42 protein-coding genes, 1 tRNA gene and 1 pseudogene (1 of these 44 running past the window's edge) are annotated in these 57,671 nt (G+C 39.8%); 29 read left to right on the top strand and 15 right to left on the bottom strand.

The genetic code is table 11. From position 1 onward, the window contains the following. Positions 1-505: the 5' end (the start) of a TonB-dependent receptor gene (locus tag IV514_RS00220; protein WP_206482908.1), read on the bottom strand. It extends 1,733 nt beyond the left edge of the window; only the first 505 of its 2,238 coding nucleotides appear in the window; its start codon is at positions 503-505; its stop codon lies beyond the left edge, outside the window. Between the two features lie 302 nt (positions 506-807). Between IV514_RS00220 and IV514_RS00215 the strand changes: the two genes are divergently transcribed. Then, complete coding sequence (locus tag IV514_RS00215) at positions 808-1,596, top strand: alpha/beta hydrolase (RefSeq protein WP_206482907.1); 789 nt, start codon at positions 808-810, stop codon at positions 1,594-1,596. A gap of 99 nt (positions 1,597-1,695) precedes the next feature. Here IV514_RS00215 and IV514_RS00210 read toward each other — a convergent pair whose 3' ends face one another. The 3 genes from IV514_RS00210 to IV514_RS00200 all read right to left on the bottom strand — a co-directional run bounded on the left by IV514_RS00210 (position 1,696) and on the right by IV514_RS00200 (position 8,480). Next, complete coding sequence (locus IV514_RS00210) at positions 1,696-2,298, bottom strand: peptidylprolyl isomerase (RefSeq protein ID WP_346776881.1); 603 nt, start codon at positions 2,296-2,298, stop codon at positions 1,696-1,698. Between the two features lie 183 nt (positions 2,299-2,481). Further along, a complete protein-coding gene (gene gorA / locus IV514_RS00205) occupies positions 2,482-3,834 on the bottom strand; it encodes a glutathione-disulfide reductase (protein WP_206482905.1) in 1,353 nt (450 codons plus the stop codon). Between the two features lie 86 nt (positions 3,835-3,920). Continuing rightward, positions 3,921-8,480: an EAL domain-containing protein gene (locus IV514_RS00200; protein ID WP_206482903.1), complete on the bottom strand. Its 4,560-nt coding sequence runs from the start codon at positions 8,478-8,480 to the stop codon at positions 3,921-3,923. A 198-nt stretch (positions 8,481-8,678) separates the two neighbouring features. Here IV514_RS00200 and prlC point away from each other — a divergent pair, with 198 nt between their 5' ends. The 10 genes and pseudogenes from prlC to IV514_RS00150 all read left to right on the top strand — a co-directional run bounded on the left by prlC (position 8,679) and on the right by IV514_RS00150 (position 19,544). Next, positions 8,679-10,724 carry an oligopeptidase A gene (gene prlC, locus IV514_RS00195; protein ID WP_206482902.1) on the top strand — a complete coding sequence of 682 codons (2,046 nt, stop codon included), beginning with the start codon at positions 8,679-8,681 and terminating at the stop codon, positions 10,722-10,724. Positions 10,725-10,849: 125 nt separating this feature from the next. Beyond that, on the top strand, positions 10,850-12,019 hold the full coding sequence (locus IV514_RS00190) for a GGDEF domain-containing protein (protein WP_206482901.1): 1,170 nt from the start codon (positions 10,850-10,852) through the stop codon (positions 12,017-12,019). 12 nt (positions 12,020-12,031) lie between these two features. Further along, positions 12,032-12,721 carry a DNA-3-methyladenine glycosylase I gene (locus tag IV514_RS00185; RefSeq protein WP_206482900.1) on the top strand — a complete coding sequence of 230 codons (690 nt, stop codon included), beginning with the start codon at positions 12,032-12,034 and terminating at the stop codon, positions 12,719-12,721. A gap of 136 nt (positions 12,722-12,857) precedes the next feature. Beyond that, positions 12,858-13,526 (top strand): annotated as a pseudogene (locus IV514_RS00180) (class I SAM-dependent methyltransferase); the annotation flags it as partial. Between the two features lie 193 nt (positions 13,527-13,719). Then, positions 13,720-14,763, top strand: a complete 1,044-nt coding sequence (locus tag IV514_RS00175; RefSeq protein WP_206482898.1) for a hypothetical protein — start codon at positions 13,720-13,722, stop codon at positions 14,761-14,763. 118 nt (positions 14,764-14,881) lie between these two features. Continuing rightward, positions 14,882-16,822: a methyl-accepting chemotaxis protein gene (locus IV514_RS17660; protein ID WP_206482897.1), complete on the top strand. Its 1,941-nt coding sequence runs from the start codon at positions 14,882-14,884 to the stop codon at positions 16,820-16,822. Between the two features lie 111 nt (positions 16,823-16,933). Further along, positions 16,934-17,095 carry a hypothetical protein gene (locus IV514_RS00165; RefSeq protein ID WP_206482895.1) on the top strand — a complete coding sequence of 54 codons (162 nt, stop codon included), beginning with the start codon at positions 16,934-16,936 and terminating at the stop codon, positions 17,093-17,095. Positions 17,096-17,112: 17 nt separating this feature from the next. Then, entirely contained in the window at positions 17,113-17,586 is a 474-nt protein-coding gene (locus tag IV514_RS00160) for a peroxiredoxin (protein ID WP_206482893.1), read from the top strand. Between the two features lie 119 nt (positions 17,587-17,705). Then, positions 17,706-18,233, top strand: coding sequence for a non-heme ferritin (ftnA, locus tag IV514_RS00155; RefSeq protein WP_206482892.1), 528 nt, complete (start codon positions 17,706-17,708; stop codon positions 18,231-18,233). A gap of 123 nt (positions 18,234-18,356) precedes the next feature. Further along, positions 18,357-19,544 carry an NAD(P)/FAD-dependent oxidoreductase gene (locus IV514_RS00150; protein WP_206482891.1) on the top strand — a complete coding sequence of 396 codons (1,188 nt, stop codon included), beginning with the start codon at positions 18,357-18,359 and terminating at the stop codon, positions 19,542-19,544. 106 nt (positions 19,545-19,650) lie between these two features. Here IV514_RS00150 and pulA read toward each other — a convergent pair whose 3' ends face one another. Next, a complete protein-coding gene (gene pulA, locus IV514_RS00145; protein WP_206482890.1) occupies positions 19,651-23,271 on the bottom strand; it encodes a pullulanase-type alpha-1,6-glucosidase in 3,621 nt (1,206 codons plus the stop codon). 380 nt (positions 23,272-23,651) lie between these two features. Here pulA and IV514_RS00140 point away from each other — a divergent pair, with 380 nt between their 5' ends. Further along, a complete protein-coding gene (locus IV514_RS00140; protein ID WP_206482889.1) occupies positions 23,652-24,632 on the top strand; it encodes a helix-turn-helix transcriptional regulator in 981 nt (326 codons plus the stop codon). 76 nt (positions 24,633-24,708) lie between these two features. Here IV514_RS00140 and IV514_RS00135 read toward each other — a convergent pair whose 3' ends face one another. Beyond that, on the bottom strand, positions 24,709-27,447 hold the full coding sequence (locus IV514_RS00135; protein WP_206482888.1) for a pitrilysin family protein: 2,739 nt from the start codon (positions 27,445-27,447) through the stop codon (positions 24,709-24,711). A gap of 577 nt (positions 27,448-28,024) precedes the next feature. On the opposite strand from IV514_RS00135, the gene IV514_RS00130 reads away from it, so the two are divergent. The 6 genes from IV514_RS00130 (at position 28,025) to IV514_RS00105 (ending at position 34,677) form a co-directional block, all read left to right on the top strand. After that, on the top strand, positions 28,025-29,416 hold the full coding sequence (locus tag IV514_RS00130; protein ID WP_206482886.1) for a GntP family permease: 1,392 nt from the start codon (positions 28,025-28,027) through the stop codon (positions 29,414-29,416). Between the two features lie 189 nt (positions 29,417-29,605). After that, positions 29,606-30,343 (top strand): ferredoxin-type protein NapG, encoded by a 738-nt coding sequence (gene napG, locus IV514_RS00125; protein ID WP_206482885.1) that lies wholly within the window; start codon positions 29,606-29,608, stop codon positions 30,341-30,343. A gap of 4 nt (positions 30,344-30,347) precedes the next feature. Next, entirely contained in the window at positions 30,348-31,187 is an 840-nt protein-coding gene (gene napH, locus IV514_RS00120) for a quinol dehydrogenase ferredoxin subunit NapH (RefSeq protein WP_206482884.1), read from the top strand. 126 nt (positions 31,188-31,313) lie between these two features. After that, the gene (locus IV514_RS00115) at positions 31,314-32,654 is read left to right on the top strand and encodes a sigma-54 dependent transcriptional regulator (RefSeq protein ID WP_206482883.1); all 1,341 of its coding nucleotides are present in this window, start codon (positions 31,314-31,316) and stop codon (positions 32,652-32,654) included. Next, entirely contained in the window at positions 32,641-33,927 is a 1,287-nt protein-coding gene (locus IV514_RS00110; protein ID WP_206482882.1) for an ATP-binding protein, read from the top strand. The genes IV514_RS00115 and IV514_RS00110 overlap by 14 nt, the downstream gene beginning before the upstream one ends. A gap of 276 nt (positions 33,928-34,203) precedes the next feature. Further along, entirely contained in the window at positions 34,204-34,677 is a 474-nt protein-coding gene (locus IV514_RS00105; protein WP_206482880.1) for a cytochrome c, read from the top strand. A gap of 254 nt (positions 34,678-34,931) precedes the next feature. On the opposite strand, the gene IV514_RS00100 is transcribed toward IV514_RS00105, so the two are convergent. Next, complete coding sequence (locus IV514_RS00100; RefSeq protein ID WP_206482878.1) at positions 34,932-35,621, bottom strand: cytochrome b/b6 domain-containing protein; 690 nt, start codon at positions 35,619-35,621, stop codon at positions 34,932-34,934. Between the two features lie 211 nt (positions 35,622-35,832). On the opposite strand from IV514_RS00100, the gene IV514_RS00095 reads away from it, so the two are divergent. From IV514_RS00095 to IV514_RS00085, 3 genes are read left to right on the top strand one after another with little or no spacing between them, the layout of a single operon-like run. After that, a complete protein-coding gene (locus tag IV514_RS00095) occupies positions 35,833-37,074 on the top strand; it encodes an HlyD family efflux transporter periplasmic adaptor subunit (RefSeq protein WP_206482876.1) in 1,242 nt (413 codons plus the stop codon). A gap of 50 nt (positions 37,075-37,124) precedes the next feature. Continuing rightward, positions 37,125-37,829: an ABC transporter ATP-binding protein gene (locus IV514_RS00090; RefSeq protein WP_206482874.1), complete on the top strand. Its 705-nt coding sequence runs from the start codon at positions 37,125-37,127 to the stop codon at positions 37,827-37,829. A gap of 11 nt (positions 37,830-37,840) precedes the next feature. Continuing rightward, positions 37,841-40,252: an ABC transporter permease gene (locus IV514_RS00085; RefSeq protein WP_206482873.1), complete on the top strand. Its 2,412-nt coding sequence runs from the start codon at positions 37,841-37,843 to the stop codon at positions 40,250-40,252. Here IV514_RS00085 and IV514_RS00080 read toward each other — a convergent pair. Then, positions 40,235-40,672 carry a hypothetical protein gene (locus IV514_RS00080; RefSeq protein WP_206482872.1) on the bottom strand — a complete coding sequence of 146 codons (438 nt, stop codon included), beginning with the start codon at positions 40,670-40,672 and terminating at the stop codon, positions 40,235-40,237. The genes IV514_RS00085 and IV514_RS00080 overlap by 18 nt on opposite strands. A gap of 62 nt (positions 40,673-40,734) precedes the next feature. Continuing rightward, the gene (locus IV514_RS00075; RefSeq protein WP_206482871.1) at positions 40,735-42,603 is read right to left on the bottom strand and encodes a PDZ domain-containing protein; all 1,869 of its coding nucleotides are present in this window, start codon (positions 42,601-42,603) and stop codon (positions 40,735-40,737) included. Between the two features lie 228 nt (positions 42,604-42,831). On the opposite strand from IV514_RS00075, the gene IV514_RS00070 reads away from it, so the two are divergent. Further along, positions 42,832-43,611 (top strand): helix-turn-helix transcriptional regulator, encoded by a 780-nt coding sequence (locus IV514_RS00070; protein ID WP_206482870.1) that lies wholly within the window; start codon positions 42,832-42,834, stop codon positions 43,609-43,611. 72 nt (positions 43,612-43,683) lie between these two features. On the opposite strand, the gene IV514_RS00065 is transcribed toward IV514_RS00070, so the two are convergent. Continuing rightward, the gene (locus IV514_RS00065; RefSeq protein WP_241242121.1) at positions 43,684-43,908 is read right to left on the bottom strand and encodes a cysteine-rich CWC family protein; all 225 of its coding nucleotides are present in this window, start codon (positions 43,906-43,908) and stop codon (positions 43,684-43,686) included. A gap of 282 nt (positions 43,909-44,190) precedes the next feature. Here IV514_RS00065 and IV514_RS00060 point away from each other — a divergent pair, with 282 nt between their 5' ends. Beyond that, the gene (locus tag IV514_RS00060) at positions 44,191-45,444 is read left to right on the top strand and encodes a sugar MFS transporter (RefSeq protein WP_206482869.1); all 1,254 of its coding nucleotides are present in this window, start codon (positions 44,191-44,193) and stop codon (positions 45,442-45,444) included. Between the two features lie 293 nt (positions 45,445-45,737). Further along, on the top strand, positions 45,738-47,717 hold the full coding sequence (locus tag IV514_RS00055; protein WP_206482868.1) for a methyl-accepting chemotaxis protein: 1,980 nt from the start codon (positions 45,738-45,740) through the stop codon (positions 47,715-47,717). Between the two features lie 48 nt (positions 47,718-47,765). Here the strand turns inward: IV514_RS00055 and IV514_RS00050 are convergent, their stop codons facing one another. Further along, the gene (locus tag IV514_RS00050) at positions 47,766-48,515 is read right to left on the bottom strand and encodes a TIGR00266 family protein (protein ID WP_206482867.1); all 750 of its coding nucleotides are present in this window, start codon (positions 48,513-48,515) and stop codon (positions 47,766-47,768) included. 210 nt (positions 48,516-48,725) lie between these two features. Here IV514_RS00050 and IV514_RS00045 point away from each other — a divergent pair, with 210 nt between their 5' ends. Together IV514_RS00045 and IV514_RS00040 are read left to right on the top strand one after the other, a co-directional pair. Beyond that, a complete protein-coding gene (locus tag IV514_RS00045; RefSeq protein WP_206482866.1) occupies positions 48,726-49,361 on the top strand; it encodes a thiol:disulfide interchange protein DsbA/DsbL in 636 nt (211 codons plus the stop codon). A gap of 253 nt (positions 49,362-49,614) precedes the next feature. Beyond that, positions 49,615-50,364, top strand: a complete 750-nt coding sequence (locus tag IV514_RS00040) for a transporter substrate-binding domain-containing protein (protein ID WP_206482865.1) — start codon at positions 49,615-49,617, stop codon at positions 50,362-50,364. Positions 50,365-50,380: 16 nt separating this feature from the next. Here IV514_RS00040 and IV514_RS00035 read toward each other — a convergent pair whose 3' ends face one another. Next, positions 50,381-50,743, bottom strand: coding sequence for a DUF2750 domain-containing protein (locus tag IV514_RS00035; protein ID WP_206482864.1), 363 nt, complete (start codon positions 50,741-50,743; stop codon positions 50,381-50,383). A 15-nt stretch (positions 50,744-50,758) separates the two neighbouring features. Further along, positions 50,759-51,235, bottom strand: a complete 477-nt coding sequence (locus IV514_RS00030) for an acyl-CoA thioesterase (protein ID WP_206482863.1) — start codon at positions 51,233-51,235, stop codon at positions 50,759-50,761. Between the two features lie 179 nt (positions 51,236-51,414). On the opposite strand from IV514_RS00030, the gene IV514_RS00025 reads away from it, so the two are divergent. Together IV514_RS00025 and IV514_RS00020 are read left to right on the top strand one after the other, a co-directional pair. Continuing rightward, positions 51,415-53,793 carry a DUF748 domain-containing protein gene (locus IV514_RS00025; RefSeq protein ID WP_206482861.1) on the top strand — a complete coding sequence of 793 codons (2,379 nt, stop codon included), beginning with the start codon at positions 51,415-51,417 and terminating at the stop codon, positions 53,791-53,793. Between the two features lie 15 nt (positions 53,794-53,808). Further along, positions 53,809-54,261 (top strand): YaiI/YqxD family protein, encoded by a 453-nt coding sequence (locus IV514_RS00020; protein WP_206482859.1) that lies wholly within the window; start codon positions 53,809-53,811, stop codon positions 54,259-54,261. Between the two features lie 5 nt (positions 54,262-54,266). Here the strand turns inward: IV514_RS00020 and IV514_RS00015 are convergent, their stop codons facing one another. Then, entirely contained in the window at positions 54,267-55,613 is a 1,347-nt protein-coding gene (locus IV514_RS00015; RefSeq protein ID WP_206482858.1) for a DEAD/DEAH box helicase, read from the bottom strand. A gap of 185 nt (positions 55,614-55,798) precedes the next feature. On the opposite strand from IV514_RS00015, the gene IV514_RS00010 reads away from it, so the two are divergent. After that, on the top strand, positions 55,799-57,448 hold the full coding sequence (locus tag IV514_RS00010) for a tetratricopeptide repeat-containing response regulator (protein WP_206482857.1): 1,650 nt from the start codon (positions 55,799-55,801) through the stop codon (positions 57,446-57,448). A 52-nt stretch (positions 57,449-57,500) separates the two neighbouring features. Here the strand turns inward: IV514_RS00010 and IV514_RS00005 are convergent. After that, positions 57,501-57,585: transfer RNA gene (locus IV514_RS00005), tRNA-Tyr, on the bottom strand. Positions 57,586-57,671 lie beyond the last annotated feature (86 nt).

The raw sequence follows: 57,671 nt of genomic DNA, 5'->3' as shown, positions 1-57,671 counted from the left end.
TAGTCACGTACTTTACGGCTCCACCTATGGTATTTTTACCGTACAGTGTGCCTTGGGGGCCACGTAGTACTTCTACGCGCTCAACATCAAAAATATCTAAAACTGCACCTTGTGGGCGTGCCATATAAATATCATCGATATAAATACCAACCCCTGGTTCATATCCCCAAAGCGGGTCTTGTTGACCAATGCCCCGAATGTATGCGGTTAATGTACTATTACTACCTCTACTAACCTGTAAAGTAGTATTGGGCACGTATTGTTGAATATCCGTAATGACCGTAATACCTTTTTCCGCCATTTCGGTCGCTCCTAGCGACACTAAAGAAACGGGTACTTCTTGTAAGTTTTCTACCGTACGACGTGCAGTTACTTCAATTCGTTCCAGTTTTGACTTATTTTCCACTATTGGCTGTTCTGTCTCGTTCGCTTGAACAGTACTGCTGACAATTGCGCTCAATACGGCGGCAGATATTAACCCGAGTTTGTGATGTAAAGTGTTCATAAGCATGCCTTTTTAGTCATTATATTTTTTTATTTATTATCGGTATTGCGGTCACCTGAAACAGGCTGTTTGTTTTTTCAACAATACAAATATACGGAATCAATATTCCGATTGCAAGTAATTAAACTCTAATCTCTACTCACTAACCAAATACACAAGATAAATGAAAATACTAAATTTAGTATAAAAATGGATAAAATGAACAGTTACAGCATTAACTAAGCAATAAACCGACATTTGACAACGGAATTTATATTCCGTATTTTGTAGATATATACAGATAAAGTAAGTGAGAAAAAGTTTTGCCTCATTGCACAGTAAATAACATCAAAATGTATTACCAAGAATCTGGCTCAGGTGAGCCCATGGTATTACTGCATGGACTAGGTTCATGCGCACAAGATTGGCATTACCAAATAGCTTATTTCTCTAAAAGATACCGTGTCATATCGATTGACTGTAGAGGACATGGGTTAACTGAAAAGCCTGATGGAAAATACACTATCCCGTTATTTGCTCAGGATATTTCACAGTTGCTCACACTGCTCAATATCAAAAACTATCATCTAGTTGGCTTTTCAATGGGAGGGATGATCGCTTTTCAACTCTCTGTAGATCAACCTGAAAATATTAAAACATTAACCATTATTAATTCAGCGCCAGCTATCCCATACAATACAATCGCGATGAAACTGACCGTATGGATGCGACTCGCTATTATCAATATATTAGGGTTGCCGCGCCTAGGTAATGTGATTGCGAAAAAACTATTCCCAAAATCAGATCAACAGCACCTTAAAAAACAATATTTATATTCCCTTATGATGATGACAAAGTCTGCATACATTCGCTCATTACGTTCATTTCTTGGCTGGAGTGTGATGGAAAAGCTTCATCGGCTCACCATGCCAGTATTAGTTATTACCGGAGATAAGGATTACACCCCTGTGCAAGACAAAGTCGATTACAGCCAAAAAATCCAACGTGCAAAATTAGTGATAATCCCAGATTCATATCACGCAACGCCGCTCGATCAGCCAACGTTATTAAACCTAGAAATCAAACAATTTATTGTCGAACACACAAGGTAATTAAGCATAGCTAGCTAACAACAGACACAACACTTATGTCCATTATAGCTAGCCAAATAACTGCTTAAAGAAATAACAAATTATGTTTTAATCTGTAATCTATTGTTCTTCATCTAAGATCACCATTTTTATAATGGTGATCATTTGTTTAGGTACGGTCGGGTAACCAAGCTGCTCACTATAACCCACCTTCACTTGCGAGATAGCTTCAACAACATCATAGCCTTTGACCACTTTGCCAAAAACCGCGTACCCCCACGAATTACCCGGGTTTAAATGCGTATTGTCATTCACATTAATGAAAAATTGACTCGTGGCTGAATGGGCACCACTGAGTTGTTTTGCCATGGCAATCGTGCCGATTTGATTTTTTAAACCATTGCCAGACTCATTGAAAATAGGCGCATCAGGTTCAATTTCGCTGTAGTTGGTCATGTAACCACCGGCTTGGATCAAGTAGCCCTCTTCCACTCGATGAAACATGGTATTGTCAAACTGACCACGTGACACATAGCCCAAGAAATTATCCACCGTGTGCTGCGCTCTTAAGCGATCAAGTTCAATGATAAAGTAACCCATCGAAGTCTCTACACGCACTTTGGGCGTATAATTATTAGGCTGAATATACTCCCCCTTCATTTCAGCCGCGAGTGGCTGTAACGATACTAACAATGCAATGCTTAATAAAATACCTTTGATCACTTAACTACCTTTAATTACACACCTAAATAACAGTGACTATCTTAGCAAAAAATTATGCAAGCGTTACCCTGATAGACTAATTCTCAACAAGTCCGTTATAAATCACACACATATTTATTACAGCAACGAGAGCTGTTCAAAACAATATCTTAAATAGGTTGTGCCAAGTTAGGGTCAATACGCCTACATGGTGACAAATTCTTCTGCCGAAGTTGGGTGAATTGCCACGGTATTATCAAAATCAGCTTTCGTTGCTCCCATTTTCATGGCAACGGCAAAGCCTTGTAATAGTTCATCACTACCAAATCCAATAGCGTGTAAACCAACGACTTTCTCTTCTTTACCCACACAGACAAGTTTCATGCGAGTAGGATCGCGATAATCTTCGGTAATGGCTTGATAGAGTGCGGTAAACTGAGAGTTATAGACCTTGACTTGTTGCGCGCCATATTGTGCAAGTGCTTCTTGCTCAGTTAAGCCCACAGTCCCAATAACAGGATGACTAAATACTACGGTTGCAATATTACTATAATCTAAATGCTCGTACGGTTTGTTATTAAATAAACGCTCACATAAACGCCGTCCGGCAGCAACGGCAACAGGCGTTAATTGTGCACGACCGGTGTTATCACCCACGGCATAGATACCATCCACGTCGGTATTTTGATATTTATCAGTCGGTATAAAACCTCTTGGATCTAATTCTATACCTGTTGCTGCGATGTTGATATTGTCTGTCGCAGGCTCTCGCCCAATCGCCCAAATCAAGCTATCTACAGGGCCAATCGATTGGCCATTTTCTAAATGGATAGTGAGTTGACCATTGTCATGTTTTTCAACACGCTTAGGTATACTGTGGGTATGAAGCTCAGGACCATGTTTAGCCATTTGTTCCACTAAGGTATCAGATAACATCTCATCAAAACCACGCAAGGGTTTTTCCTTGCGCACGATTAAATGAGCTTCACTGCCCAAAGCATTTAATACGCCTGCAAGTTCAACTGCAATGTAACCAGCGCCTACTACCGCAACCGACTTTGGTTGTTCAGTTAATGCAAAAAAACCATCAGAATCAATGCCATACTCTGCGCCTTCAATATTAGGAATACTGGGACGACCACCCGTTGCAATCACAATATGATCTGCAGTTATCTGTTCACCGTTAACTTCAACCGTGTGTTTATTGACAAATTTAGCAAAACCCTGGATAACCGTGACTTGGTTGGCAGTAAACCCTCGCTGATAAGCAGCGTGAATACGTTCGATATAGGCTTCTCTATTTTTGACCAAGGTTGACCAATCAAATTGCTGTAGCGGAGCCTTAAAACCATAATCAGGCGCATAGTGTAAGGCATCAGCAATTTGTCCGGCGTACCACATGGCTTTTTTCGGCACACATCCGACATTCACACAAGTACCGCCAATGTGCTTGGCTTCAATCACCGCCGCCTTTTTACCAAGTTTTGCCGCGCGATTAGCCGAAGCGATACCACCACTACCTGCACCGATAGCGAGAAAATCAAAATGTTGAGTCATACTGAAAGATCCTTGAAATATGTTAATTAAGATATAAGAGTGGTTTACTAGCGTTTCAAGTTCAGCAAATAAACTTTTCTTTTTAGTTAACTATTATCAGCTACCTTAATTTCAACTTTATCTTCTCTAAGGAAATGACTAATGGTTTCAGCGTCTACGGGCTTACTATATAGAAAACCTTGAATGGAGTAACACTCTCGTTCAGCAAGATAACTGAGTTGTTCTTCTGACTCAACACCTTCGGCTACACAGCCCATGCATAACTTATTCGCCAGAACTAGTGTTGCCTCAACAATTGCTTCATCGGCAGAGTCTTGGCCAATACCAGCGACAAAACTGCGATCTATTTTGATAACATCGAGTGGTAATTGTTTTAAATAATTTAATGACGAGAAACCCGTGCCAAAATCATCAAGCGATAAAGCAACTCCTAATTTAGCAAGATCCGTCATTTGTTCGATAACTGCTTCAGGGTTTTTAATCAACGTACTTTCTGTCACTTCAAGCTTTAATAAATGAGACGGAATATTGTACTTAGCCAAAATTTCGGTAAGAAATGGTACAAAGTTATCCTTACCAAAATGCACAGCTGAAATATTAACTGAAAGATAAAAATTCTCACGAATGGTCAACCAATGGGTTAAATCACTCAAGCCCCGTTCCAGCGCTTTCTCAGTCATGCCGATAATAAGGCCGATTTCTTCTGCAATAGGAATAAACTCACCTGGGGAAACAAGCTTATCCCCTTGTTGCCAACGTAACAGTAATTCAACCCCTTTTGCCTTACCACTAGCAGAATCAACAACAGGCTGATAATAATTGATAAATTCACCCTGCTCATGGGCTTGTTTAATAGTCGACTCAGCATGCAACCTTTGATTTGCTTCAACGTTCATTCTTGGGGTGAAAAATTGGAAGGTATTGCGACCTAACTGTTTTGCATGATACATAGCTACATCGGCATTTTTCAGTAATTCATCAGAATCAGTCGCATCATCAGGGAACACTGCAATACCGATACTCGCGCCGACACTCACCACATTTCCTTTCAGATCAACGGGTTCGCCTACCACTTCAATAACTTTTTGGGCAATTTTTCCTAGATATGAATTGTTCTTAAATGATTCGAGCAGAATAACAAACTCATCCCCTCCCAATCGGGCAACGGTATCATCAGCACGGACAATGGATTTCAGCCGAGCGGTTAATTCTTGCAATAACAGATCGCCATGATCATGACCTAAACTGTCATTTACTTGCTTAAATCGGTCTAAATCAATGAAAAATAACGCTAAAGACTGTTTAATTCGCTTAGAGCCGTCCATACCATGCTTGATTCGCTCTAACAATAACGAACGATTTGGCAAGCCGGTAAGATGGTCGTAATTTGCCAAATAACGTAGCTCTTTCTCCGCTGATTTTTGCGCAGTAATATCGGTAAGAATACACACATAATGAGTAGAATTAGTGGTTTCACTACGATTAACACTAATATTTAATAGCACATGATATTCTTGGCCTGAATGGGTTTGTACTAACTCTTCGCCACGCCAATGCTCTCCTTCTTTTAAGGAGCTAAACAGCTTCATATAAAAAGTGCGACGCTGCTTATTTAAACCAAAAATACTATCATCAAAAGACATATCATCTTTACGCCAACCAAACACCTCTTTTAATGAATCATTAGCGATTACTCGAGAGAAGTTATCACTGATAATCAAGACCCAGTCAGTGGTTTGCTTAAACGCTTCACCATAATATTGTGCACGCTCAGATTCAGCTTTTGACTGAGTGATATTAGTGTACGAACCAGTCACCCTTTGCGGCTTACCATACTGATCAACGTCAACAATTTTACCCAGATCTTTATACCAAAACCATTCTCCATCTGCCGCCCTTAAGCGATAAGTACAAGAGAAGTTATTCTCGGTATCCGCCGCGTCAAGGAACATATGCCACTGATGAACAAATGCTTCCCGATCGCCCTCATGAATTAACTCTATATGTTGGTCAAAGCTATAGCTTTCAGATAAGTTTTCATATCCTAATTCTTCTGATGCTCGGCGACCAAATAACTCGTTATCTTTCGCGAGCCAATCCCAAACATCACTGTTACTACCGCGCAAAGCTAGCGATAAGCGTTGTTCCCTAAATTGTACTTCATCATGGGCCGACACTAACTGCTGAGTAAACTTGCGTCTGCGCGCTAACCACAGCCAAATACTCAAAATAATAATGACGCTGTAAATAAAATAGGCAAACGGGGACGCCCATGGCGCATAGCTGACATTAATATGAATATCAGTGGGGGGTGAATATTCTCCGCTAAAAGGTGAACGCACTCTCACCGACAAAGTGTGCTTACCAGAAGGTAAGCTGGGAAAGCGTATGTAGTTATTTTTAGTATCTGGGAATTTTACATCGCTACTGCCTGCGAGCTGATAGCTATACTCTAAATCACTATGTTTATAATTAAGCGCGGAGAAATCAAAACGTATACCGACATCGTCATAATTTAATTCGATCGGCTGGCTACTATCAATAATAAAGGGTAGTGGAATATCTCGAGACAACACTTCAACATTGGTCGCATAGACCTTAAAGTCATCATCCTGATCTTGTTGCTTTAATTGGATAGGATCAAATAACGACACGCCATTTATCGAACCAAAAGCAAACAAATTATCTGAAATACGTTCGGCTGCAGTACCATTAAACTCTCGAGCACTAAACCCATCGGCAACATTAAAGTTGCGAATATGCAAGGTTTGTCGGTTTAAAAAATAAATACCATTATGACTCGAAAACCATATATCGCCATCAGTATCCATCATAAGGTTATAGACGTTATGATCAATATCACTATTCTTATGAGTAAACTCGTACTTGACTGTGAAGGTATCGGCATCTAAGCCAACTAATCCGACAGAAGGAAACGCCAACCAAAATACATTCTGTTTATCTATGACCCAACTATCAATATAAGCGTAAGTATTTTCACTCATATCATGGTTGCGATAAAGCAAGCGAGTCTTTCTGGTTTCAATATCAAATGAAATCAGCGAGTTAGAGGTTGATAACAGCATTTCTTTACTATTAGGTAAAAAACCCAATACATATGCAATATCTTCATCAGGAAAATCCGCTTCAAGCTCTTTCAGCTCATCAATCTCACCAGTGATTAAATTGATGCGTTTGAATTCTTTAAGTGTTCGACTCCACGCATAATCATCGTCATCAACAAAAAATAAGTATTGATCATTGGCAAGAAATTCGAGCATTTGTTCATTAAAGTCAGGCTTAATGAGTTGCTTGGACTGAATATCAAATAATTGAACCCCTTTCGTCGTTAACAACCATAAACGCTGTTTACTGTCTTCCTGTAATTGAAAAATATTACTGATAGAATTATCGTTTTTAAGCTCAGGGTTGACCAAGTAACGTGAAATATTATTCGACGATATTTGCCACTCATTTAACCCATTATTAGTGGCAATCCACACTAAATCATCATCTTGTTTACTTTTTTCAATCGACCAAATCATATTATTGGATAAACGATTGGGGTCTGATTTACGATAACGTAAGTGAGAGACCATGCTTAAATTAGGGTCCCATTTATACACGCCTGTTGCTTCTGAACCTAACCAAATCCCTCCTTGATTATCATGAGATACCGCCTTAACAGTGTTATTATTGACATCTTCAAATGCGTCATTAAACGCTAAGATTCGTTCGGCGCGATTCGTGGTTAAATCAATTTTTGATAGCCCCCCATAATGACCAATGTATAAGTCATCTTCGGTGCCATGAAAATTCCAGCTTTCAATGTTTTTATCAATTAACTGGTAATTGGTTAACTGGGCATCACCGGCAATGAAACTCTCAATGTTCACGACATCTAGCGCATATATGCCAGCATACGTACCTAAGTAAAGCTGGTGTTGTTTGGAAACATAAACATTAAATATTTTATCTAGATCAGCTTCTTTCTTAACCAAATTGTTGTCATTGATACTGGTGAGTTTTTTCCATTGCCCTGTATCAGTATTTAACACATATACGCCATCACGAGTAGCAACATATAAAAACTTTTCATGATGGAATAATTCAAATATCCGCTCATTGCCTTCTAAAACATCAGACAAGTCCATCAGTGTTTTGACTTGCCCTGTTAGCTTGTCATAGCTCATTACAGTTTTAGTCGAGGCAATCCACATTTGCTGATCATTGCCGGTAACAACATCAATGATGTAATATTCTTTTTTTTCTGGTGCGTGCTTTAAAATATGTTGATATTGATCGGTTTTCTTATCATAGGTAAACAAGCCATGGGCAGCGATCAACCAGATCAAACTTTGCTTATCTTGAGTGACCTTAAAAAAGGCATTCGTTAAAAAAGACTCATCTAAACCTGGCAACACCCTAAAGCGATAACCGTCATATAGATTAACGCCATTCTCGGTGCTGACCCACATATAACCTTCATTATCATGAAAGATATCATTGACGGTTGTTTGTGATAATCCCTCATTTACTGATAAATGCTTTAAAAATATATCATCTGCATGTGCAAACGTATTAGATAACACTAATAAGCCACTTATCAGTATGACTAACAGATTACGTATGACAAAATTACCCATAAAAACCTCGTTCAGCACTAAACCAAGTATAATGCAACTCCTGAATTTTCTAAATCTAAATAATGAAAAAATCTATACAAACCATGATTTTACATAATATTAACACTTAATGTGGTGAAGATATTTATTAAACAAACTTGAATAATGTCCCCCTTGGTCATACATCTATAGAATACATTTATTAACAAATCGATGCTCATGACCAATCCGCTATTAACCCCAAGTATGTTACCTAAGTTTTCCGACATTAAGCCTGAGCACATTAAACCAGCTGTCGAACAAGCAATTAAACACTGTAAAAAAGTGATTTTCGATGTGCTATCAAATGAACATCACTATACTTGGCAAAACCTTGTTGAGCCAATCGATGATGCCGATGATACATTAGGCAAATTATGGTCACCTGTTTCACATATGAACTCAGTCGTTAATAGTGATGAACTTAGAGCAGCATATGAAGCTTGTTTACCTTTGTTGTCAGAGTACAGTACTTTTGTTGGTCAACATCAAGGGTTATTTGAAGCTTATCAACAACTTGCCAATAGTGCAGAGTACGATAAATTGAATACCGCTCAGAAAAAAGTCATAGATAACGCGTTACGTGATTTTAAATTATCTGGTATTGCCCTTACTGATGATAAAAAACAGCGCTACGGAGAAATAGCTACACGATTATCTGAACTCAGTTCAACTTTTGGCAATAACCTACTTGATGCAACTCATGCATTTACCGTCAACATTACCGATGAGCAGGAACTATCCGGTTTACCACAGTCTGCAAAAGACGCTGCTGCCCAGTTAGCACAGCAACAAGAATTAACCGGTTGGTTATTCACCTTAGATATCCCAAGTTACTTACCTGTGATGTTATATTGTGATAATCAAGCATTAAGAGAAAAACTCTATCGTGCCTATGTGACCCGAGCATCTGAGTTAGGTCCTAACGCAGGTGAGTATGATAACAGTGCTATCATGAACGAATTACTTGCACTGCGTCATGAGCTTGCCAACTTATTAGACTTTGCTAACTTTGCCGAAAAATCATTGGCAACAAAAATGGCGGATTCACCTGAGCAAGTATTAGCATTTTTACAACAACTCGCCGATAAGTCGAAACAGCAAGGCCAATCTGACTTAGATGAAGTCAAAGCCTTTGCAAAATCGCACTTTAATTGTGATGAACTCGCTCCTTGGGACTTACCTTATTACAGCGAAAAGCTCAAACAACACCGTTATGCCATTTCTGACGAGGAACTGCGCCCCTATTTTCCCGAGAGTAAGGTGGTCTCAGGACTATTTGAGGTAGTTAATCGATTATTTGGTATCCGCATCACAGAAAAAACGGGTGTCGATGTTTGGCATCAAGACGTCAAATTTTTTGACGTCTTCGATCAAGAAGGTGAATTACGAGGCAGCTTTTACCTTGATCTTTATGCACGTGCGAAAAAGCGTGGCGGTGCCTGGATGGACGACTGCGTTGGTCGCCGTCAGCTTGCCAATGGTGATATTCAACTTCCTGTCGCTTATCTGACCTGTAATTTCAATGCACCTGTCGGTGATAAACCCGCGTTATTTACCCATGATGAAGTGGTGACATTATTCCATGAATTTGGGCATGGTTTACACCATATGCTAACGCAAATTAATGCCAGTGGTGTTTCGGGTATTGATGGCGTGCCATGGGATGCTGTAGAGCTACCTAGCCAATTTTTAGAAAACTGGTGCTGGCAACCTGAAGCACTGGCGTTTATCTCAGGTCATTACCAAACCAATGAACCCTTACCACAAGCAATGTTAGATAAAATGTTAGCCGCGAAAAACTTTCAGTCGGCCATGCAAATGTTGCGTCAATTAGAGTTTTCATTGTTTGATTTCAAAATGCACGCGAATTATTCTCCAAGCAATGATAATAAGCACTATATTCAAGCGACTTTAGATCAAGTTCGAAACGATTATGCCGTAGTCGAAGCGGCCGATTTTAATCGCTTTCAACACAGCTTTGGTCATATTTTTGGTGGTGGTTATGCTGCCGGCTACTACAGTTATAAATGGGCTGAAGTGTTATCCGCCGATGCATTTTCTCGTTTTGAAGAACAAGGCATCTTTAACCAAGCAGTCGGACAAGACTTTTTAACCTATATTCTAGAAAAAGGCGGTTCACAGGAGCCCAGTGAATTATTCAAAAACTTCCGGGGAAGAGAACCACAGATAAACGCCTTACTTCGTCATAGCGGTATTGAATAGCAAGACAACCTTACATTAAACATATTTAATGTAAGGTTATTCATTCAAAATTACATTTTTACGATATAATTAGCTGTATAATCACTATACAGCTTTTTTACGTTTAACAATTACTGGGTAATTTTTTGCACGAATATTTAATTGCGCTTTCTTATTTTTTTGCACTAGCTATCGTTTGTATAGTGCTATATGCGTTTACTTATTTTTTACCGCAACCAGAGAATCAAAATAAAGCAAAGTCCACCTTTTATTTTCGACTGATTTTATTATTCAGCATGGCGGCGATGGCGGCATTGTTACTGCGCTTCGATTACCCGCATGTGTTCACCAACATATTAAATAACCTATTTATCTTGTTGCTTGGCTATAACATTATGTTCGCCATTTATACCCGCTATGATACGGACATCACTAAACGACAACTCATATTGTGTGGTACACATAGTGTATTATTTGTCTTAGTTCTGGCAGCAATCGAGTACTATTTTACAGTGGGATATATTCGTGCCACAGCCACTTTACTCAATATTCTGGTGCCATATTTATTAGCGTTAAAGAAATGCCATACCCAATTTAAAACTTACCGTATAGGCGACAAGATTTTATATTTTTCTTTATTAGTGTTATTAACTGTTTATGTTGTCTATATCGCGCTTTATATGCTGTTCTACTTTAATGAAAAGCAACCGCCCATCATTCTATATTTTATTTCCTTGCTTAGCTCCATTTGTATACTTTTCTTCGGTTTTGCGCTTAGCATCATTTATTCACTCATTGGTAAATTACGCAAAGAGTTAATCACCGATCGTTTAACTGGTGCAAAAAACAGAAATTTCCTTAATGAAGTTTCAAGAAAACTATTTTCCTCGGCAAAGCGCAACCAAATACCAGTTTCTATTTTATTAACCGACATCGACTTGTTTAAAAACATCAATGATAAATTCGGTCATGCCACGGGAGATAAGGTACTGATCGCTTTTGTCGAAGCTATCGAAAAAGCACTACGTGCAGAAGATATCTTAATTAGGATCGGTGGCGAAGAATTTGTTATTTTACTTCCTCACAACAATATCAATGACGCAAAACATACCGCTGAACGCATTAGAAGCATTGTTGAAGATTTATCGATCAGCATCAACCAACAAACCATCAATATTTCTGCCAGCTTTGGTGTCAGCCAAGTTGATGTTAACAAGAGTTTAGATGACAATATCAACGATGCCGATATTGCCTTATATCAAGCTAAACACTCCGGCAGAAATAGCGTAGTAGTTTTTAATAATAACGATAAGTAATCTAACAATTATATGGGATCTTTTGACACACTTTACCAACGCGCTTGTGAGCGTAAAGGTAGCGAATCAGCATTAATTCAATTGCTTGGCCCAACAACGGACAATCAAGCCGTTCATGCATTATCTGATGACAGAGTTTTATCCGCATTGACTAAAAAAGTCTTTCAATCCGGGTTTGTTTGGCGAGTCGTAGAAAATAAATGGCCTGATTTTGAGCAAGTGTTTTTTCACTTTGATATTGAAAAAATCTTGATGATGCCTGAAGAAATGTTAGAAAAAAAAGCCAGCGATCCCAAAATTATTCGCAACTATAACAAGGTAAAAACCATCAAAGCCAATGCACAAATGATATTTGAAGGGCAACAAAATAGTCACAGCTTTAGTGAATTCATTGCTAACTGGCCCAGTAATGACATTATTGGCTTATGGGCATATCTTAAAAAACATGGCGCTCGTCTTGGCGGAAACACCGGCCCTTACGCATTGAGAGCCTTGGGCGTTGATACCTTTATTTTAAGCAAAGACGTAGAAGCCTATTTTCGTGCTCACGACATTATTACTGGCGGTATTCAAAGTAAAACCAGCCTAAATGCCATTCAACAGCAGTTTAACCAATGGCATCAGCAGAGCAACTTATCATTGAGCCAACTTAGTCGACTAGTTGCTTTTGCGACTGGTGATAACCACATTCAAGCCGCATAAACCTATGATTACTAACTCTGAATTTGCTATTGGTTACGTTAACAAACCAGATGCCGAATTAGCGAAGCGTATTGCGAAAAAATGGCACTTTACTTATATCGGTGATGTTGCAGCGCAAGCAAAACACCCTGCACTTAAGTTCTTGCTTCAGGTGAACGTACAACAATTAGAGTTACTTAAATGTGATGAACCCAAATTAGGAGCAATTAGCGTTGATTTTGTCGATGGAGCGGTGGCCCATCGTAGAAAATTTGGCGGTGGTCGTGGTCAGGATATCGCTAAAGCCATTGGTTTAAAGCATGGTTTTACGCCACATGTGCTCGACGCTACGGCGGGACTTGGTCGAGATGCCTTTGTGCTGGCATCATTAGGTTGTCAGGTCAGTTTAATGGAACGTATGCCGATCGTCGCTGCACTCTTAGAAAACGGTTTAGCACGTGCGACGCTACATCAAGACACACAAGCCATCGTTGATCATATGACATTAATTTATGCATCATCTATCGAAAATATGACATCTGTGAACGCACCAGATGTGATATTCCTCGATCCCATGTACCCTCACAGAGAAAAATCCGCAGCAGTAAAAAAAGAAATGCGGGTTTTTCAGTCATTAGTTGGAGAAGATCCAGATGCGGATAAATTACTTCAACCAGCCCTCGATTTAGCAACCTATCGAGTCGTAGTGAAACGACCTAACTATGCACCACCGTTAAATAACCTCAAACCTTCAACGGTGATCAAAATGAAAAAAAATCGCTTTGATGTTTATGTCAATCAGGCTATTCCTAAGCTAAACAATTGATCTGACAATAGCCCAAAGCCAGATGAATAAAACATATGCTTTATTCAAAAAGCTGACGAATTTTGAAATCGGTCAATATTTCTCCATTATCAATAAGCACTTCTTGGCCTAATGCTTTAGCTTAAACAGCATTACAATAAAATAAATAGACAATAGGAAAAGTGCGCTGATGATCTCTACAAAAAGAAAACCTATGACCGTTTCACTGCCAATCACTATTTGGAAAGCATTACAAATCAGTTTTTGGTTAATCGGTGTGCTATTAGTATTACTGCTATTGTTTAAACCAGATCTAGGTATTTTACTATTTTGGAATTTACTGATCCCTATAGCTCCTGCCCTTTTAGTCTTACTACCAGGGGTTTGGCGAAATATTTGTCCTTTATCATCGACCGCTTTATTCCCAAGAAAGCTAAAGTTTTCCAAGGCCTGGCAACTCACTACCAACCAACAAGCCTGGCTATATTTACTCGGCGTTATCGCGCTACTGCTGATTGTTCCATTACGGCATCTACTGTTAAATACCAGTGGCTTAGCAACAGCCGTGATGTTGCTAGTTGCCGTTTCATTAGCGGTCACAATGGGAATGCTAGTCAAATGGCGCAGTGGATGGTGTGCCACCGCTTGCCCAATTCACTCGGTTGAGCGTATGTATGGCAGCACACCATTATTTACCACAGACAATGCTCATTGCCACCAATGTGAACAATGTATCTCGCTCTGCCCTGACTCTACCAAGCAAATGACCAGTAGCCTGACAAGAAGTCATAAACTGGAACGACTCGCAGCCACCCTAATGACAGGTGGTTTTTTCGGCTTCATTTGGGGCTGGAATCACGTTCCTGATTACCGAAATGATATAAACTTGAGCACTGTCATCAGCGCGTATGCTTGGCCACTGCTCAGTGGGATGATAACGCTGCTCGTTTATTTAGTGCTGACATCGTCCGCCAATAAAAAGCAAACGCAGTTCATTAATAGGCTTTTTGCGACACTAGCGATAAGTTGTTATTACTGGTATCGAATTCCATCCCTGTTTGGTGTTGGGCTTTTCCCAAACGATGGTGTATTAATTGATCTATCCGCCTCATTACCCTCTTGGTTTCCTCTGGTGATCAAGTTTGCCTCTGCATACTTTTTCTTTTGGTTTATGCTTATACGGCCTAACCGCTTGAAAAAACAAAGTTGGAGCATAAGACCCAACTACGCTATTGATGTGAAGAACATTAACGCATAGCTTTACCTAAGCTCAGCTTTTGTTGCGTTGACATCAATCTGTCACGAAAATGTCATCGCTTTGTCATATTGCTTATTGAAAATGCGCACTCACAAACTGTCACTTAATAAGGATTATTGTGCGCGTTTCCAGTTTTTCTCGAGGCTCAGTCGTTGCTATTGCTATTTTTGCACTGGTATTTGTATTTACCATGTATCAAGTCGGCAACTCATTAACTCAAAGCCGTCAACAATATAGTGAATATCAGGCACTCAAGTCATTAGCTACGGTCAAATTCAATCGAACAATTGCACAGTATTTACAAACAGGAGATGCCAGTTTACTGAATCAGGCACAAAGCCTGCTCAAAAAAATTATCGACCATAGTAAACGGTTGGGTATTGCCAGTGTCTCTCACGACATCTCACAACAAGCCGTACAACTAACACAAGATATTGAAAATAAATATCGCGCCATGGGTAAACTTAGCGGCAATCCATTCGCATTATTAATTAATGGTGAACAGGCAATGTCTACAATTAACCATCAATTATCACAGTATGCACTACAAAGTGCTGCGTTATCTCAACAGCAGCAGCTCGATTACCTGAAATTAACCAACAACATAGCGAAAGTTATTGCTGATTTAGTCACCAGTCGCGAAGCGCTATTTTCACAAACACAAGCCAATCAGCAAAGCATTAAGCGCTACATTGATGAACTTAAGCAACATATGCAATTGTTAAATAACTACCCAGCATTAGCTATCTTTGATGAGCTTAACGATGACGATGATTTTTTTGCTGACGAAGATGAACCCGAAGATTTAGCCAGTGATGCATTAAATGAGTTAACTACCTTAGTTAAACGTTATCTAAGTGAATTCGACACCACGCTTTTATTACAGCAACAACAGCAAAATGGTTTAACAATGCTAGCAACACAGGTTGAGCAGCTAGAACAGTCCATCATCAAGGGTGAAGCAACAATTATTTCTCAGCAAGCACAAGTGAACAAGAGGCTGACGTTGATAGTGATAGGGTTGCTGGCATTTTTAATACTATTTCTAGCCACCAACTATTGGCTGATGCGTAGCGTTGTGCTAAATCCTTTACGCAAGCTACGTGATAGTTTTGTCACTTTAGTTAATGAAGGCCGGGTCGATCAAATCACAGGTATCGCACTAAAAACGGAACTGGGTGAAATCTCACAGAGCTTCAATCAAATGGTGTCGCAATTAGCTAATGATGATAAGCAAAAGTCCACCCAACTCACCTTGGTTTCCAGCGCAATGAAAACCATGGAAGATCAGGCCAAAAACATCCTAAATTCTTCATTTAGTACGAATAAACATTTATCTGCAGTTGATGAAACTATCCAAGCATTGTCAAAAGTCACCGATGAAGTGAATACCTTGTCTTATCAAGTGGTGGAAAATGCCCAAGCAACACAAACAGCAATGCGAGAAAGCCAAGGCAATGTCAGTGAAGTGCTCAAAGCGAGTGAAAAAACAAACCTTGCCGCCTGTGCAGGTAAAGAAGCAATCCACTCACTGGCAGAATCGGTTAAAAGTGTCGGTACCATTGTCGACGTGATCAGCTCAATTGCTGAACAAACCAATCTGCTGGCATTAAATGCTGCTATCGAAGCAGCACGTGCTGGCCAACATGGCCGTGGTTTTTCAGTTGTTGCCGACGAGGTAAGACAATTAGCAGGTAAAACTCAAGAATCGTTGAACCAAGTCAGTGATCGCTTGGCACAACTCAATCAAGCAAGCGATACCCTTCAAAGCTGTATTAATGGTATTGAACAAGCATCTGCTCAACAAAAACATATTGCTCAATTATTAAGAGATAATGCTGAAACTGTTGTTAACCAAGCGGTGACATCGGCAAATGTTGCTGAAAGCACCTTGGCACAAGTTAATCAACAACGGCAGCATTTTATCGAATTTGAACAAGCAATGACGAGCGTCAATAGTGAGATTGCTCAGTCGGGCCAACTCGCTGACACCATATCAAAGGATGTTTCAGCACAGGTCAAAGATATTAGCCAAACTCTCAAACTGGTGGCCAGTTAAGCTAGATAGCAGGTATTTCACCCCATCAAAAATGGATAAAAATAGATTTATCCGTGCGCCTTTGTCATATATCCACTAAAATTAAGTTCTCTAGGGTGAAAGGCGCAATAGATGGCAAAGTCTTTATGTAAATGGAAAAAGAAAGACATCGACAAGCAACTGCACGAACTCGCGCATATTGTCGATAAACCTAGATATATATGTAAAGATTGTGCCCGTGCCAGCCACGACAAAGGCTTTTTATGTAAAGCCGTTAAATTACCCCTCTCTTAACCTTCTTAAGGATATTTATGATAGCTAAAAATATGGCAATGCCTTCGGGACAATTACAGCAGCTGAAAGATGGTGCCGTGATCACCCATAACACCGATGAACTCTTCGCCAATAAGAAAGTCGTATTATTTGCCGTCCCTGGCGCATTCACCCCAACATGCTCTGCTGCTCATCTGCCTGGCTATGTGGTGTTAGCAGACGAATTTAATGCTAAAGGAGTGGATGAAATCATTTGTCTTTCCGTCAATGATGCCTTTGTCATGCATGCGTGGGGAGCCTCACAAAATGCTGAAAACATCCGCATGTTGGGGGATGGCGATGCTAGTTACACTTCCGCCTTAGGTTTAACCATGGATACGGGTAGTTTTGGCGGAGTACGCTCACAGCGTTATGCCATGATCATTGACAATGGTATTGTGCAAAACATTCAAGTTGAGCAACCAAAAAGCTTTGAAGTAAGTAAAGCTGAAGTCATATTAAAAGCCTTATAAATACAAATAATTAGTATTTACCATCTTGTTGTTTTCTTTAGGATTTTCCATTAACAGCCTTGAACAACAATCGGAAAACAGGCAAAATCTGCCACCGAAACAAACACAGAGGACAGCCCATGTTAAAACCGGAAATGGTTAAACAACTTAACCAACAAATAAACCTAGAATTTTATTCATCAAATCTCTATTTACAAATGAGTGCTTGGTGTGAAGAAAAAGGGTTTGAGGGAGCCGCAGAATTTATGCGAAAGCATGCGCTAGAAGAAATGGATCATATGAATCGTCTGTTTACTTATGTTAGTGAAACAGGGGCTCTACCGATTCTTGGCACCATTGATGCGCCGCCACACGAGTTTGATTCATTAGCCGATGTTTTTGAAAAAACATATCAGCACGAATGTGAAATTACCGAACGTATTAATGAGCTTGCCCATCTGGCGTTTTCCAATCATGATTATTCCACTTTTAACTTCTTACAATGGTACGTTGCAGAGCAACACGAAGAAGAAACCCTGTTTAAAAGTGTATTAGATAAAATCAACCTAGTTGGCCATGACGGTCATGCATTATTTTTTGTCGATAAAGACTTAGCCGAAATGGCTAAAAGCGGCAGCAGTAGTGTGATGAAGGAACCAAACGCGTAAAACCAATAAAGGCTTCTTAATGAAGCCTTTTTACTTTTACTCGCAGATTAGCATTATCAGCCCCTAGCGACTTAACTAAGTTACTTTTATAATAGCGGCAAAACACCAACTTAAAGGCACTCTGTGCAAACAACTGACGTATTAATAATTGGCGCAGGGGCTGCTGGCCTAATGTGTGCAGCAACAGCAGGCTATCGCGGAAAGTCTGTTACTGTGGTTGATATGGGCAAAAAGCCTGGTCGAAAAATTCTTATTTCGGGTGGGGGTCGTTGTAACTTCACCAATGAAAATGCCAGCCCAGACAATTATTTATGTCAAAACCCTCACTTTATTAAATCAGCAATGAGTCGTTATAGCGCACAAGACTTTATTGAGCTGGTTGAACGCCATGGCGTTAATTATCATCATAAAACCTTAGGGCAACTATTTTGCGATAACTCCGCGCAAGATATTGTTGATCTGTTGATGACCGAATGTGAATGGGCAGGTGTCACAGTTGCATTGAGAAATGAAGTATTAGACGTGGCAAAAAATGACAACGGATTTATTGTCAGTACCACAGAGCATCAATACCAATGCCAATCACTGGTGGTTGCTTCAGGTGGCCTGACTATGCCCAAACTTGGCGCAACACCAATCGGGTATAAAATTGCTGAGCAATTTGCCATCGACGTGTTGCCGACAACAGCGGCATTAGTGCCATTTACCTTGCATCAACACGATAAAGAGCGCTTTGATGGCTTATCTGGTATTAGCATTCCTACCATAGTCAGTAGCGAAGATGGCACCCAGTTTAAAGAAAATATCTTATTTACCCACCGAGGGTTATCTGGACCTGCCATCTTGCAAATATCTTCATTCTGGCGCGCAGGGCAAGCCGTGACAATCAATTTACTTCCTGACAATTCAATTGCGCAACACATCACACAATGGCGAGAAACACACCCGAAAAAATCATTAAAAAACCAGCTTGCTACCCTGCTCCCAAAAAGCTTTGTTGATGCCATGATCAGCCAACAGGAAATTACCGATAAAAACATTAATCAATTATCCCATCTAGATATTGAGCAATTGGCTGCATACCTACATCAATGGCAAATTAAACCGAACGGCACGGAAGGCTATCGAACAGCTGAAGTCACTCTCGGCGGCATAAACACCGACGAGCTTTCATCAAAAACATTTGAAAGTAAAAAAGTAGCCAACCTCTATTTTATTGGCGAAGTGATCGATGTCACCGGTTGGCTTGGCGGCTACAATTTCCAAGCCTGCTGGGCTCAGGGTGTCGCCTGCGGACAAGCAGTAAATTAATATTTAACTGTGAATCAGCTAAAAAAAAGGGCTGTATTTCTACAGCCCAATACTCTTAATTCGCTCTTCTATTTACATAAAACAACTGTAAAACATAAAGCGAGTTTTAATACTTGCGAGCATTCTTGATATCGCGCTGGTTAACAAATACCGCAACCGTTCTTGCAGGCACAGTAAATTCACCCTCTTTTTTCGCAAACGTTGATTGCTTAACAATCGGATCTTTTGCACCTTGTAGCGCTGGATGTAAGTTAAATGAATAGCCTGTTAACGACTCCATGGTATATTGTTGCGCTTGGGTCGTCACATTTATCAACACCATTTGCTCTATCTGTTCACTGCCAGTTAAGCTCATCACAATTAATCCTGGAATTTGATCGCGACCAGTGTTGTGAAAATGTAGCTTATTGCGGATTTCTTCCGCTGTTTGCAATCGATATAGCGGGCTACTTTGTCGTATTTTCAACATTGCTTGGATATTGTTAGTAACTGAGACAATATTGTTACTAGTTATGGCTAATTCAGGGTTTGCTAACAACGGCGTGATCACCTGCCAGTTTTGTTCATTATCTGACTTTAACGGTAAGCCACGACCCCAGCCATTTGTCTGATAAGAAAAATCAAGCACATTAAACCAATCACCCGCATCATAACTATTACGATCCATTGACTTAGAGCGCATCATTTCCTGACCTGCATGAAAAAACGGCACACCTTGCGCTAGCGCTACAATAGCATTACCAAGGTTTTGAACTCTTGCCCTGTCTGCTGCCGAGGTTGATACCGGGAGTTTGTATTGGTTAGCATCAAACAAGGTTTCATTGTCATGAGCGGCAATATAGTTAATGGATTCTTGAGGGTCACTTGCATAGCCTCCCAAGCTTGAGGTACTAATTAGCTGACCTTGATAATTTTCAAAGACAAAGTCTGATAAAGTCCCCGCTAATGCCATTCTCACTTTGTCTGATATCCATAGTAAGTCATCCAAACTAGCATTGCTTTCATCATTGGCATCATAATATAAACCGTTGATAAAACCTTGGCGGGCAACATGATCTATACCTGAATCAAATGGGCCACCACCTCTGACAGCATCTCGGATATGATCATTAAATGCTCCTACGCCAGTATTCTGCCCCATGTTATACTGAGATGCTTGCTCGAAACGCGTATTGTTAACCACTTCGCCAAAATTCCAACCTTCGCCGTACAAATAAATATCTTTACCGTCGACACCATCATTTTCAACGGTTAATGATTGCAACATGGTTTGGGCTTTGAGAATATTTTGCTTGCTATGATGGCCCATCAAGTCAAACCTGAAACCATCAACCTTGTAAGCTGTTGCCCATGTTTTTAACGAATCAAGCATAAGTTTTTCCATCATATTATGCTCGCTAGCCGTATTGGCACAGCAGCTACTCATTTCAATACCGCCAGTACTATTTAAGCGATGGTAATAATCAGGCACTATTTTATCTAACACCGATTTTTCACCTTGCAGGCTACCACTCGTATGGTTATAAACCACGTCCATTATCACGCGTAGTCCTGCTCGATTTAACGCTGCAACCATCTGCCTAAATTCTTTGATCCTAAGTGCACTGTTTGGCTGCGTGGCGTAGCTTCCTTCTGGAACTGTGTAGTGATATGGGTCATAGCACCAATTAAAGCCATCTTGAGTGCGAATCGCTTCAATGGCTTGTTGCTGCTGTTGAGAATCAGGGCCATACAGGCTCAAATCGCTAACGGTGAGTTGTTCACTTGTATCTTCATTAATGGTCGCACAATCAAAAGCTGGCAATAAATGCACACTGGTTAAGCCACTTCTTGCCAGCTTAGCCAAATGCTTCATCCCTAAGCCATTCACGGTAAATGCTTTAAATGTGCCTTTGTAAGCATCGGGTACTTCGGGATCATTGATACTAAAATCTCGCACATGTAATTCATAAATAGCTTGATCTTCAGGAGCATTTAACGCGGGCTTATGCAGGTTATTCCAAGCAACGGGTTTTAATTCATTAGCATTCAAATCAATGATCTGACTAAACTGACTATTGATTGACAGGCTCACTGAATATGGGTCAGTTACTAGATTATGCTCTATTTTTCCTGTGGCACGGGTATACACTTCCACTTCAAATTTGTAATATTTTCCATGCCAATCGGGTGAGCCAACAACAGACCAAGTTCCTGAGTCGGTATTTTCATCCATCAAATAAATGCTAGGCTCTGATGCTAAGTCAGCATAATCATATAAATGAAGTTTAACTTGTTTGGCCGTTGGCGCCCAAAGTCGAATCGTCGGAATACCTTCATCAAACATAACCCCTAATTGACCACTGAAGGTATATAAGTCATCAAGCACACCCGGCGGCTGAATACCTGTGGCAAATGCTGGTTCATTCTCACCTGTTTTTGCATATACCGCGAACTGCGACTTCAATATGGCCGGAATTTTACTGATATCTTCTGGCTGAACCTTAAATGTTGGCAAGCCCGTTAAATGGCGAAATTTGTCAGCAAGTTGGCCATCAACAACGCCGTCAGCTGTTAAGGTGATTTTATCGCCACCAGTGAGCCCTTCAGTCAAAGACAAGCCCAATTGCGCTTGTTCACTGTAATGGAGTTCAACAACATTTACATCAGCAACGTCCCATGCGATGGTATCTTCAGATAGCCAGTACGCTTTGGCTTCAGACAAATTTGCATCAAACTGATTACCACCAATCGTTAACAAATGGCTTGAGGGATCATAACTAAACTCTACGGGGTCATTATCGGTCAGTACGTTAAAGCGGATATTGGCACCATTTTGCTGGCCATTTTCACCATAATTCTCCTGCCAACTTTCATTGTAAGCAACTTTGGCTTCGTATGAACCAGCGGTTAAGGCCGTAGTAGTAAAATGATAAATACCATCACCATCAACATCTTTTAGCCAACTGCGCAAACAATCGGGTTGCCAATTCCCCGGGCAACCTAACTGCTGTTGAAAGTTACCGGCAATCGTCGCAATGACCGAATTTTTATCATTGGTGATCCAATGACTTGCATGGTCGTAATAAAACTTAACTAGTGACGTTTGACCAAGGGTTAACTCTATATTGCTGCCATTGGCTTGACCATTTGCGCCATAATTTTCATCCCAGCTTTGGTTGATCGCGGTTTTAAATAACCAATGACCTGCTTGAAGCTCGAAACTGCCTTGCCAAATCATGTCGGTATCGTCTAACACTAAGCGACTTTGTTGACACGCGGGTTGCCAATCTGCTGGACAACCTACCTCTGATTGTAAATCGCCCACCAATGTGACCACATCAGGTTGAATAACCACAACAGGCGCATTATCACTCACGGTATGAGTGCCTTGTTGATAAGTAAAAGTCACCTCTGTCGCTTCAGCTAACTCTAACGTTACGTTATTGCCGTTATCACCATAACTTTCGTCCCAACTATCATTTATCGCAACTTTGTATTGCCAACTTCCTGCCGGCACCAAAAAGCTGGCTTGCCATAAATCACCCTGTTGAATCAACTCTGTTGCTGAACATTCTGGCTGCCAATCTCCACTACATCCCAGCTCTGTTTGCAAGTCACCAACTAAAGCGATAGCGGTAGGTTGAACCGTATGGTCGGCATATAAAAGAGTAGAAAACATCAGTGGTATTAATGTCACAGCTGGTTTAGATAGCCGCTTAAAGTATGTTTCGTCCTGAGTCGTCATTATTATTCTTTCCCCATTAGTACTTTTATTGTTGTTATTAACTTTGCAGAAATTGCGCATTAATTAATCTACGCTAGCACTTAGCAAAGCCTTTCAACAACGAAGTGCATACGTATTCAAACCCCTCAGAAAAAATGAATACGTATGCACACAACAAAACTATGAGTAATGAAACAAACAAGGAATAAACAATATAGATACAGCAACCCAATCAGCTAACCAAAACAGACAACAGCATTGCTCGCATCCAAAAAAGCCGCTAAATTTAACCATATAGCGTAATTGCAACCCCCAGTTGACAAATTAACAACCTGACTTGATGGTCTGCAACTATCCTACTTTTTAAACTGACTGCTGAAATAATATGAAAGGATCACTTTATGATACTAGCAGAAAAGATTGTCAAATTAAGAAAACAACTGGGTTGGTCGCAAGAAGATTTAGCCGAAAAAATGAATGTGTCTCGGCAATCCGTCTCCAAGTGGGAAAGCACGAATAGCATACCTGATTTAAATCGCATAATAATGTTAGCGGACATTTTCGAGGTTTCAACCGACTTTCTTCTTAAAGATGAAAATGAAACTTTTGCCCACGAAAGCAAAAGCGAATCGGCTGACACCGTTCAAATCACCTTGGAACAAGCGATGGAATATTTTGACAGCAAGATGAATATATCAGCGTTAATCACCAAGGGAGTCATATTGTGCATATGCTCAGTGGTACCGCTTTTTTTCCTGCTGGCAATGGCAGAATCAAGTCGATTGAACCTAACCAACAATGTTGCGGTGGCTCTTGGTGTGTTAAGCCTTTTAATAATGATCGGTATCGGTATCAGCTTTTTTATTAAAATCGATCAATATAAAAATGACACTGCCGCCATCGATAATAATAAGTTTGAGTTGGCGTACGGTGTACACAGCGTATTTACAGATAAACTCAAAAAATATCAAACAAGCTATTATCGACAATTATCAATGGGCATTTTCATCTTCATCTTCAGCTCGGTACCGTTAATATTTGCCGCCATGTTTTCTGCAAGCGCTGAGATTATTTTTATGATGTTAATCGCCCTGATGCTTTTGATAGCAATCGGCATATATTTGGTGGCACCAGCCTCGGCAAAATACGAGGCATACCAAAATATTCTTAACGATAGCACGACAGAAAATGAAAAAAGTAAACGCACCAAACGTGCAGAAAAGCTGGCAGCCTTTTATTGGCCATTACTTACCACTATTTTTCTTGGCTGGAGTTTATGGACCATGCAATGGGGCGTAACATGGATCATTTGGCCGATAGGCGCAGTGCTTTTTGTAGCGCTAGTTGGATTATTAGAACTACTTAATAAAGAAGATGATTAATACCATCTAAAAGCATTAATTTGCACATAAAAAAAGGGAAGCCTAGGCTTCCCTTTTCTTACATCAAAATAACGAGTTATTTTTCAACTTTACTCATATCACCGGCTTTAATAATGGCAAAATCTTCCACTGTCAGGTATTTACGCATAACTTTGTTAATATCTGCTGCGGTTAATTGCGCGATTTGCTCTTCGTATTGCTTAGCAAACTGCATGGTGCGGTCTAAACGTAAGTTGCTATTAAGTTTGCCCGCTAGTTCTCTATCTTGCGAACGACTCACTTTACGACCTTGTAATAAACCAGATTTTGCTGCTGTGACTTCTTCATCAGTAAAACCATCTTTAAGCATACGAGCGATCTCTTCTTTAAAGCCCACTTCTACTTTTGCCAAGTTTTGTGGTGCACAAATCGCATAAGCTCCCATGGCTGCTCGTTGATCAAAATCACTAATATTTAAGAACGAGCCTGCGCCATAGCTTAAACCATCTTTTTGACGTAAACGGGTCGCTAAACGACTATTTAAGAAACCACCACCTAACATATAGTTACCGATTGTCAGTGCAGGGGCATCAGGATGATCCGTACCTACAGGAATACTTAAAGACGCAACAAAGGTGGCATTTTCTTTATCAGGCGTATTAAAGGTCATCGCATCATTCGATAACTTTTTATAAGGCGCCTCAATTCTTGAATATGCAGTACCACTTTGCCAATTGGCGGTAATATCATCCAATACTTTGGTGGTAGCCGCTTTGTCAAAATCACCTACTACAGTAATTTGCATACTGTTTGCACCATAAAAATCTTTATGGAAACGCTTAACATCATCTAAGGTTACCGCTGCAAGAGCTGCTAGCTCATCTTCAAACGACCCAACATACAAAGGATGTCCTTTAGGGTATGGACGTTGATGATTGCTAAATGCTCTAAACGCAATACGTTGTGGATCTTGTAGTTGCTGCTCTATGGCAACTTTCGTTTCACTTTTATAAAGATCGAATTCCTTCTCATCAAACGCTGGTTTTTGAAGTACTTCAGCAACCAGTTTTAACGTCTCATTTAAATTTTTACGCGTAGTATTTACGGTTACATAAGCACCAGTGTTTCCACCGCCAATGCTCACTTGTGCTTCTAACTTATCAAATGCTTCTTTTAGTTGTTCACGAGTGTAGTTTTCACTACCACGCATTAACATTGCACCAGTAGCATCACCAACCGCATTTAAACCTTGTAACGACAATAAGTCACCCATCTGTAGCGACGCACGTACCACAACTGACTCACCACGTGTTTTCTTCGGTAATAACGCAACCTTCACGCCTGTATCTAATTTGCTAATTTCACTACGGGCATCAATATTGTCATGCGATGGGTCAAATGCTTCACCTTGAGCGACTTGCTTACGACCTTTATAGTCTTTTACCATCTCTTTAACATTGTCCACTTGTGGAATTGTCGCACGTTGTGGTTTTTCAGCAGGAATAAACTTACCTAAGGTTCTGTTATTACGCGTAATATAGCTATTCGCGACACGGTTCACATCCTCTACAGTGACTTTTTCCACGCGATCGCGATTTAAGAATAATAAGCGCCAGTCACCCATACCTAACCATTCGCTTAGTTCTAACGCGATGCGTTCTGAAGAATTAAAGGCAAGCTTGGTATTTTTTAATAAGGTACGTTTTGCTTTTTCAACTTCTTCGGCGGTAATTGGCTGATCAGCAATCCCTTCTAGCGTCGCTAACAACGCCGCTTCGGTTTTAGCCAAATCGGATTGCTTATCCACTTCAGCCATAAAGATGGCAACACCTGGTTCAGCCCACTGGAAGTTAAAACCAAATGAATTACTGGCCAGTTTTTTCTCAACTAAGGCTTTATGTAATCGACCCGTTGCTTGTGCTGATAATACTTCATTTAATACATCAATCGCAGCAAAATCAGGATGCGAACCCGCAGGTACATGGTAGATTGCACCTATCATTTGCGCATCACCAACACGACGAACCGTTACTGAACGTTCACCATCTTGAGCAGGTTCTTGGGTATAAAGTGTGGCAATTTCACGCTCAGGTTTTGAAATTTTACCAAATGTCGCCTTAATTTTTTTCAGCATAACTTTAGGGTCAAACTTACCCGCAACCGTTAGCGTTGCATTATCAGGCTGATAATACTTACGGTAAAACGCCTGCAGACGATCAATTGGTACATTTTCCAAATCAGCACGCGCACCTATGGTCGATTTACCATAGTTATGCCATTCAAACGCCGCAGCAAGCATACGTTGCAATGTAATTCTGAACGGGCTATTTTCACCTCGTTCAAATTCATTGCGGACCACGGTCATTTCGCTATCTAGATCCTTTTTCGCAATGAACGAATTGACCATGCGATCTGATTCCATGCTTAATGCCCAGTCAATATTCTCTTCTGTCGCAGCGAAAGTTTCAAAGTAGTTAGTTCTGTCTGTCCAAGTAGTGCCATTAGGGCGAGCACCATGAGAGCTTAATTCGGCAGGAATATCTTTATGCTTAGGTGTACCTTTAAACACTAAATGCTCTAATAAGTGAGCCATGCCGGTTTCACCATAGTTTTCATGTTTTGATCCCACATGATAAGTGACATTAACCGTCACCGTTTCTTTGGTGTTGTCTGGAAACAATAGCACTTGTAAGCCGTTATCTAGACGGTACTCTGTGATCCCTTCTACCGAAGTGATTTCTTTTACTTGTTCAGCGAACACTGAAGGTGAGAGTGTGGTCACACAAATAGATGCTGCCACAGCAATTTGTGCAGGCTTAAACCATTTTTTTAACATATTTATTCCTTTTATTATTCTCATAGCCTAAATGTATCAGTTTGTTAACTGCTTGTTAATATCAAACAGTAAACAAATATGTCATACGATAAATAAATGTGAAAACTAGCTATGTCTTTTGTTTTCTCCTCAATACAGAAGAATTATCACTGTTATATGTTGAAGATCAGGCATAGTACAACTTGAAACACAGAAATTACATTAGCAAGTTATCGCGTATTAGCAAATGCTTATTTAATATTCACTGCTTAACAGTTCTTCCCAAACCAATAATTTCAACCATGAACACCATATTGGTTGTACTCAATACCATCATCCGATTCACTGAAGAACGAACCACAGATCTTTAAACAATATTGACAGCGTCAAGTTAATGCCTAAGAATAGGTTTTCGTGTATTCAACATACGCGAAGCATTCGTATGTATCCTGTGCGACTTTTTAATGAGTCTCTAGACAATGTGTTTTCAACTAAAAACATAAGATACAGAGTAAATGTTCAACGCTACTGAATGTTGGTAGAGTGTACTAGCTAACCAGTAACGTCCAAATAAATAATAAGAATAAAAGGATAGTTTATGATTGAAAATATAGGATTATTTGGTGCCTTATTCCTACTAATCGTATTGGCATTACGCGGAAGAAACATTATATTCTCGGCATTATTAGCATCGCTAGTAGTGATTGTAACCAACCCTATCTCATTAGCCGACAGCCTAAATCAATATTTTATCTTTGGTAAATTAGGTGCATTTAGTTTTGCCGGCAAGTTTTTTATTCTCTTTGCATGCGGTGCTATGTTTGGTCGTGTGATGGGAGAAAGTAAAGCAGCAACCAGCATTGCGTTCGCTTTAGCAGACAAACTAGGTGCACAACGCACATTATGGATAGTAACCATTGCCTGTGCTTTACTCACTTATAGTGGCGTTGTTGTTTTTGTGGTGATATTTGCCATTTACCCACTCGGATTAAAATTAATTGAACAAGCCAATATTCCCAAAAGACTTTTAGTTGGTGCAATTACCTTAGGCAGTGGCACTTTTACCTTAACCGCTTTACCTGGCACGCCCTCCATTCAAAATGTAATCGCATCTTCCGCACTAGGCACCGACTTATTTGCCGCCCCATTACTCGGTATTATTGCCACCATTATTATGTTTGGTGCTGGTATTTGGTACTTAGAAACACAGCGTAAAGCTGCGCAGATTAATAATGAAGGGTTAGTCAATGTCGCAAATGACGCCTCTAGCACGAGCAAAGAAACGCTTAGTGAGTCAGTCAACCTTCCCCACTGGAGTTTAGCGATTATACCATTGTTTGTAGTTATCTTCTGTATTCTTACCCCGAGGATATTATCCGGTATCTACGGTGCAGAACTAACTAATGGTGATGATACCTTCAGTCAGTTAATGACCTTTGCCACCACACAGATCATTTTATGGCCAAGTATTTCGTTGTTCATTGGCTGTATTGTTGGCTTACTAATTTTTAAATCTATTCGAGTACAAGCTGTCAAAGTATTAGGTGATGGAACGCAAGATTCAATTTTACCGTTAATTAATACCGCAGCTGTGATTGGTTTTGGTGGCGTAGTGACGCAAACCCAAGGGTTTGCTGACTTTGTGCAGTTTCTACTCACAATAGACTTACCACCTTTATTGTCTATGTTTGTCTCGGTGAGTTTAAGCTCTTCAATTGTGGGTTCCTCTGCCGGCGGATTACAAATATTTTTACAAACCATGGCAGAGTCATACTTGGCACTGGGGATCCCTGCAGATGTATTACATCGAATTGCGACAATAGCCAGTGGCGGCTTCGACTCTTTACCTCATTGTGGCGCGGTTGTCGCTATTCTAACAATTACCGGCATGACACATAAACAAGCTTATAAAGACATCTTTGTTATTACGGTGGTTTTTCCTGTCATTTCTGCACTGGCCATCATAGGCTGGGTTGCATTTTTCTACTAAGTTTACTGCAAATATGTTCCTTATATCACTTTTGATATAAGGAACATTTCAATAACAACACCAACGACTAATTCAATTAAAACTCGCCCCTTTAACAGGTTAAAAAATACGCACCATTGTTTGATCCACTGCAATAAATTCACGATTTAAGCAGCCTATACTTATTCCAAGTGAATGAAGTAATATCTCATGGCCAAATCAAAAAAAGTCTCTCGCCGACAGTTCATTATCAACTCAACGCAGGTTGCATGTGCAGCAGGCGTTGCGACGAGTTTCATCGGTGGCTATGCTGCACAGGCAAATTCCTCAAACGCGCAAGCACTTCGCCCACCGGGCGCACTAACTGAACAAGACTTTTTATCTGCCTGTGCCCGATGCGGTTTGTGTGTGCAAGCCTGCCCATATGACACATTAAAATTGGCAAGCTGGCTAGATGAAGCTCCTAATGGTACACCCTATTTTGATGCCCGTAATATTCCTTGTGAAATGTGTGACGATATTCCCTGTGTTCCAGCTTGCCCCACCGGCGCATTAGATCATGAGTTAACCAATATTGATGATGCAAAAATGGGAATTGCAGTCATTGTTGATCGCAGTACTTGTCTTAATATCAACGGTTTACGATGTGATATTTGTTATAACGTTTGTCCAGTTCGTGATAAAGCCATTACGTTAGAAAAGCGTCAAAATCCACGCATTGATTATCACGCAATACTCGAACCTGTTGTCCATGCCGATGCTTGCACGGGTTGTGGTAAGTGTGAGCATGCTTGCATCACCGAACAGGCTTCAATCAAAGTGCTACCTATTGAGCTAGCCAAGGGAAAAATGCAAAACCACTATCAGCTTTACTGGCAAACCGAACAAGCCGATCAGCTGAATAAGCAACCAGACTTGCCAAAACTCAACATGGCAAAGCCGGAATAACAAGATGAAAAATGCAGTTGGCTATCACTCGCAACAGGCGCATGGCTTTTGGTTTGCTCATCGCTTACTAATACTGCGCAGAATGTCACAAGTCAGCATTTTACTGTTATTTTTATTAGGCCCATGGCTCAATATTTGGCTAATTAAAGGTAACCTATCCAGTAGCATCATCCTTGATACTGTCCCTTTGACCGATCCTTTTGTCTTTTTTCAACTGTTATTTTCTGGCCATTTTCCCCAGCTCAATGCCATTATTGGCGTGACTATCGTACTGGCGTTTTATTGGTTTATCGGGGGACGCGTGTTTTGCTCTTGGGTATGCCCTGTGAATATGCTCACTGATTTAGCCGCCTGGCTGAGAAGAACGCTTGGTATCAACACTCACACCAAATTGAGTCGACACATTAAGTACTCACTGCTTGCCGCCTGCTTTATCGCACCAGTACTGCTCAGTTATGTTGCGTGGGAAATGATCAACCCAGTATCATTAATGCACCGAGGAATTATTTTCGGTATCGGGTATGGCTGGTTAGTACTGACGGCCATTTTTTTATTCGATCTGTTTATTACCCGCCACGGCTGGTGCGGTCACTTATGTCCGATGGGGGCTTTCTATGGCTTAATTGGTCGAACAAGCCAAGTAAAAATAACCGCCAGCAACCGAGATAATTGTAACGATTGTGGTGATTGCTACCTCATCTGCCCAGAACCCCATGTGCTTAAGCCAGCGCTAAAAGGCGCAACTAAAAATATTCCCCCCATCATTACCAACAGTGATTGTAGCAATTGTGGCCGTTGCATAGATGTTTGTGAACCTAAGGTATTCACCTTCACCATGAAATAACCAGCCGCCGAACAAGTTCAAAATACTCTCCCCTTTATCTGTGAGTGTCATTTCGTCAGTCTAATATTTGCTAGTAATAGCTAAATATAGTAAAAGCTAACCATTAATCATGGATATGCCCTTTCAATGACCAAAATATTAGTTATAGACGATCGTAGCGATATTCGGCTTAGTTTAGCCGTACTGTTAGAAGATCACGGCTATCAAGTAATCGAAGCAGATAATCCTCAAAGCGCTCAAGTTCAATTAAAACACCAAGCTGTTTCGCTAATTATATTAGATATGAACTTTCGTCTTGATACCACTTCGGGGGAAGAAGGCTTACAGTTTTTAAGTTGGCTACAAAGCGTCGACATAGATACACCAGTCATTGCCATGACAGCATGGAGCCAAACCACCCTAGTTGTTGAAGCGATGAAATTAGGTGCGAGAGATTTTGTTGAAAAGCCATGGAAAAATAAACAACTCCTGCACGCTGTTCAACAACAGCTATCGGTTAGCCAGTTAAAAAGTGAAAATGCTAAATTTAAACAGCAGCTTCATCAAGACCAGACCAAGCACTACCAATGGCAGTCCGCTTGTATGGTTGAATTACTAGACAATCTCGACACGGTTGCTGCCACAGATGCCAATATTTTACTTACTGGCGAGAACGGCACAGGGAAAAGTGAGCTTGCCCGATATATCCATCAACATTCGTTGGTAAGTAGTGAAGCACTAATCACGGTAAATATGGGAGCTATCCCTGAGAATCTGTTCGAAAGTGAAATGTTTGGTCACACGAAAGGAGCCTTCACTGATGCAAAATCAAATCGTATCGGTCGTTTTGAATTAGCGGAAAATGGCACACTGTTTCTTGATGAAATAGCCAACATTCCGTTCACTCAACAAGCAAAGCTGTTACGTGTATTGGAAAGTGGCCAATATGAAATATTAGGTTCAAGTAAAACTAAACACGCTCATTGTCGGGTCATCAGTGCGACCAATCAGCACTTTCAACAGCTCATTGCTCAAAATGAATTTCGCGAAGATTTATATTACCGGCTAAATACTATCGAATTAACGGTGCCCCCTTTGAAGGAAAGAACCCTAGATATTGTGCCACTGAGTCAGTTTTTCATTCACACTTTCAGTAAGAAATATCAACGCACACTCAAAGAATTAACCCAAGGAGCCCAACAAGCGTTACTTGCATATCATTGGCCAGGCAATATTCGTGAATTAAGTCACCTTATTGAGCGCGCTGTTTTACTCAGTAGCAGTCAACGGATTGATGTTGAAGATCTGAGATTAACCGCAGCGCCCGCTAAAACAGAATTGCCCCTGATGCCGCTGAAAGAGGCTGAAGTCCTCTTGATAAAAAAAGCCCTGCTACAAACCGACAACCATATTCCAAGCGCGGCTAAGTTATTAGGTCTGACAAAATCATCCATGTATAGAAGAATAGAAAAATATGAACTGGCTTAAATCACGCTCACTAGAAAGCTTTTTAACGGCTAAATTAATTATTCTATCTTTACCTGCGGTGATTTTGTTGGCATTAACGGGGCACTATGCCCAATTACATTGGCAATGGATCATAGTAGCTGAGTTTGTTTTACTGTTATTTATTGCTTGGTCCATTGCTGCAATAAAGTACCGTGTACTGCGATCTTACACTAGAGCTGGCCTACATTTAGATGCGATCAAACAAGAAGATTATAATCAATTTGCTAAAGCAAGCTTTCCACAAGGTAAGGTCAAAGACTTTCACCAGCAGCTTAATCAGTTAAGTGATCATTTATTAGCACAAAAGGCTCGTTATGATCAGCATGTTTACCTCGTTTATCAATTAATTGGTCAATTAAATTCACCTGTTATCGTCTTTAATACTAAATCACAACTGACATTCGCCAATGATGCTTTTGGCCAATTATATCAGCAGCCTTGGCAAACCTTTCGCCATGCGTCTGCACAAAGTTTAGGCCTTGAGTTTGACGGCCAACATTGGCAGTTCAGTCAAACAACTAAGACGAAATGGCAAATTAAACACAGTACATTCATTGAAAATGGTGATCACCATCAATTATTAGTATTTATTGACATAGAACCCGCTCTTCGCGCCAATCAACTTAAAGCCTGGCAACAGATTATTCGAGTGTTAGGGCATGAAATTCGCAATTCTCTCACTCCAGTTTCCTCGATGGCCGAGAGCTTGGCGGATAAATCACTGATAGAAAAAGATAAAAAGTTACTTGAGATTATTGCTGAACGCTGTCAGCATTTACAAACCTTTGTTGACAGATACTCAATAGTATCTAAACAAACCAATTTAAACAGACAAGATATACATATCGATGATTTAGTAGATTCACTGAAGAACCTTTTCTCATCTTTATCAATAACGTTGGAAAAATCGATCGACACCTTGTGGGCAGACATTTATTTATTCGAACAAGTTCTCATTAATTTGATACAAAATGCACAAGAAGCTAACAGTACAAATGTACAATTAAATTTTTCAGCACACCAGCAACATTTTATTATTGAAGTGATCGATGATGGTCATGGTTTTGCCAATTTGGATAATTTATTTGTCCCACTTTATACAACAAAAATTGATGGTCAGGGCATTGGATTAAGTTTCTGTAAAAACATTATTGAACAACATCAAGGAGTGATTGAGCTACTTAATAATGAAGATCAAGCGGGTGTTACTGTTATGATAATTTTACCAAGCAAAGATTTAGCTAACGCGTAAATCAGCGATTACAAAAAACGGTTCGATTTTGGGAAAATTTAGTTCGATTTCGGACTTAAATGAAAAACAATCAATTAACTCTTTGTTAAATAATAATATTTATTGTTGTGACCATCAGTGCAACCTGTATGTATTTTAACCACAATCGACATAAAACAGCAATAAATATTCGCAAAATTTAAGTTAAGCTAACCTTAAATTATTGCTAAAATAATCGAGTTAGAAACGATTGATATAAATTTAAAAACTAGAATTAATTCAAATTAGGAATCAATAATGAAAAAAAATTTGCTTAAAGGTGCAGTAATTATCAGCGGACTGATCATCACCAATGGAGTTTATGCCAATACAGCGCAATCAGAAAAACATGCACAAAAAGCAACCGAATTACGCCAGTCAATTTTCAAATTACTGGGCAGTAATATGGGACCATTAGGTGCAATGGCTAAAGGAAAAATAGCATTTGATAATGCCGCGATAGAAAAGCATGCAACACGCATCAATCAACTTTCGTTAATGATTGATGATTATACTCAAACAGATACGTCAAAATTTAAGGTAAAAACTGACGCATTAACTAAAGTTTGGACCAAGCGTGATTTGTTTGAACAGCGCATTAACGATCTAACCAATGCCGCTGACAAACTAATAAAATTATCAAGCTCTAATGACAAGAAGCAATTAAAACAAGCAATCATCGGTGTAGGGAAAACTTGTGGTGGCTGCCACGATGATTTTAAAGCCGATTAAGATATTCTGCTGAGAGAAGAAATCACTTTAATCAAGGCGAAAATAGTACCGTTTAGTCATCTAAATCAACCATTTTCAACGTAGAGTAAGGTGATTTTAGCCTCAGCCCTTTGGGTAAGGGGTATTTTTAACGCTAGCGGCATTAGCTATCACTCATTTGGAACAAGCAAACGACGTTTATACGCTTTGCTATCGTCAAAAATAGCCTCTTGTAGAAAATATAAACAAGGGTTAACACGCCCTAGATACAATAATTAATAATAAAACTCTTCAACAACTGGCGCATTTAGCACCACCAGCCAATAAACAAATATCCCCACAGCGATAGCAGTGAGTAAAGCTTTGATTAATTTTGAGTGACCTATCGCTTGATCCGCTTCAATTTGCTGACTGTGCTTTTTGCCACTGAGCATAGGTTTAATTAAATTTTGCCTCTTAACCAATAAGTAATAAAAAACGGCAGCGATATGTATAGCTGAGATGATCACAATAAAATCAAAACCATTATGATGAAAAAATTTTACCATTCCTTCCATGTCACCAGATAGCACACCTGCGTACGGTCCAGCGGAGAAAACGTCATCACTCATAAATAAGCCAGAGATTGATTGCAACAAAATTAACAACAGCATCAATAAAACCATAAGACTGCCCATAGGGTTATGACCAGCATACTGCTTAACATTGTTATTGCGCTGGCGTATATATATACGCAATTGGTAAAAACTTGGGATGAAGTTTTTGAACTTCGCATGAGTAGTGCCGATAAATCCCCATATAATTCGGAACAGCACTAATGCTAACGCGATATAACCCAACTGCATATGCAGCTCTATTAGGCCATTATCTTGATCTGAGGTATACCATAACGCGATCAACAGACCAACAAATCCCCAATGAAAAAGTCGGATAGGCAGATCCCAAACCAAATGTTGTGTAGTCATCAACTTCGCTCTTTACTGATAATATCAGGCACTATTATATGAGGGCTATTTAGCTAATATCAAATGAATATCATGGTTCGTTTTCGGACTAATGTAACCACCACAATCGACAACAGAGCAACTATAGTTCTGATTTTTAACATTTTTTATCTTGGCATAATATTCGCTGTAGTAATCAAACTGAGATAAAACATAAAGACAAGCGCAATCAATGGATATAAAAAAATCGAAACAAGCCTTTGCCATTAAAAAAGTCATCTATTTACCACTGTTACTATTAGTGTTTGCTTTTATTTACTTATGGATTTCAAACAATTTCAGTGAAATCGAACTAAATAAGAAAGACTTACTGATCGCCTCCGTGCAAAAAAGTAACTTGCCTATAACAGTATCAGGTTACGGCAAGTTAACGTCTGAAAAATTACAGTTAATCACCACTAAAACAGAGGCAACCGTTCACGAAATCCTGTTAAAGCCGGGTGCAACCGTCGAACCACATAGCATCATATTACGCTTAGTAAATCCGAAATTAGCGCTGGCATTGACTAATGAACAACAACAACTTGCCCAACTTAAGGCGAACTTAAGGCAAATAAAAGTGAACAATCAGCGAGAAATATTAACGGAAAAAGCAAAATTAACTGAATTAAACTTCCAATACGAATCCGCAAAGTTAACACGTGTGGCTGAACAGAAATTAGCAACAAACGGCATCATTTCCGATATTACTCTTAAGCAAAGTATGCTGAATGAACAACAACTCAAAGAAAGAATATCAATCATAAATCAGCAATTAAGCCAGCTAACTAAAGTACATATTGAAGCCATTAATATTGTCAATGAACGCATTAAACAACAACAAGGCAAACTAGCCATACTAGAGCAACAACTGAATAACCTTGAGGTAAAAGCTGGAATGTTTGGCGTACTGCAAAAACTATCGGTTACATTAGGAGAAAGCCTTCAACCCGGGCAGGCACTGGCGCTAATCGGCAGTAAAGAAGACCTAATAGCAGAAATTAAAATTGCGCAACATGATGCACGACTTGCACAGATCGGGCAAACGGTATTCATAGATACCCATCAAGATAAGATGCAAGGCAATATCGTACGAATAGAGCCCACAGTGACGGATAATACCGTTAATATTGAAGTTGAACTGCCTGCGGAACTACCAAAAAATGTCAGACCAGAACAGAGTGTTAATGCAGAAATATTAATAAACACCTTAACTAACGCAACTTACATTACAAGGCCCGCTAATGCCAAGGCAGGAACAAATATAACGCTGTATAAGCTAAACGAAACGGTAGATTTAGCACATCGTACTAATGTTAAACTAGGCAAGAGTACCGGTAGATATATTGAAATTTTGTCACCCGTTGCTAAGGGTGAAAAGTTTGTCATTACAGATCTGACACATTACCAAGCAGACGAAATATCACTCAATTAGTGTGACGCAATTTAGATACTTTAAACATAACATCGAATATAGGCAAAAGAATGACCAAAGTAATCACCTTGACCAATGTATCAAAAATATATGAAACAGAGGAATTAGAAACTCACGCATTAAAATCAATAAACCTAACTATTAATCAAGGTGAGTATATTGCTATTTGCGGCCCTTCTGGTTGTGGTAAGTCGACTCTGTTGTCTATTTTAGGATTACTTGATCAAGCTTCTGGTGGCGAATATACCCTTGCGGGGGATTCGGTAACTTCACTCTCGCTAAACCAAGCAGCACAAATAAGAAACTGTCAAATAGGATTTGTCTTTCAGTCATTTAACTTAATAGATCAACTGTCCGTTTTTGATAATGTTGCACTACCTCTGCGCTATCACCATGAAAATTTCACGGCGAAAGAAATAGCACAAAGGGTTAACAATTGCCTTGAAAAAGTAGGATTATCACATCGGAGTCAACATACGCCCAATCAATTATCAGGTGGTCAACAACAGCGAGTGGCAATTGCACGGGCAATCATTGCTAACCCTGCCATTCTATTAGTGGATGAACCGACGGGTAACCTAGATTCAAGTGCAGGAGACAAAGTCATGGCACTTCTTGAACAACTTAATCAACAAGGCACCACCATTTGTATGGTAACGCACGACCCGAGATATGCAGATATGGCAACAAGGAAAATTCAATTACTTGATGGTCAAATATTACAAGCGCCTCAATCACCGGCACTTGCATCATAATGGTTATCAATATGAGATTATTTATCTACTTAATCAAACAGGCATATTTAAATATAAAGCAAAATGTTATGTTTTCTGCTGCGGTGATCATGACCATGGCAATAGCATTAGGTGCCTTACTATGCGTAGCAACACTAGCCTATGTGATGCTAATCAAGCCTTTACCTTACCCTGAACAGGACCAGCTATATGCTGTCGACCAGCAGCTCATTAACAGTGAAAATAAAACGGATAGTAACGCATTTATCTATCCAAATTTAATGCACCTTTATCAAAATCAACAAGTGTTCGAGCACAGTGCTTTAATGTATTTAGATGGTAGTGTCGTCACTTCACTACCTTCAGAGCCTATGATGGAAATAAAATATGTATCGCCACAATGGTTTAAATTACTGAATATCAACACTATCATTGGTCGACCCTTTAATGACAATGAAGCGCTCAATACATACAACCCGGTAGCGGTTTTGAGTTATCACACATGGCAAACAGAATTTAGCAGTGATCCGAATATTCTAAATAAAAATATCACCTTAGATGGCAAGAGCTTTTCCATTATTGGCGTAATTGACCCAGCATTTAAAGAACTCCCGATAGCAGGTGCAGGTTATAACACCCAGTTGTATTTACCTTGGGACTTTAATTCGGTAAGCGAACACGACCGAAAACAGTGGGGAAATGACGATGGCGGGTTAATGTTTATCGGTAAAACTGCATCAGGTTCTACGCTCTCAGTTGAACAAATGAGCCAACAGCTTACACAGTTAATAGACCAACAATGGCAGATACAAGTCAGTGACCAGCACTTTTTCAAAGATTGGCGTATTCAGATAAACACATCACCGTTAAAAACAAAAATCATCAGTGGTAGCACTAAAACGGTATATTTATTACTCATTGGCGCGATTGGCTTAACCCTGATCAGCATTGCTAATATTGCTAACTTACTATTATCGCGCAATGCAGAGCGCCAGCAACAACTGGCAATTACAGCCGCTGTGGGTGCCACAAGTAGACACATCTTTTACACCTTGCTCTGTGAAATTGGTCTATTAATGATCGCAGCGATGGTATTTGCCCAATTCATTGCAGTTTTGGGCTTTGACCTACTGCATTACTACTTAAACGATCATTTACCCAGACTCAATGAACTGAGTCTGAATGGCGTGTCAGTGTTAGTATCCTTTGGTAGCTTAATCATACTAACCTTAGCATTATCATATGTCGCAAAAAGATCAGTGAATTACCGCGCATTAAATGCCTCTTTACAAGCAAGTGGTAAAGGTAATGCTGTACAAGTATCAAAGAACACCCGTTCAGCATTTATTATCAGCCAAGTAGCTATCGCAACAACACTAATATTTATCAATGTCTTGCTATTTAAAGACGCCCTAACACTTATCGAGCAACCGTTAGGTTATCAACCCGATCACACCTACGCTATCGTGTTGTCTGTACCTGAAATGAAAAAAGAGGCTCGGCTAAGTCAATTAAACGCCCTTAAAACCGCATTATCAAATACCGCCAAAATTGACATAGTCAGTCAAAGTATGCGCCCCAGTATCTTTGGTACTTATGCCCTTACCACGGCTCATGATAACAAAGGCTATTCAATTTCAGGTAAAGACATAGATGAACACTATTTCAAGCTGATTAATCAACGCCTATTAGCTGGCGATAATTTTACTCAACAACAGGTCGATAACCGTGAGCCGCTTATAATTGTTAATGATATTTTTGCCAAAAGGTTGGCTCAACACGGTGATGTTATAGGAACAACATTTAACAATGGCGCCCGTATCATCGGTATAGTTGAAAGTATTACCATTCCTGGTACAAGTGTTAAACATCCGCGTTTCTATTACAGTGCTAGCCGTACAAGAAACATGTTGCTTGTTAAAGTTAAGCCGAATCAATCCCTAACACGTGAAGAAGTGATCAAAATAATAAAATCCGTCGATAAGCGGCTGAGCTTATTTAGTTTTTCTTCACTTACTCACAATAAAGAACAACGGTTATTTAGTGCCACCACAACAGCAACAGTAACCACTGCGTTGACAATAATCACATTGATACTTTCCGCAATCGGCCTGTTTGGGGTTTTAAAGTATTCGACCCGAATGCGACGATTCGAAATAGGCACCCGCATGGCAATTGGCGCAAACGGTCGCACTATTTTGTCGATGATCATTAAAGAAAATTTGTTAGCGTTATTGGCCGGCCTTATAGCGAGTGTTGCTATACTGCTGATCATTTATTTCTCAATAAAACAGCCACTGACTCAACTCAACGTAATAGAATTAATAACGATCTATTTATCAACCAGTGTGACGGTCATTGTTGTGTGCTTTTTTGCTTGTTACCTTCCAGTTCAGCACTTTATTAAACAGCCGGTCATCAATAACTTAAAAACCAGTGAATAACCCTTTTAACCAGGCAATGACACCTGAAGATGAACCTTGTTCAGGTGTCACTTGGTAACTCTGTTCAATCAATTTGATCCTTAATGAATACGTCCCTCCATGGTCCCACGGCCACCATAATGCAACAAGAGTTGGGGTTTGCTGATCAGCAGCAAGCGCTAAAATGCGCTGCCCTTTTTTCAACTTAGCAAAGTCAGCGAGTGCATTTTTTAGTACTGAGGGTTGATGTTTCCATGACTTGTCATGCCATTCATCGATTAAGGTTTCCCTCAAACTAGATAACACTTGCTGTGATTTGTTTTGTGCAAACTCACTTAGCATCATATTTAATCGCTCATCAAATGACCAAGTGATATTGTTACCTAGCGATTGTCGAAGTGGTTCTGTCAATTGCCAGATCTGTTGCTCTGAATAGCTCATGTTCACTGCCTTACTGGTTAGCTTGGGCTTTGCCAAATAATCTGGCGGCAGCCGTGCCACAATTAGTTAACCGGAAGTGGTTGAACTTGTGGCGCTTCTTGTTGCTCTTCTTCTACCGTATCTTCACCAATCCAATCAATTAAAAAAGCTTGTTGTTGCTCTGTTAATTCATCTTCTGACATTTTCACAACTTCTACCTGAGGATCACTAATAAACGTGATTTGCTTCTTCACGGTATGACCACGCTGTATATATTCAATAGTGGTAACATCTCCAGGTTCAAATTGCGCTAACGCTTTGTTCCATAATTTCTTCGAGCGAATTTCACGACGGCCTAATTTGACGATTTGATCTCCTTGTTCAACGCCAGCCTTATAAAGGGGAGAATTGACTAAAATTTGATTGGCAACCATGGCAGCCTTACCATCAAAATCAAACGAAACTTTACCGACAAAGGCACTCTCTTCATCTTTTTGCTTCACGGTTAAACCTGCTGGTGCTAATAAAGCAGAGAAATCAGGCTTAGTCTGCCCTTTAATATATTCAGTAAAGAATTTATCAACGAAGCGTTGATCCCCGGTTACTTTCACTAAAGTGTTCTTAATATCATCAGGTGTATAAGGGGTTTCTGAACGACCAAAATCTAGCCACATTTGTCGCATAAAGTCGTCTAACGATTTACCAGGAAATTGTGCACGAATGGATAAATCTAATGCCATGCCCATCGCTCTACCGTAGGTATAATAGCTAAAAAATGTATTTTTAAAGTTAGTTTTATCGATTGAGGTACCTGCATCAGTGAAAGTCGCTAACTGACTCGCCTGCTCAGGGGTTAAATATAAGCGCCCGCGCATAAAATAAGCTTGATTAACTATGGTTGCTAAGTGCTCAAGAAATTTTTCATGATCCCATTCATTGGCACGTCTGATAAATAAGCGATCATAGTAAGTGGTAAAACCTTCTGCCAACCATAAACTCGATGTCATGTTCGCGCCTAAAAAATCAAATGGTTCAAGTTCTTTTGGACGAATACGTTCCACATTCCACAGGTGAAAAAACTCATGAGATAAAGTACTTAACTGAGAATATTCAGCTTCATCTAGCGAAGATGATTTTGTCAGTATGGTGGAGTTGCGATGTTCCATACCATCACCGTTAACATGAGGTAAGTAACAAGCAATAAAGGTATATTCCCCATAATCAAATTCAGGTAGCTCACCAAAAAATTTAACTTGTTCAGCGACCACAGCTTTTGCCATATCTGTATATTTATCAATATCTTCGTCAATGCCATCATGATGTACCGCCAGATTAATTGTTTGGGTTCGACCATTAGAAGTCACTTGCCATGAACGTACTTGATGATTACTTAATTCAGTAGGGCTATCGAAAAAATAATTCAGGTTGGGGGCGGTAAAATGGTACTTGCCGCCATCCCCTTGTGGTAATTGCGTTGCCACCTTCCATTGTGCATCAAACGGGCGAAATTCAATGTCAATGGCTCTATCTTCATGATCAGTTGCCCACATAAAAGTGGCTGGCATGTTTAAGTGAGCATGGGTACGATCTATTTGCGTATAAGTGCCATCACCACGATCACCGAATAAGGTATATGTTACCGTGACCTCACCATCATGTCCTTCAATATGCCATTGATATGGATTAGGACGAGTAATTTTAAGAGGTTGTCCCATGCTATTTACTGCAGAAACGTTATAGACATTCTTAGCAAATTCATGCAATGCATAACGACCTGGTGAGGAACGACTCATTTGCACTTCTAACACCTGATTTTCAATATCAGAAAATGTTGCTGAAATTCTTGCTTCATGGTGCACCGCATTATCAAAAGACACCTGATAATGGGTTTCTCCGTCAGCAAAAGCCATTGGGCTTAACAGCAACCAGCTCAAAGTGACTAACTTTCTCATCTATAATCCCTAACCATACATTTGATATAATTTTTTATGGTGTTTAGTGTAATTATTTGTGCATACAAAATACAATCACTTTATTGTAAATAATCCCCTGCTAGCCTCCAGCCATTGTCAATAATAAGTAGTTAACACCTCGCATTTACCACCGTTAAACTTGCTATTTTGATGATTTTAACCAACACTTTATGTCATAAGTTCGAAAATATTATAATAAAGATAGAAATGACGACAACAGACAACCCTAAGAAGCTAACTACACCAATCGTTATTTTACACAAAGAAACACCTGCAATGACTGGACTAAGTGATTACCAGCACGAATGTGATCAGGTGATTTTTGTGCAAAATGGCGTACTATCGGTAATTAATGAGCATGGGCGCTATATTGTACCACCTCAACAAGCTATTTTTATCCCTGCAAACACCCCGCTTGAGCTAGTGGCAAAATCTGATGTGCTGCTCTCTTTTCTGTATTTTGAGCCAGCTGAAGCAACAGACTTTCCCAATGCTACTTGCGTATTATCAATTTCTGCTTTTGTTTGCGCTTTATTACTCGAAAGCCATGTCATAACGAATGATTACTCATGGCAAGGTAGCGAAGGTCGTCTATTACGTTTGATCCGTGATTATCTTGTCAAAGCTCCAACACTGGATACTTTTTTACCCTATCCAAGTGATCAGCGTTTAACCAATATTACCGATAAGTTATTAAAGCATCCGTCACTCAAAAGTGATCTCAATTCTTGGGGAAACTTTGTCAATGCCTCTTCTCGCACCTTAAGTCGCATATTTAAAAAAGAAACGGGGATCACCTACAGCACATGGCGACAAAAACTCAATGTGCAAATTGCTATTAAACACTTAGCCGCAGGCGACAGTGTCAGTTATATTGCAAATTTGCTCGGTTATGAATCCAGTTCAGCCTTTATTTATATGTTCAAAAAACAGATGGGCATTTCACCCAACCAATTTCTGCAACCAAGCACTAGTAGTCATCAATAGTGCGTATTGACTCGTCAATAAAATTTACACTCGGGTAAAAAAATAGCGCCATAACCATGAACAAGCTGAGTATTATTTAGCGGGTTGTGCATTATCAATGTTAAATTTTTCGATACACGCTTGGCATATACATACGTTGTTTTTCAATGATGCGGGTACTTGTTGCGTTAATTCACTAGGCACTTTAACTTTAGTGCACCAACATGCGTGCTCAGCAGCAATGCCGCATTGATTTTGCTGTTGGCATAATGGGCAGATAGTATCATCTTTATTCACAGTCATATTGTCTTTAGTCATCAAAAAACACCTTCTTTCATGCCCTGATCATCCTGCACTTGTCTTATTCGTTCTAGCACTAATATCAAGAAAAAATGGGCAACAGCCCAGCAAAATACTGCATACGTATTCAATAGAAAGCGCTAAATAGCCCACAAGGCTTAAAAACTCTGATATTAAGAGATATTAGCACGATAAAACCATCCTGTTGATCACTAAGATCTCTGGAGAACCAATAACACTTAGCCTGACAATTACGCTAATCTAGATTGAATTAATGATTATTTAGCATCAGGAAAAATCATGGCTACATCCCCGTCTGATATCGCTCCAAGCACAGTGAATAATACTCAAGGTGAAAATTATACTTTCGCCCTGACTTCGCTCACCACACTATTTTTTATGTGGGGCTTTATCACCTGCTTAAACGATATTTTAATTCCTCATTTAAAAGCAATTTTTAACTTATCATACAGCCAAGCGATGCTCATTCAGTTTTGTTTTTTTGGTGCGTACTTTATTGTCTCTATACCGGCAGGCATGATGGTGAAAAAGCTCGGCTATCAAAAGGGTATTGTGCTGGGTTTAATAATCGCTGCTTTTGGTTGTTTTAGCTTTTACCCTGCGGCAAGTCTACAGAGTTATTCAGTATTCTTACTTGCCCTGTTTATCCTGGCAAGCGGAGTTACAATATTGCAGGTATCTGCCAACCCTTATGTCAGCATTTTAGGGTCACCAGAAACCGCTTCTTCTCGCCTAACATTAACTCAAGCATTTAATTCATTAGGAACCACAGTCGCCCCCTTCTTTGGAGCCCTGTTGATTCTTGACCAAGCAACAACAGCCATGACGACAAGCCAGCAGGCAGAGTCCGTACAGTTTCCTTATCTGTTGCTTGCTGGCATGTTTTTAATACTTGCCGCAATTTTTGCCTATCTTAAACTCCCCGTGATTTCTCACCATATAGAGTCGCATTCATCCGACGTTCAATCAGGTAATGCATGGCAATATCAACATTTAGTGTTAGGCGCTATCGGTATTTTTGTTTATGTCGGGGCTGAAGTCGCCATTGGCAGTTTATTAGTTAACTTCCTTGCCGAGCCCAACATCGCCGCGATGGAAGAAGCCCAAGCCGCTAAATACATTGCCTATTATTGGGGCGGTGCTATGGTGGGCAGGTTTATTGGTGCCGGTGTGATGCAAAAAATTGCCGCGGGTAAAGTGCTTGCCTTTAATGCGTGCAGCGTCATTAGTTTATTAATTATCACTATTTTAACGAGTGGTCATATTGCCATGTGGGCCGTATTAGCCATAGGCCTATTTAATTCTATTATGTTTCCCACCATATTCAGCTTAGCAATTACCGGCCTGAAACAACACACCAGTCAAGGTTCAGGTATTTTATGCTTAGCTATTGTTGGGGGGGCTATTATACCGCTCTTTCAAGGGATGCTCGCTGATACCGTTGGACTTCAGCTATCTTTCATCTTACCGATTTTCTGTTATGTATTTATTTGTCATTATGGGCTGATAGGCTCTCAGCCAAAAGCAAAATAAAGCTTATTATCAGATACGGCATTATGCCGTATCTGAAACTCTCTCTAGGCATCACCAAATTACAAAACTATTTCAAATTAATTAGATCTTTTTTAGCTGTTTCATTTAAGTGACTGATTTTGTACTGTATTAATTTTTTTCTAATTTGGTCTTTTTTGACTAAAATCACATATTGGTTCATCAAGATTTTATATAATAATATTTATTGAAATCAGGCGTTTACGACTTTAGTACAATTGTATTACAACTTTATTACATGAGAAAATGCCATTATTTTATCTAAGGAAAGCAATATGAAATTCAGTGATATTACCTTTACCAAAAAAATATTGTTACTGTTAACTCTGCCCATTATTGGACTATTTTGGCTAAGTATCAGTACCATTTATCAAGGAGTGAATAAATACAATGAAATGGTTGAACTCGAACAATTAACGCAACTATCGACCAGCTTTAGTGCTTTAGTGCATGAGTTACAGAAAGAACGTGGCATGACTGCTGGCTATATCGGCTCAAAAGGACAAAAGTTTGCCCAAAAAATTAAAGGGCAACGACAAGCCACCGATGAAAAAGCAGCCAAGAGACGACAGTTTTTGGCCGATAATAGCTTTGAACAAAGTACCGTTAAGCAATTAAATCAAGCGATCAAAAATGAACTAATGCAGCTTGAATCAATACGCTCTCAAGTAGACAACTTATCTATCGAAGCAAGCAAAGCGATTAGCTTTTATACCAATTTAAATGCCAAGTTACTCAATGTTTCTGCCATTATTACCGAGTTAAGCACTGATCCTCGTATAACCCAACAAACTATGGCTTATTATAATTTTCTCCAGGGTAAAGAGCGAGCGGGAATTGAACGGGCCGTCTTAAGTAATACCTTTAGCCGTAATTCATTTGCAGACGGAATGTTTGTTAAATACATCTCACTGGTGACTCAACAAAACACCTACTTTGATAACTTCCTTGCTGTGGCGACTCAATCCAATAAAGAAGTTTACCAACGACAAACATCTCATCCATCAGTAAAAGAAGTTAATCGCATGAGAGCTATTGCAACCACAAATAGCGATAACCTTAATACTGATGCTGTGCACTGGTTTGATCAATCAACCGAACGTATCGGTCAGTTGAAAAAAATTGAAAATCATATTGGCAATACACTGATTGCCAATACACAAGAGATAAAAAATCAAGCATTCACTACCATGCTCATGGTAACGCTATTAGTGATTGTTTTAATTATCGGTACTTTTACCATTAGCTTTTTCACTATTAAAGATTTAACCACACGTGTCAGAGAATTAACTCAAGTAATGGCAAAAGTTCGTGACGAAAATGACCTCACGGTCAGGGCAACACTTGAAGGGAAAAGCGAATTAGGGCAAATAGCAACGGCGCTGAATTTAACGTTCAGTAAATTTTCTGGTGCCATTGATGAAATTACTACCTCAAGCTTGACCCTTGCTTCAGCTGCAGAGCAAACCTCTCAAACCTGTAACCGTAATTCAGAGTCATTAAATGGTCAGCAAGAAGGCATCAGTTTGATCGCCACAGCCATTGAAGAATTATCAGCCACGGTAAAAGAAGTAGCCACCAATACACAGCTCACTGCCGATTCCTCAAAAGAAGCAGATCAGCAAGCCCAAAGTGGCCTCTCTGTGGTGAAACAATCATATCAATCTATCGAGTCTTTAGCACAAGAGATTGACAGCCTAGCCCAACAAATCAACAACTTACATGAAAGTAGCAATAACATCACCAAAGTTGTGGATGTGATTAAATCCGTAGCGGAGCAAACAAATCTGCTGGCGTTAAATGCCGCGATTGAAGCTGCCCGTGCAGGTGAACAAGGACGAGGGTTCGCTGTTGTTGCAGATGAAGTAAGAACCTTAGCTCAGCGCACCCAAGAGTCCACCTCAGAAATTGAAGGTTTTATCAACTCATTACAAAATGATGCCAATGCCGCGTACAACGTGATAGAACAAAGTCAATCTAAGGCCGGTGAAGCGGTCAGTAATTCGAAGGACGTCGAGCATACCTTGGAAGATATCACTCAATCGATCAGCCAAATTTTTGAAATGACTGAACAAGTAGCAACTGCGGTAGAAGAGCAATCAGTTGTTACCCAAGATGTTGCACAAAATGTTGTTAATATTGAAGAAAAATCTGTTGAAACCACCGCAGGTGCTAATGAAATCGCGACAACATCAAAAGAACAGGCCATTCTTGCTGGCACACTGCAAGACTTAGCCAATACCTTTAAAACTTAACTTAAAGTCAAGTTAAAGAGGCGCAATCAGCGCCTCTTATTTCATCCATTATTGCTCACCATGCACACTACCGCCTAACTTAGGTGCATGCTGAATAATGCGATCAGCTAGACGAGAAAAAGGTAAACTCTGGATCCATACCTTACCATGACCCGTTAGCGTAGCGATAAAAAAGCCTTCCCCCCCAAAGAACATACTTTTAAGCCCTTTGGTCATCTCAATGCTATATTCGATACCATCGCTAAACGCCACCAAACAACCGGTATCTAACCGTAAAGTTTCTCCCGATAATTGCTTTTCAATCACAGTGCCGCCAGCGTGAACAAACGCCATGCCATCACCTGATAAATGCTGCAAAATAAATCCTTCGCCACCAAAAAAACCGCTCCCTAAGCGTTTATTGAAGGCAATATCAACTTGAGTTCCATGCGCCGCGCATAAAAAAGCATCTTTTTGGCAGGTCACACTTCCTCCCATTTGCGCCAAATTTAATGCAATAACAGACCCCGGAAATGGGGCAGCAAAGGCGACCTTACGCTTACCATATGCATGACTGGTAAAGTGTGTCATAAAAACAGATTCACCGGTTAATGCACGCTTACCCGCCGATAACAACTTACCAAACAACCCTTGATCGGCCTGTGAGCCATCACCCATTTTCGTTTCAAACTCAATACCATCTTCCATATAATTCATGGCACCCGCTTCTGCAATAACGGTTTCTCCTTGATCAAGCTCGATCTCAACCATCTGCATTGATTCACCGATAATTTGATAATCTATTTCATGACTTTGCATGTGTACTTTCCTTTGTCTTAGAGCTGTTGCTACTCAATGTTAAAGTAGCATGTTACATAAATATTTACATAGTTTGCGGAACTGAATCGGTTAATTCACTGTCTATTGCAGGGAATAACTCTTGTCAGATATTACCTATTTCATTAAATAGTGATATTATCGAATGACTTATCTTTATTAATTTATTACATCAAAAACGAGTACGCTTTTATGAAAAAACTGTTGATTGCCTTTTTTGCTGTCGCTTTTCTACCATTAGCAGCCAATGCAGCTAAGTATGAAGAAGGCACCCATTATTTCGTTGTCCCCGGCCAACCAACAAACAGCCCTGAGGTACGAGAATATTTTTCTTATTACTGTCCGCACTGTCGCAGTTTCGAATCATATCTTGGCGAAATTGAAAGTAGTCTACCTAACGGAACTAAATTAAAGAAAACCCATGTAGACTTTATGGGACAAAGTTCGCCTGAAATCCAAACCATGTTAAGCACTGGCTTAGCGATTGCTGAAAAAACTGGGCTAGCCAAACAGTTTAATGCCGAAGCATTTAGCTATATTCAAACAAAACGTCAACCAATCACCAGTCTGGATGACGTTCGTAAAATTTATATTGCCGCAGGTGGTGATGGTGCCACCTTTGATAAAGGCACCAAAGGTTTTGCAATTAGAGGCCAGGTTAAGCGTAATAAAAAAGAACAAGATAAGTTATCTCGTGGTCGCTACTTAAAAAGCGTACCAACGCTAGTAGTTAACGGTAAGTACTTAATCAACAACAAAGAACTTGACCCGAAAAATTTTGTCCAAGATTACAAAGCTCTTATCGCTTACCTACTCACTTTAGACTAACAAAACCTGTAGAGTCGTAAGTACATACATTGCTTACGACTCTATTCATTTTTACTGTGCTAGCTAACAATTACGCTAACATTACCGTTTACCCCATAAACTTCAATATCCAGCCTACATCTAGGCTGCAACAGACTTACTGCAGCACATAGATTATTCGCCTATACTTGTGGCTATAGCGCTTAACTGATACAAAATTAAGATGACGATAAAACCATTGCTAATTTGTTCAATTTTCTACTTAATTCTAAGTTTGAGCAATGAATCTAAGGCTGAAAATTTTCAAGAATGTGATGTGCCTTTGGTATTATCTTCTACGTCTGATTGGTATCCATACCTTTATCAACAGGGAAAGCAAAGCTTAGGGGTTGATGTTGAGTTACTTAAACAGATCCTGTCAAAAATGCAATGCCAGCTTAAAGTAGTTCACTTTCCTGAAAGACGATCACTTTTTGAATTAAGTTCAGGAAATTTTGATATTGGCCTTGGAGCAAGCTTTACCAAAGAAAGGCATAAAAAATTTGATTTCTCATTACCTTATCGCTTTGAGAAGAACCGTTTTGTCTATCGGGCAAGTGATAATACACTTGAAAATATCAACGGCTTAACGGAAATAATCGCTGCTAAAAAAGTTATCGCCGTTAATTTAGCTGGTTGGTATGGTCATGAATTTGAACAAGCCAAAACCCAATACGATGGCTTTATTTTCTCGGATACCGTTGCAAAACGGTTAAAAATGCTTGCCTATAACCGAGTTGATGTAGTCGTTGACGATGATATTGTACTTTGTAGTGAACTCGCTCGCTCAGAATTCCCTGAGCTTGTCATGCACCCTCTGATTATTTCTAGCGCAGATATTCATTTCATTTTCAACCGAAAGAGAATATCGCCCTCCTTTGTCCGTCAATTTAATCAAATTCTCAGTGAGATGAAAAAATCGAGCGAACTCGAACAACTCTATCAAAACCAACTGCCGAGTAATTGTATTAATCCAAGCTTTTAATGTTTGACTAGCGCAACTACTTCGTACGCTTTTTACGACAGCGTTCAATTTCATAAGCTAACTCATCCGGTAATAATACTATTCCCATTGCTTGTTGATCAGGGTTCACCACTACCGCTAAATCATCATCGACAAGTCCTGGTACCCAACGATTAAGCCAATCATTAATCGTTACGGCTTCTGCTTTACAAGATTGCCATTCACCATTTATCCACGCATCCGCTAACACTTGCTCAGACCAAACAGGCACACAATCTTCATCTTCACTATTTAACATCATACAACCATGCTCATCCGTTAATAGCCATAACGTCTCTGTTGTCACCACAGCTTTAGCAAATGATGAAATGCTTTGATCAAATTGAGTGTTCTTACTCATAATAATATCCTAAAGTTAGTCGACAAAGATCTGCATCTCATCACCGATTTGTTTACGCATTTCCATTAAGCGCTTCGCTGTAGCATGCTGTTTTTTATCGGCTGCGGTCTCAGGTATCCACTCTGGTACAGATATTTTCTCGCCATGTTCATCAACGGCGACCATGATCACTATACAGTGGGTAGTTAAGCGGCGATTTAACGACTTGGGATCACAGGCACTAACTTCTAATGCAATATGCATCGAAGAGTTGCCTGTTAATATCACTTTAGCATTAACTTCGACTAAACTCCCCACATGAATTGGAGAGACAAAACGAATTCCACCAGCGTAGGCTGTCACACAATATCGGCTACTCCAACCAGCAGCACAAGCATATGCAGCTAAATCGATCCACTTCATTACGGCGCCACCATGCACTTTGCCACCAAAGTTGACATCTTGTGGCTCAGCTAGAAATCGTAAGGTTAATTCTCGTTGTCGTTTCGTCATATTTTCACTCTACACTTGACCAATCTAACTCAAACTACCACTTAGCTGACAATAGATGAAACAATTTTTGCCTTTTCAATAGTAGATTAGCGCATAACTAATGATATTCATGTTACGACTTATTCGTTAAAATAGTCTTGCAAAATAACTGCACCAACTTTGGAATATGGTAATACTCAATGAAGAAGCTGTTTTTTTCTACCCTTAAATACATAACGATTATTTTATTTTCCCTGTATTTTATCATCTGGTTGGCCTCACCAATGATCATTGGAAAAGTCGTACAACAGCAGTTATCTCCTTATCAATTATCACTCGCTGAACAATCACATTTTCGCTATAACCCCTTTATTTCTGCATTAACCATTGAAGATTTGGTTATCAATAAAAACCAACAGAAGATGTTGGCTGTGAGCAAGCTTTGTATTGAATTAAACTTATTACAGTTAATCTTCGATAAGCTATCTATCAAATCCTTTGAAATTAACGGCCTGTATACCATTATTGAATTGGTTAATAATCACTGGCAAGTGGCTGGCATTAGCTTAGCTAACAACAATGCACCTGATTCATCGCCATCAGATGAAGATAAAACGCCAATGCCTTATCAAGTGATCATGCCCAAGTTGGAATTATCACAAAGTGAAATACTAGTAGTTCACCCAAAGCAAAAACAGCTAATCGCAATAAATGCGTTAACCGTCAGCGATGTTAAAGCTAATAAAGACACACAAACCGCGACGGTCCAATTACAAGTCGCTATTGAACAATCACAATTAGCCACTGAAGCTAAATTTGTAGTCGTTGATAATAAAGTTCATATTAAAAATGCGTTATCCTTAGATGATTTTCAACTAGCTCAACTTCTGCCTTGGCTACCGGAAGAATTCAATGCTTTATCTGGTGCACTCAGCGTCACAGGACAACAAGAGCTAGACATTAACGATCAGAAAATCAATATTGTACTCACTGATACCCACCAATCACTTGAACAGTTGACACTAAATACTCAGGGGATTAATTTCACAGCGAGCCAACAAGCATTTACCAGCTCAACCCTTAACATTCACCTTCAGCCGGAAAAACCAGTGTTAATTGATGGCGAATTTAATGTAAAACTCACAGATACATTGATTAACAGACAAGATGAGCTCCAGCAAACATTAGCAGCAATTGCGCAAGTAGATACCGGTCTTGTTGCAATTAACACTGAAACATCAATTCAACAATTACACTTGCCAAAGTTAACAATCACCAACGCTGTGATAGCGAAAAATCAAGGTACGCAATTACCTGCGTTAACACAATTTGAGCAACTCACTGTCACTGATATCGCATTATCAGCGCTTGGGACAAAAATCAAAGAGATCAGCATTGCTGGCTTGGCCGCAGATATTTCTTTAGATAGCGAGAAGAAAGTCTCTAACTTACAACCATTTGAATCCTTATTAACCAATAAACCACAAAGTAACACTACTGAACAGCAACCTGTCGCAGCAACAAAAAAGGCAGTACCAGCATCAAACTATCCAATTAGCATTGAACGCTTCCAATTCGCTGATGACGCCAGTATTCACTTCACCGACAATAGTGTTGATCCTGCTTATGAACGAAGCTTCATCATCGAAAAACTATTATTGGGACCCATAGACACGCAACAACCGGATTTAGTCAGTAAATTTTCACTGGCGGGCAAAAGTAATCAATACGCAATTTTTGACTTTAATGGTTTTGGTAAGCCTTTACTACCAGAGCCTGAACTACAATTAACAGCTAATCTGAAGGAGTTAGATTTACCCAGCGTTTCCACCTACATCAAAGATGCCCTGAAGTATGAAATCAAAAGCGGTTTACTTAATTTAGCAATACAAGCTGAGCTCAAAGGTGAGCAACTAACGGGTGAAACCGACATTTTATTGCAAGGCATCGACCTAACGGCCGCCGATGACCACCAAGCAAACTCGCTCAGCGATAAAACAGCCATTCCATTTTCTGCTGCGATTGGCATGTTAAAAGACAGTGATGGCAACGTTGAATTGAATATTCCTTTATCTGGCAAAACCAGTGATCCTAGCTTTGGCACCTCTGGTATTTTTAGTTTACTCGTCAAACAAGCCACCATGATGGCGGCAAAAGAATATCTGATGACAACCTTCGTGCCCTACGCCAAAGTTGTCTCCGTTGCATTAGCGGCAGGTAATGAAATGCTTAAACTGCGCTTTAATGATCTCATTTTTGCGCCTAAACAAGTAACATTATCGGATGAACATCAGAGCTTCCTTGAACAATTTGCCGCATTAATGAAGGAGAAGGACACCACACAAATGACCATATGCGCGATTGCGGCTCCTCAAGATATTGATTTAGCTGCAGGTGATGAAGTTAATAATAAAGAAGATATCAAGCAACTACTCAAGCTGGCTCAAACACGATTAGACAATTTTAAACACCGTATGGTTAATGATTTTCAACTCAAGTCTTCACGCTTGTTATTGTGTACTCCTCAAATTGATTCAAGCAAAGGTGCTAAGCCTAGAATCACTTTTACTAGCAACTAACCAAGGAAACACGTTATGAAAATTTGGGTCGATGCGGATGCTTGTCCTGTCGTTATTAAAGAGATTCTGTTTCGTGCAGCCGAACGCACTCAAATAGAAACCTGCTTAGTAGCGAATCACGCTATGCGAATTCCGCCATCTAAGTATCTTAAGTTTATCCAAGTAAGTAGCGGTTTTGATGTTGCTGATAATGAAATTGTCAAACGTTGCCAAGCAAGTGATTTAGTGATCACCAGTGATATCCCACTAGCCGCCGAGATTGTAGAACAAGGCGCTACGGCATTAAACCCTCGGGGTGAGCTTTATACCATGAGCAATATCAGACAACGACTTAATATGCGCGATTTCATGGACACCTTACGTTCCAGCGGTGTTGAAACGGGTGGTGTTGCACCGATCAGCCAAGCTGACCGCCAAGCCTTTGCGAATAACTTAGACAAATGGCTAGCTAAAAATAACGCTAACTAACGCGTTTAGGCCTTTGGCTTTTTTGCTCGCTTAGGCTTAGATGTATTCACTTTTGTTTTTTTATCATAATTGACGTGCTTGGCATTCTTGCCTTTTGGCTTATGTCCCCTTGCATTTTCAGCAGAGCGTTGTCCATCTTTATGCTCGGGTTTTTCTTGCTTGGGCTTTTTTGGTTTCTTTTTCTTAAGTGGACGAATGTCTCTCGAAGGAGGTAATTCATTAATAGGCTCGAACCCCGGCTCAAGTTTACGCTCAATATGTTGCTGTATTACATACTCAATATCTTGTAATTGTTTATGCTCATCAGCACATACCAAAGAAATTGCATGACCTGTTGCCCCTGCTCTGCCGGTACGACCAATCCGATGTACATAATCTTCCGACACATTCGGTAGTTCAAAATTAACCACTTGTGGCAGCTGATCTATATCCAAACCACGTGCAGCAATATCTGTTGCGACTAACACTCTGATATCACCAGATTTAAAATTTGCTAATGCTTTTGTTCTGGCTCCTTGGCTTTTATTACCATGAATAGCAGCACTATTAATTCCTTGGCTTTCGAGATCTCGAGTTAACCGATTAGCGCCGTGTTTAGTTTTAGTAAAAACCAGTACCTGCTGCCAGTTATTTTCCTCAATCAAAAAACTCAGCAATTTCGGCTTCACTTTTTTATCCGTTGGTATTACCACCTGCTCAATAGTTCTCGCTGTAGAATTTTCAGGGTTGACTGAAATTTCAACGGGTTGGTTAACCAAGCCTTTCGCCAATTCACGGATTTCAGGTGAAAAAGTTGCGGAAAACAACAGGTTTTGTCTCTGTTTGGGTAATAAGGCAATAATCTTTTTAATATCTCGGATAAAGCCCATGTCTAGCATTCTATCAGCTTCATCCAATACTAGAATTTCAAGCTGAGAAAACTTAATCGCATTTTGATTATATAAATCTAATAATCGACCCGGTGTCGCAATTAAAATGTCTATTCCTTTGCGTAGCTTCATCATTTGAGGATTTATTTTAACCCCACCAAAGACAACGGCTGACGACAAGGATAAACCACTAGAATAGTCAGCAACACTGGCTGCTACCTGCGCGGCAAGTTCTCTAGTTGGTGTCAAAACTAACGCTCGCACATGATTGGCTTTAGCCCTTTGTCCTTTCGACAATAACTGCAACATAGGTAACGTAAAACCTGCGGTTTTTCCTGTACCTGTTTGTGCTGCAGCCATCACATCTTTCCCAGATAAAATAGCGGGTATTGCTTGTGCTTGAATAGCTGACGGCGTGGTATAACCTTTAGTATCGATCGCACGCAGGATAGGCTTAGATAATGCTAACGAGGAAAAACTCATGATATGGCTCTTTATTAATGTGGACGAGCTGAACTACAGCGGCGCTGAAGCATACAGTATCGCCACCAGTTTAGCAATATATCGTCATTTTCATCCCATGCGCACAATAAGAAAGCGACCCCCTCTAGACAAGTTGTGAAAATTCCGCTAAAAGCAACTATAGCATGATCAAATAAAGGGAATTCATGAGCCAGATTGATTATGGAAACAAACGTTTCCTTATTGTTGATAATATTAAACAATCAAGCGATACGCTTAAAATATTCGCGTACAGTTTAGGCGCATTAAGTGTTCATACAAGCAGCCATGCTGCTGATATTCTACAATTATGCGAATACAATGAGTTTGATGTTATTTTAATGGGCTATGATTTAGGACCCCGAAAAAAGAATGGTCAACAAATATTAGAAGAGCTCAGATCCAAAGGCAAAATTTCACGCAAATGTATCATCATCATGATCACTGCAGAAGTCTCACAAGCTATGGTATTAGCCGCATTAGAACACAAACCAGATGAATACTTAACCAAGCCATATACCCTTAAAGATCTCAGTGTTCGGCTTAGTCGTTGCTTCGAAAAGAAACAAGTAATGGCTGACATCTATCAAGCAATGGACAGCAATAACCGGCAGCTTGTCATTCAATTATGCAATCAATTAATCAAGCAAAACTCACCGTTTAGAAATGAATGTCTAGGTATCAGAGCTCGGCAACACTTTGAATTGGGTGAATTTAAGCAAGCACAAAAAATTTATATGGCATATATAGGCACACCAAATTGTCAGTGGGCCGCTATTGGTATGGGCAAAGTTGAATTAGTAAATAATAACTACCCTATAGCTGAAAAATACTTTGAGGCCGTTATTGATAACAACCCACTGTATTTATCTGCCTATGATTGGCTTGCTAAAACTTATGAGCTCGATAATAAGTTTGATAAGGCAGAAGAAGTGCTAGAGAAAGCATTAATGGTATCACCAAGATCGGTAACACGTTTGAGAAAATATGCTGATCTCTGCCTTAACAATAACCGATTAGACAAAGCTACTAAAGCCTTGTCTAAAACTAATGAGTTAGCTTATCACTCTATTCACAAACATCCCGAAAATGCGATACAGTTTGCCGAAGCTGTCATAGAAAATCACAACAATTTAAGTCAGTTTGAGTTAAGAAAGCTCAATAATAAAGCCTGTGAATTACTGACAAAAATGACCAAAGACTTCCCTAGTGATGAAATTAAGCTACTCGCACAATTTTTTACCGCACGTTTACATGGCTGTACAAACAATAAGGTTGCCAGTCAATCCACACTAAAAGAAGCAGAAAGATTACTAAATAGTCATAAACAACAATTATCTCCTGAACACACCTACAAAATCGCCCGTTGTTTGATTGGTTTACACAGGAGAAAACAAGCGAATGATTTATTACAACAATTGGCGCAAGAAAATCCCGACAATATGGAAATATTATCAGAAGTTGTCGCCTTATCTGACAAAGCGGTTACCGAACAAGACAAATTAGCAGCACAGAACGCTTTAGAAACGGGGATAAAACTCTACAAGGCCAATCAATATACCTTAGCCATCGATAAACTTAATCAAGCGCTATACCACTTTCCGAATCACATCGGGATAAAACTTAATTTGCTGCAAGTTTTATTGGTATCTTATGAAGTAAACCCGAGCCGCGTTGATGACTTTAAACAAGCAAAAGTGTTAATGAAGCAGTTGAAAGATCTTTCTCCAACCAGTGAATCCTATAAACGATTCAATAAATTACGCAGTAAATACCAACAACTGCTCACTTTCTCCTCACACCAAACACCTAAATAACATTATTTAATAGCAGAAACAAAAAAGCCTGCAAATGCAGGCTATTAAATGATGGTGGAGGGAGGTGGATTCGAACCACCGAAGGCGGAGCCGTCAGATTTACAGTCTGATCCCTTTGGCCACTCGGGAACCCCTCCAGAAGAAAAAGCCCGACATTAAGTCAGGCTATATCTTTAATAGGTGCTTAGCAATGACCTACTCTCACATGGGAACTCCCACACTA

The organism is Thalassotalea sp. G2M2-11 (assembly GCF_017168195.1).
Classification (GTDB): Bacteria; Pseudomonadota; Gammaproteobacteria; order Enterobacterales; family Alteromonadaceae; genus Thalassotalea_E.
Note: the sequence above shows the minus strand (reverse complement) of the source record. Positions and strands in the feature narration are given on the sequence as shown.

What these genes read in the sequence shown, in the direction of transcription:
- gorA (WP_206482905.1), bottom strand. Translation starts at nt 3,834, where the DNA reads ATGACTCAACATTTTGATTTTCTCGCTATCGGTGCAGGTAGTGGTGGT.
- IV514_RS00200 (WP_206482903.1), bottom strand. Translation starts at nt 8,480, where the DNA reads ATGGGTAATTTTGTCATACGTAATCTGTTAGTCATACTGATAAGTGGC.
- prlC (WP_206482902.1), top strand. Translation starts at nt 8,679, where the DNA reads ATGACCAATCCGCTATTAACCCCAAGTATGTTACCTAAGTTTTCCGAC.
- IV514_RS00185 (WP_206482900.1), top strand. Translation starts at nt 12,032, where the DNA reads ATGGGATCTTTTGACACACTTTACCAACGCGCTTGTGAGCGTAAAGGT.
- IV514_RS00175 (WP_206482898.1), top strand. Translation starts at nt 13,720, where the DNA reads ATGACCGTTTCACTGCCAATCACTATTTGGAAAGCATTACAAATCAGT.
- IV514_RS00165 (WP_206482895.1), top strand. Translation starts at nt 16,934, where the DNA reads ATGGCAAAGTCTTTATGTAAATGGAAAAAGAAAGACATCGACAAGCAA.
- IV514_RS00160 (WP_206482893.1), top strand. Translation starts at nt 17,113, where the DNA reads ATGATAGCTAAAAATATGGCAATGCCTTCGGGACAATTACAGCAGCTG.
- ftnA (WP_206482892.1), top strand. Translation starts at nt 17,706, where the DNA reads ATGTTAAAACCGGAAATGGTTAAACAACTTAACCAACAAATAAACCTA.
- pulA (WP_206482890.1), bottom strand. Translation starts at nt 23,271, where the DNA reads ATGACGACTCAGGACGAAACATACTTTAAGCGGCTATCTAAACCAGCT.
- IV514_RS00140 (WP_206482889.1), top strand. Translation starts at nt 23,652, where the DNA reads ATGATACTAGCAGAAAAGATTGTCAAATTAAGAAAACAACTGGGTTGG.
- IV514_RS00135 (WP_206482888.1), bottom strand. Translation starts at nt 27,447, where the DNA reads ATGTTAAAAAAATGGTTTAAGCCTGCACAAATTGCTGTGGCAGCATCT.
- IV514_RS00130 (WP_206482886.1), top strand. Translation starts at nt 28,025, where the DNA reads ATGATTGAAAATATAGGATTATTTGGTGCCTTATTCCTACTAATCGTA.
- napG (WP_206482885.1), top strand. Translation starts at nt 29,606, where the DNA reads ATGGCCAAATCAAAAAAAGTCTCTCGCCGACAGTTCATTATCAACTCA.
- napH (WP_206482884.1), top strand. Translation starts at nt 30,348, where the DNA reads ATGAAAAATGCAGTTGGCTATCACTCGCAACAGGCGCATGGCTTTTGG.
- IV514_RS00115 (WP_206482883.1), top strand. Translation starts at nt 31,314, where the DNA reads ATGACCAAAATATTAGTTATAGACGATCGTAGCGATATTCGGCTTAGT.
- IV514_RS00110 (WP_206482882.1), top strand. Translation starts at nt 32,641, where the DNA reads ATGAACTGGCTTAAATCACGCTCACTAGAAAGCTTTTTAACGGCTAAA.
- IV514_RS00105 (WP_206482880.1), top strand. Translation starts at nt 34,204, where the DNA reads ATGAAAAAAAATTTGCTTAAAGGTGCAGTAATTATCAGCGGACTGATC.
- IV514_RS00100 (WP_206482878.1), bottom strand. Translation starts at nt 35,621, where the DNA reads ATGACTACACAACATTTGGTTTGGGATCTGCCTATCCGACTTTTTCAT.
- IV514_RS00095 (WP_206482876.1), top strand. Translation starts at nt 35,833, where the DNA reads ATGGATATAAAAAAATCGAAACAAGCCTTTGCCATTAAAAAAGTCATC.
- IV514_RS00090 (WP_206482874.1), top strand. Translation starts at nt 37,125, where the DNA reads ATGACCAAAGTAATCACCTTGACCAATGTATCAAAAATATATGAAACA.
- IV514_RS00085 (WP_206482873.1), top strand. Translation starts at nt 37,841, where the DNA reads ATGAGATTATTTATCTACTTAATCAAACAGGCATATTTAAATATAAAG.
- IV514_RS00080 (WP_206482872.1), bottom strand. Translation starts at nt 40,672, where the DNA reads ATGAGCTATTCAGAGCAACAGATCTGGCAATTGACAGAACCACTTCGA.
- IV514_RS00075 (WP_206482871.1), bottom strand. Translation starts at nt 42,603, where the DNA reads ATGAGAAAGTTAGTCACTTTGAGCTGGTTGCTGTTAAGCCCAATGGCT.
- IV514_RS00070 (WP_206482870.1), top strand. Translation starts at nt 42,832, where the DNA reads ATGACGACAACAGACAACCCTAAGAAGCTAACTACACCAATCGTTATT.
- IV514_RS00065 (WP_241242121.1), bottom strand. Translation starts at nt 43,908, where the DNA reads ATGACTAAAGACAATATGACTGTGAATAAAGATGATACTATCTGCCCA.
- IV514_RS00060 (WP_206482869.1), top strand. Translation starts at nt 44,191, where the DNA reads ATGGCTACATCCCCGTCTGATATCGCTCCAAGCACAGTGAATAATACT.
- IV514_RS00055 (WP_206482868.1), top strand. Translation starts at nt 45,738, where the DNA reads ATGAAATTCAGTGATATTACCTTTACCAAAAAAATATTGTTACTGTTA.
- IV514_RS00050 (WP_206482867.1), bottom strand. Translation starts at nt 48,515, where the DNA reads ATGCAAAGTCATGAAATAGATTATCAAATTATCGGTGAATCAATGCAG.
- IV514_RS00045 (WP_206482866.1), top strand. Translation starts at nt 48,726, where the DNA reads ATGAAAAAACTGTTGATTGCCTTTTTTGCTGTCGCTTTTCTACCATTA.
- IV514_RS00035 (WP_206482864.1), bottom strand. Translation starts at nt 50,743, where the DNA reads ATGAGTAAGAACACTCAATTTGATCAAAGCATTTCATCATTTGCTAAA.
- IV514_RS00030 (WP_206482863.1), bottom strand. Translation starts at nt 51,235, where the DNA reads ATGACGAAACGACAACGAGAATTAACCTTACGATTTCTAGCTGAGCCA.
- IV514_RS00025 (WP_206482861.1), top strand. Translation starts at nt 51,415, where the DNA reads ATGAAGAAGCTGTTTTTTTCTACCCTTAAATACATAACGATTATTTTA.
- IV514_RS00020 (WP_206482859.1), top strand. Translation starts at nt 53,809, where the DNA reads ATGAAAATTTGGGTCGATGCGGATGCTTGTCCTGTCGTTATTAAAGAG.
- IV514_RS00015 (WP_206482858.1), bottom strand. Translation starts at nt 55,613, where the DNA reads ATGAGTTTTTCCTCGTTAGCATTATCTAAGCCTATCCTGCGTGCGATC.
- IV514_RS00010 (WP_206482857.1), top strand. Translation starts at nt 55,799, where the DNA reads ATGAGCCAGATTGATTATGGAAACAAACGTTTCCTTATTGTTGATAAT.